Here is a 56,357-nt window from a genome sequence, read left to right as displayed (position 1 = left end):
CCACGGGGGCCAAGGGGCTCAACACCGCCGCGAGCGACATTCACTATCTCTTCGAGGGCCTCAAAGCGCACTACCTTGAAAGCGACAGCGCCGCGCTTGATGCTTACAGCGAAAAGGCCCTCGCCCGCGTCTGGAAGGCCGAGCGCTTCAGCTGGTGGATGACAAAGCTTTTGCACCGCTTCCCCGACCAGACCGAATTTGACCTCAAGATGCAAAAAGCCGAGATCGACTTTCTGCGCAGCAACCGAGAGGCGCAAAGTGTGCTGGCGCAAAACTACATTGGCCTGCCTTACTAGGAGCGCAAAATGAGCAACCGTTACGACACAGGCATGAACGTGCGCCGCCGCATCCTTGGCGATGCGCATGTCGACCGCGCCGAAGCCGCCAAAACCGCCTTTGACGCCCCCTTTCAGGAGCTGATCACCGAAACAGCCTGGGGCAATGTCTGGGCGTCGAGCGGCATCCCCGACCGCGAGCGCTCCATGCTCACGCTGGCGCTGCTCGCCGCTCTGGGCAACTTTGATGAAATCCCGATGCACATCCGCGCCACGGCCCGCACAGGGGCGAGCAAGCAAGATGTGCTTGAGGTTTTCCAGCATGTCGCGCTCTATGCGGGTGTGCCCCGCGCCAACCACGCGCTCAAACTGGCCAAAGAAACCTATGCCGAGATGGAGGCAGAGACATGAAACCAGCCGAGTTCTACCAGCGTGACCGCAGCTGGCATCCGCCCGCGCTCACCCCGCCTTACAAAACCTCGGTTGCACGCTCGCCCCGCTACGCGCCCATCTCGCTTGAAAACACACCAAGCGAAATCACCGGCCCGCGCTTTGGCCACAGTGATATTGACCCACTTGACAACGACCTGTTGCGAAACTACGCGCAGGCAGGCGAAAGCCCCATTGGCGAGCGCATCATCGTCCATGGCCGGGTGCTCGATGAAAACGCCCGCCCTGTGCCCAACACGCTTGTCGAAGTCTGGCAAGCCAACGCAGGCGGGCGCTACCGTCACAAAAAAGACACCTACCTCGCCCCGATTGATCCCAATTTCGGCGGCTGCGGGCGCACGCTCACCGATGCGGAGGGCTATTATTACTTCCGCACGGTCAAGCCCGGCGCCTACCCGTGGCGCAACGGCATAAACGACTGGCGCCCCGCGCATATCCACGCCTCCGTCTTCGGCTCGGGCTTCGCGCAGCGCCTCATCACCCAGCTTTACTTTGAAGGCGATCCGCTCATCGCCCGCTGCCCCATCGTGCAGACAGTGCCTGATCCGGCGGCCATCGACATGCTCACAGCCAAGCTTGACATGAATGCGACCATCCCGCTGGATACCATCGCCTACCGCTTTGACATCGTGCTGCGCGGCCGCCGCTCGACGCTGTTTGAAAACAAGCTGGAGGGGAATTGATCATGAGCATTTTCAGCAAAAGTGGGAACCGGTTTTGCGGTTCGAAAATGCGAAAGGGACTCTGAGCATGAGCAATGACCCCAAATACCTCAAAGAAACCCCCTCCCAAACCGCTGGCCCCTATGTTCACATCGGCCTCGCGCCGGGGGCGGCTGGCTTTGATATCTACCGCGAAGAGCTGGGATGGGACATCGCAGGCCCCAACGCCGCAGGCGCGCGCATCCACGTTGAGGGCGTGGTGATTGATGGCACAGGCGCGCCGGTGAAAGACGTTCTGCTGGAAGCATGGCAAGCCAACGCCCAAGGCGTCTACGCCCACCCCGAAAGCGCAGGCGAGGTCGAGGAAGGCTTTCGCGGCTGGGGCCGTGTCATAACCGACTTTGCCACAGGCGAATGGGGCTTTGACACCGTGAAACCCGGCCCAACCCCCGGCCGCCACGGCCAGATGCAAGCGCCTCACATCAACCTCTGGATCGTCGCACGCGGCATCAATCTGGGCCTCAACACGCGGCTTTATTTTGACGATGAAGACAATACGGCAGACCCCGTTCTCAACACCATCGAATGGGAACACCGCCGCGCCACGCTCATCGCCAAACGCACAGGCAGCACCTACCGTTTCGACATCCGCCTGCAAGGCGCGGGCGAAACCGTTTTCTTTGATATTTAAGGCAACCTCATGAGCAAACCCTGCATCCTCTGCTGCGCAATCACCGGCTCCGTGCCTACCAAGGCCAACAACCCCGCCGTGCCGATCAGCATTTCTGAGCAGCTCGAAAGCAGCCTTGAGGCTATCGAGGCAGGTGCTAGCATCATCCACGCCCATGTGCGCAACGCAGACGAAACCCCAAGCTCAGACCCTGCCAAATTCGCCGAGCTGCAAACCCAGCTCAAAAAGCACGCCCCCGAAGCGATCCTCCAGTTCTCCACGGGCGGGCGCTCAGGAGCGGGCTTTGAGCGCGGCGGTATGCTGCCCCTCTGCCCCGATATGGCCTCGCTTTCGGTTGGCTCCAACAATTTCCCAACCCGCGTTTATGAAAACAGCCCCGATCTGGTCGCATGGCTCGCCGCCGAAATGCTCAAATACGAGATCACCCCCGAGGTGGAAGCCTTCGATCTCTCCCACATCCTGCAAGCGCTTAAAATGCACGCCGAAGGCGCGCTTTTCGGCAAGCTTTATGTGCAGTTCGTCATGGGCGTGAAAAACGCCATGCCAGCCGACAAAGAGGTGTTTGATTTCTACGTCCACACCATGCAAACCCGCGCGCCAGAGGCCGAGTGGTGCGCCGCAGGCATCGGGCCAAACCAGCTTAAGGTCAACGAATGGGCCATCGCCGCAGGCGGGCACACCCGCGCAGGGCTAGAAGACAACGTGCGCCTTGATAAGGACACCCTCGCGCCCTCAAACGCCGCGCTCATCAAGCGTGCGGCAGAGCTCTGCGCAGATTATGAGCGCCCCGTGGCCACCCCCGCGCAAGCGCGCCAGATGCTCGGCCTACGCCCCGCCTAGGCCAAAGCGCTGTATGATGTGAAACTGCCCCGCCGGGTCCTCGCCGCAAAGGCAGATCGTGTCCAGCTTGTAGGCCTTGCTCAAATCCGGCAGCGCCGCGCGCAAGCTTGCCTCTACATCCTCCCGCGCCGCTTTGGGCACAGGCCCCGTCAGGGTGAGGTGAAAGCGAAAGTCATCCAGCACATAGGCATAACCCCAGCGGTGCAGGTTCTCGCGCTGCTGCGCGCTCTTGGCCTGCGCCAGCTTCGTGGCCAGCACATCTTCCGCCAATGGCGCGCGAAACTGCTCAAGCTCCAGCATGCAGGCCCCCGCCAGCGCGCCCAGCGCCTCAGCTCCCGTCTTCGGCACAAGCGCAAAAAAGCTGCCGAGCCGCGCCAATTCCAACTCTGTCTCAACAGGCTGAAGCCCCGCCGCCAAAGCCTTCACTGCCCCCGCAAGCGCGCCCTCGCTCTGGCCCTCAGCCAAGGCAAAAGGCGCTTTCAAAGTGGCGTGAAATCCATATTTCGCAGGCCGCGCCACAAGCTCCGTGCCGCTTGCAAGCCATTGCGAACCAAAACCGCCCAGCACGCCTTCAGGGCAGTGATACACAGCAAAGCGGCGATACATCAGCGCCCCCTCAGCTTGGCAAACAGCGTCGAGGCGGCAAAGGCCAGAGCCGCCGCACAGACAATGCTTGGCCCCGCGGGCGTATCCAGCCAGAGCGCGCCCTGAAGCCCCGCCACAGCCGCCAGCGCGCCAAAGCCAAGCGACAGCGCAATCATCGCCTCAGGCGTTTTCACATGTGGCCGCGCACTCGCCGCCGGGATGATCAGCAGCGCCGTGATGAGAAGCGCGCCCACCGCCTTGATGCCCACCGCCACCACAAGCGCCAGCGCCAGAATCAGCCCCAGCTCCTCGGCGCGCGTGTTATAGCCGCTGGTCTCCGCCAGATCAGGGCTGAGCACCCATGTCACAAGCGCCTGCCAGCGCCAGACAAGCCATGCGGCGACAACAGCCGCAACCGACCAAATCAGCGCCAGATCACCGCGCGACACCGTGAGAATATCGCCAAAAAGATAGCTCTCCACATTCACCCGCGGCCCCGCGCTCATCGCCACAGCCACAAGGCCAAAGGCCAGCGCCGAATGGGCAATCACGCCAAGCGCACTGTCGCTTGTCTGCGCGCGCCGTGTCAGCGTCAGAAACAGCGCCGCCACCAGAAGCGCCGCAAAAAACACGCCCACAAAGATCGAGATTTCAAAGCCCAGTGACAGCGCAACGCCCAAAATGGCCGCATGGGCCATCGCATCGCCAAAATAGGCCATTCGCCGCCAGACAACAAAAGGCCCCAGCGCCCCAGCCGCAAGCGAAACACCCAGGCCCGCCAGCCCCGCGCGCACCAGAAAGTCGTTCAACATCAGTGGCTTTCCTCATGCTCATGGGCGCAAGACTCGTCGTGCACATGGTCGTGCTCGTGGCGGTAAAGCGCCAGCGCCCCCTGTGTCCCGGTGCCAAACAGGCGGCGATATTCCGGCGCATTGCGCACAATTTCGGGCGTGCCCTCACAGCAGATATGCCCGTTGAGGCAGATCACACGGTCCGACGCGCTCATCACCACATGCAGCTCGTGAGACACCATCAAAACAGCACAGCCTATCTCGGCGCGCAGCTCTTCGATCAGGCGGTAAAAGTCGGCCTGCCCTTGCTGGTCCAGCCCCTGCGTCGGCTCGTCCAGCATCAAAACATCCGGCTGCACCATCAGCGCGCGCGCCAGAAGCACCCGCTGCATCTGCCCGCCCGAAAGCCCCTCAAGGCTGCGTTTTGCCAGCGCCGCAACGCCCACACGCGCCAGCGCCGCCTGCGCGTCAGCCTCGCTCACCCGCTTTGGCACATCCAAAAAGCGGCGCACCGTCATCGGCAGGCTCGCCTCCAGTGCCAGCTTCTGTGGCACATAGCCAATCTTGAGGCCCTTCGCATGAACAACCACGCCACTGTCCGGCTGAAGCACACCGGCCAACATCCGCAGCAAGGTCGATTTGCCAGAGCCGTTCGGCCCCACAATGGTAACAATCTCGCCGCGCTCCACGCTCAGGTTGACCCCGTGTAAAACGGTCTCGCTCCCAAAGCGCTTCGCCAGCCCGCGCGCCTCTATCAAACTCATGTTCTGCCCTCGGGTATGCACTTGGGGCACAGCCCCTCGGCCTCTATCACCACGGATTCGATCTGAAATCCAGCCGCCCCCGCGCTCGCCCCCAGGGGCGCAGCGCTCTCGGCTTCGGCCACAAGCCCGCAGTCACGGCAAATCATAAACGCTGCCTCATGCGCGCGGCCGGGGTGTGCGCAGGCCACATAGGCGTTGAGCTTTTCAATCCGGTGCGCCAGCCCCTGCTCCACCCAAAACCCGAGCGCGCGGTAGGCCACAGGCGGCTTTGAGCCAAGCCCCTCCGCCGCCAGCCGCGCCAGCACATCATAAGCCCCAAGCGCCTCATGCGCTTCCAGCAGAATCTCAAGCACACGGCGGCGCACGGGCGTCAGCTGTAGCTTGCGCGCCGCACAAAGCGCTTCAGCAGCGCGCAGCGAGCTGGCCTTGCAATGCGCGTGATCATGCGCATCAAAGCCTGTCGCCGCAGATTCTGATCTTGTCTCTTGACTCATACTGTTATGTTATAACATATCACAGCAACCGTCCACCTATCTTTCGGAGCTTTCATGTTCAAATACCTTGCCACATCCGCCCTCCTCTTCGCCAGCCCCCTCGCCGCTGAAACACTCCGCGTGGTGGCTGATACCCCGCCCATCCACAGCCTCACCGCGCAGGTCATGGGAGATCTGGGCACACCGGCGCTGCTCACCGAGCCGAGTGCGTCGCCCCACGGCCACGCCCTGCGCCCGTCCGAGGCGGCACGCCTGCAAGCCGCCCATCTGCTGGTCTGGGTCGGCCCGGCCATGTCGCCCTGGCTCGCCGAGGCCCGTGAGGATATGGCCAAAGACGCCGTCAGCCTGCCGCTGATGGAGGCCGAAGGCAGCACGGTTTTGCCAAAACGCGGCGCCCATATGCACGACCATGACCACGGGCATGAGGAGAAGCCCGAGGCCAAAGCCGAGGATCATGATCACGACCACAGCCACGATGATGACCACGGCCATGACAAAGCCGAAACGGCCGATGCCCCCCGCCGCGATCCCCACCTCTGGCTCGACCCGCAAAACGCAACCCTCTGGCTGACGCTCATCGCCGAAGAGCTCGCGCAGCTTGATCCGGACAATGCCGAAAGCTACCGCAGCAATGCGGCCGCCGCCGCCGAAGCCATCACAGCGCAGGCCGCTGAAGCCGCAGCCCGCCTCGCCCCGCTGGCCGGCCGCGAGTTCCTCACAGCCCATGACGCCTACCAATACTTCGAGGCCCGCTTCGGCCTCACCTCCCACGCCGCGATCACCGATGCCGAAGATGCCGAAGCTGGCCCCGCCCACCTGCGCGAAGTGCTCGCCAGTTCAGATGGCCTCGGCTGCTTTATCACCGAGCCAAGCACCCCCTCCGCGAGCATCCGCCTCGTGACCGAAACGCTCTCCATCCCCGCCGTCGAGATCGACCCGCTCGGCGCGGCCCTTCCGCTCGGCGCGGCCCAGTATGCCGCCCTCATGGACAGCCTGACATCCGGCTTTGAAACCTGCCTCAAACAGCCTTGAGGCACAAAAAAAACTGAACGCGCGCAGCATTTCAGCCCTTCGCGCGGTCCTGGCTTCTTCTGGTCAAAAATACCTCGGGGGGAGGTTTCAAAAGCTGCCAAGCTTTTGAAACTGGGGGGCAGCGCCCCCCTTGGTCGGATTTTCGCGCAGCGAAAATTCGATCCTTCTAGCGCGCCGCCGCCATCTGGCAGAGCATCTCGAACATGATCGAGACCCCTAAAAAGGCCGTCGCGCCGCTGGCGTCAAAGGGTGGCGAGACTTCCACCATATCCGCCCCGACAATCTTCACCCCCGTCAGCCCGCGCACCACCTGCAACGCCTGATAGGAGTTCGGCCCACCCACTTCGGGCGTGCCTGTTCCGGGCGCAAATGTCGGGTCCACAAAGTCGATGTCATAGCTCACATAGGTGTCGCCCTTGCCCGCAATCTCGCGCGCCTCGGCCATCACATCTTCAGGCCCGCGCGCATGAAACTCCTCAATCGGCACAATCCGGATGCCCTCGGCGCGGGCAAAGTCGCGATCCTCGCTGTCATATTGCGTGCCGCGAATTCCGATCATGATCACCCGCTTGGGGTCCAGCAGCCCCTCCTCACACGCACGGCGAAACGGCGTGCCATGGGTATACATCGTGCCGTCAAAGTAGGAGTGGTACAGGTCCGTGTGGCTGTCAAAATGGATCATCCCCACAGGCGCTTTCTCAGCCACCGCCCGCAAGATCGGCAGGCTGGAAAGATGGTCGCCCCCCGCCGTCAGCGGAATGATTCCCGCCGCCATCACATCGCGATAAAACGCGGTAATCCGCTGCATGCTGTCCTGAATGTCCGCAGGGTTCGGGCCCACATCGCCAAGGTCGGCGCAGTTCATCGCCGCAAAAGGGCGGATGCCGCTCACCGCATGTTCCGCACGGATCATGGTCGAGGCATCGCGCAGCTGGCGCGGCCCGTGGCGCGGGCCGGGGCGGTTGGTTGTGCCGCTGTCCCAAGGCACACCGATGATGCCCACGTCTACATCTGCCCAGCGCGCATCGCCCCTCGGCAGATGCGGCAGGCGCATAAAGGTCGGAATGCCCGCAAACCGTGGCAAATCCATCCCCGAAACAGGCTGAAAAAACGCGTCCCTCATGCGAAGTCCTCCAATCTTTTGCGCGCGCTCACAAGCCCGCCGCCTTGCTCTTCAATCCGTTTGATCGCGGCCTCGATCGGCTCGTAAACCACCGCCATATCATGCGCATTCGCGTGCAAAATACGCGCCGCGTCAACCACCCAGGCCACATGGCCCTTCCAGAACAACAAGTCCCCGCGCTTGAGCGGCGCATCTTCCGAAAGCGCCACCCCAAGCCGCGCTTCTTGCATGTCGCTGTCGCCCGGGCAGGCAATGCCGCAGGCCACACAGCCCGCCTGCACCAGCCCCGAACAGTCAATCCCGAAGGCCGCGTTGCCGCCCCAAAGGTAAGGCGCGCCAATCAGCCGCTCCGCCACGCCCACAGGGTCGCTCTCCGCCTCAAGCCCGCGCAGATGCACGAGCGGGATAAACCCCTCCGGCACTTTGGCAAACGCGCCCTCTTCGCGCAGCACGCGCAGACGGCTGCCAAGGCTCAGGCTTGCCCGCTCGGGGCTCTTGATATCAGCCTGCGTATAGATATGCGTCGCCCGCGCGCTGACCACATGGGTCGCCTCGCGCACCGCGCCCAAGGCCTCCTTGCGAACATAGCCGCAATAGCCGTCCAGCGCGCTTTCCACATAGGCCCAGCCGTCCAGCTCTTCATACACGCTCACAGCCTGCCCCGCGAGCAGCTGGCGGTCCCGCTTGCCGTCCGGCGCGCGCAAAAGATCGGCCACAGGCACCATCACCTGACGCGCCGCCCCTTGCACAAATTTCTCGGCCTCAACCTGCCCCTCAAGGCGCTGGGCGGCCACGCGGCCATTGGCAGGCGTTGTGCGGCGATCCATCACAGCTTCAACATCGCGGGCAAAGCGTCAAGAAGCGCGCGCGCCGCCATGCCCACACCGCCCTTGGGCCGTGCGGGCTTGGCCACAGGGGTCCAGCCGTAGACATCAAAATGCGCATAATTGGTCTCCCCCGCAAAGCGCCGCAAAAACAGCGCCGCCGTGATAGAGCCCGCAAACCCCCCGCTCGGAGCATTGTCCAGATCGGCAATTCCGGGCTCGATCATGGCCTCGTAAGGCTCCCAGAAAGGCATGCGCCAGACAGGGTCTTTCGCCGCCTCGGCCCCCGCCTCAAGCGCGCGCACAAAGCCTTCGTCATCCGAGAAATAAGGCGCAAGGTCCGGCCCCACGGCCACCCGTGCCGCGCCGGTGAGCGTCGCCATGGAGATCATCAGGTCCGGCGCCTCTTCCGCCCCGAACGTGAGCGCATCCGCAAGCACAAGCCGCCCCTCCGCATCGGTGTTGTTGATCTCCACAGTCAGCCCCTTGCGGCTCGTGAGGATATCGCCGGGGCGGAACGCAGTGCTGCTCACCGCGTTTTCCACCGCCGGGATCAGCACACGCAGTTGCAGCTTGAGCCCCAGCGCCATGATCATCTCGGCAAGGCCCAGCACAGTTGCCGCGCCGCCCATATCCTTTTTCATCAGCGCCATGGAGGCGCCAGGCTTCAGGTTCAACCCGCCAGTGTCAAAGCACACCCCCTTGCCCACAAGGGTGAGCTTGGGGCCGGCCTCGCCCCAGCGCATGTCAATCAGCCGCGGGGCCTCATCGCTGGCGCGCCCAACCGCGTGGATCAGCGGAAAGTTCTCATCCAGAAGGGCCGCGCCACGAATCACATGAAACGCCGCCCCATGCGCCTGCGCGAGCACACTCGCCGCTGCTTCCAGCTCGGCGGGGCCCATATCATTGGCCGGCGTGTTGATAAGGTCACGCGTCAGCGCCTCGCCCTTGGCAATGGCCTCAAGCTTGGCCACATCTACCCCCTCGGGGGCCACAAGCCGCGCCGGCGGGGCCTTGACCTTCGCATAGCGCGCAAAGGCGTATTGCCCCAAAAGCCAGCCCAGCGCCTCGGCCTCAAGCTCTGCCCCGGCCAGCTCACTCACCAGCTTGTAGGTCCCTTCAGGCAGTTTTGCCGCCGCAGCCGCAAGGCCAAACCGGCTGCGCCTGCGGGCGGCTGCGGTGCCATAGCCCGCCAGCGCGCAGAGCGGCGTGCCGTCCGTGGCCGGCACGGCCAGCGCCTCGCCCAAAGCGGCGGCAAACCCGCTGCTCTTCACCCATGTTTTGACAGGCGCGCTCTGGCCCGCCAGCCAGCCGTCCAGCGCCCCGGCTTCGATCAGGTAAAGCGGCGTTGCATCGGCGGCATCCTTGGCAAATATCAGGCTCACGGGGCAGGTATCCTCTGGCTGGTGTTTGCGCCAGCCTAGAGCAACTCACGCCCAAGCGCGAACGCCTTTTGCAGCGCTCAGATCGAAAGGTCCTGAGCGCGCCAGATTTGCGTGAGAGAGCCTTCACCGCTGCGCATCAACCGCTGCACAACAGCCGCCAGCGCCGTGCTGTCCGCAGCGTCGACACAGGCCACAACATCGCGCGAAACCTGCGCGAGGAGCACCATGCCAATCTGGTCGGCAATTGCCCCCATAGAGCGCACCGCCTTATACATCTCCTCGATCTGGTGGCTGCGATACAGCCTGTCCACCTGCGCCAGCTTTACCGCCAGCTCTTCCATTGCGCGGCAAACGACATCCTCCGCCGCCACATCCCCAAGCGCCTCGTAAAGCGCGTCAAGCTTGTCAACATCCAGCTCAACGGCCTCACTCATCGCAAGCATCGTCACCTGTTTCATGGTCTCACCCTTTGGTTCTTGCCCCACGGCACGGATGACTATGGCAGGCAATCCCTCGCAAATGGTTTATCGCCAAGCGCCTTTTCTCTCGAATTCTTTGACAATGCCGACTATTCAGAAAGACAGCTCAGACCAAACAGCAAGGGACAGCGCTGCCATGCACACCACGAAACCCCTGCCGCACTATCTCGTCCAGCGCTTTCATGGCTGGAAGGCAACAACCTTTACAGAAAATGAAAGCTGGTATCGCCGCCTCGCCGATGACGGCCAACACCCGCGCGCCATGCTCATTTCCTGTTGTGACAGCCGTGTGCACGCCACCTCGATCTTCGGGGCCGAGCAGGGCGAGTTCTTCTTGCACCGCAACATCGCCAATCTCGTGCCGCCCTATACTCCGGATGGCGCACAACACGGCACATCCGCAGCCATCGAATATGCGGTCACGGTGCTCAAAGTCGCCCATATCATCGTCATGGGCCATTCCCACTGCGGCGGTGTGGCCGGCTGCCTGGATATGTGCACAGGCCGCGCCCCCGAACTTGAAAAGCGCGAATCCTTCGTGGGCCGCTGGATGGACATCCTGCGCCCGGGCTATGAGCGCGTCAAACATCTCCCCGAAGCGGAGCAAACCACGGCGCTTGAAAAAGAGGCGGTGCTGATCTCGCTCAAAAACCTCAAGACATTCCCCTTCGTGGCAGCCGATGTTGACAACGGCAAAATGTCCATCCACGGTCTCTGGCACGATATCGGCGAAGGCTCGATCGAGGAATTCATCTTCAAAGACGACGGTTTCCGCAAAATCTGAGCCCCCCAGCGGCAAAACGCGCCAACAAAGGGCTTTCCTGAGCGGCATTTTCGCTTATTTAGGGTGAAATTTGCGCGCACAACGAGGAACACCATGGGCGAAATTCTGACTTTGGCAGCCAACAACCTGCTTTCCCCCATCGTGTTGTGCTTTGCCCTCGGGGTGAGTGCGGCGCTGGCCCGCTCCGATCTTTCGGTGCCCGAAGCCGCCGCCAAGGCGCTCTCGATCTACCTGCTCTTCGCCATCGGCTTCAAAGGCGGCGTCAGCGTTGCGGCCCACGGGGTTGATCTCACCCTTGGCCTCAGCCTTGTCGCCGGGGTGATCCTCTCGGCCTTGCTGCCGCTGATCGCCTTTGCGCTTCTGCGCGCCCTCTCCGGGCTTGATCGGCTCAACGCCGCCGCCGTCGCGGGCCACTACGGCTCGATCTCGATCGTCACATTTGTGGCCGCCACCTCGGTTCTGGAAAGCAGCGGCATTGCCGCCGAAGGCTATATGGTCGCCGTTGCCGCCGCGATGGAGGCCCCCGCCATCCTCTCCGCCCTCTGGCTCATCTCACGCGGCGAAAGCGGGCGCATGGATGCAAGCCTCTGGCGCGAAATCCTGCTCAACGGCTCCATCGTGCTGCTCGTTGGCGCCTTCTTCATCGGCATGATCACCGGCGAAGAGGGCTTGGCTGAAATCAGCAGCTTCGTGGTTGCGCCTTTCAAAGGCGTGCTCTGCCTCTTCCTGCTGGATATGGGCCTCGTCGCAGGGCGTGGCCTCGCCAAGGGCGGCAAGCTTCTGGGCGCAGGCTCCATCGCCTTCGGCGTGCTCATGCCCCCCATCGGCGCAGCCTTCGGCCTCCTCGCCGGCCTCGTCCTTGGCCTCAGCCTTGGCGGCACGGTGCTGCTCATGACCCTCTCGGCCTCGGCCAGCTACATCGCCGTGCCCGCAGCCATGCGCGTCGCCCTGCCCGAGGCCAACCCGAGCATCTACCTCACGCTCTCGCTCGGCGTCACCTTCCCGTTCAACCTCGTGCTCGGCATCCCGCTCTATCTCGCGGTCGCCAGTTTCGTTTTCGGAGCCTGATCCATGCAAACCCACAAAGCCAAACGCGTCGAAATCACCATCGAAAAGATCATGCAGTCCCGGCTCTCTGACGCCCTGATGAAAGCCGATGTGCACGGCTTCACCATCTTGCCGGTCTATGGTGGCTCGGGCCGCTCCGGCCTCTGGGACCGCACAGGTCAGGTGGGCCGCGCCGAGGGTATGGTGCAATTCATCTGCATCGTGCGCGAAGAGCGCCTTGATGCCCTGCTCACCGCCGCCTTCAAAGTGGTCGAAAAACACATCGGCGTGGTCAACATCACCGATTGCGAAGTCCTGCGCGCCGAACGCTTCTAACCCAGCGCACCCCACCCCTTTCCAAGACCCGCCCTGTCTTTCTTATTGCCAAAAATATCCCACCGATTCCGCGCAGCAAGTGCGCTCTATCGGTCATCACCTTTGCTTCGCAAAGAGCTCGGGGGGTCTGGGGGCTGGCCCCCAGTTCAACCTGCGTCTGGGGGACCAGTCCCCCGCAACTATCGGATTTTCGCAGAGCGAAAATCCGATCCCTCTCACTGCAAAATCTTGCCTTCAGGCCAAGCAAGCTCATAGCCCAGCGTCACCGCCTGTTTCGCACCGGGTTTCAAATCAAAGCTCCAGTTCAAAACCCCCTGTCTGTCGTCAAAATCTGCCGCGTTTGGGCGCGGGCTGGCGCTCCAGGTGATGTCGAGCTCCTCCTGCTCCGAATAAGGCACACGGTCAAACAGCATCACAGGCCAGAGCTCGCCCGTCAGGTTCTCCACCTCGATCTTCACCTCCTCGCTCAGCTCGGTCGAGCGGCTGATCACCCCGCGTTCGCCCTCGTTGCGCGTCACAGTGCGCGCGAGGCGCAGCCCTTCGATCGCTCCGAACGGAAGATCCGCCTCTGCCCCCACAGGAATCGGCGCGCGCAACCGGCTCTGGCCCATATAGCGCCCGTCCAGATAGAGCCGCATGAACGGCGTCGGCAGCAAAATCTCCCCCGTGTCATTGATGATACTGGCCATCATAAAGCCCGTGTCGTCATAAAGTGGCGCCGCCCAGGCCAGCACCTCTGCCGGCGTCTCCCCTGTCCCCAACGCGATCTGTAAACTGTCGGCACGGTTGGCCAGCCGCACAGGCTCAGGATAGCTGTAGCTCACAGCCAGACCGCCATGATGGGGCTCAGCCTCGGCCACCACACGGCCAGTATCGGCCATCCTGCCCTGCCGCGCCAGGCTGCTCATCTCAAGCGGCGCGCTCTGAAGGGGTTGGGGCATCTGCGGATCAACCACAAAGCGCGGCCAGCCCAAAACGTCATGCGGCGCAATCTGCGCGCTCGGGCGCACCGTGGAAAGCGTCAGCGCCACAGCCTCCCAATCCTCGCCCGTGCCTTGCCAGATCGTGGCGCCCCGGGTGATACCAAGCCGCCCGGCCATCTTGTCCAGGCGCATGTCATAGGTGGGCGTCCAGCCCGCATCCTGATGCAGATAAGACAGGGTGATCACCCCTTCGCTCGCCACCTGCGAAGATGCGGTAATGCTCAGCTGCACCACGCCCTTGTCCTCGGTTTGCAAAGCGGCCAGCGCCCGGCGTGCCGCCTCCAATTGCGCGCGCAAGCCCTCCAACGCACGGTCCGCCGCCGCCGCAGCCAGCTCGGCCGCATGGCCCGCCTGCCGCGCGGCCAACACCTCGTCCCCGATCATCTGCGCCAGCTCACGCAGCGCCGCGGCCTCCATGCCAACAGTCTGCTCTGCACCCCCAAGGCCGCGCAAAAACGCAACCTGCGCGGCAGAGGCCTCCACCGCAAGGCGCTGGCGGTCCACATCCGCGTCCCCTCGGCGCAATTGCTCTTCCAGCCGCTCGACCTCGGCTTTGGCGGCAGCAATCTGCGCGCTCACCTGATCGTCCTGCGGCGGCACAAGCTCCACCCGCCCCGTGACGGCGCCCAACATTGCCCCCGTCATCTCAACACTCACGCGCGACAAATCTATGGAGGCCGGCAAATTTTTAAGAACAAACTCATGCCGCCCCGCAGGCATTTCAAACGGAACTTCCCGCACGATATGCGCCCCCTGCGGATAGAGCGTCACCGCCGAAACCTCGCTCGTAAGCGGGATGATATCGGCCACCAGAACCGAAGGAAAAAGCGAAAGAACAACAACCGTGGCGCGCATGACAACCTCCTAAAATGACAAAAACCATCAAATGCCATGCACCCCCAGGGCGCAAGCCCGCTCCCAAAGCACAGCGCAGGCACTGGGCAATCCTCCGCCGATTCCCGCCCGTCTTCTTCTGGTCAAAAATACCTCGGGGGTCTGGGGGCAGCGCCCCCAGTTAAACCTGCGTCTGGGGGCAGCGCCCCCAATGGGTCGGACGCGCAGCGTTCGAAACCAGCTCACGAACAAAAAGGGCCGGCCCCTCGGCCAGCCCTCCAAATCTCGCGGCAAAAGCGCCTTCAGCCCTTTTTCAGAACCTCACGGCCCAGAAGCTCGGCAATCTGCACCGCATTGAGCGCCGCGCCCTTGCGCAGGTTGTCGCTCACGCACCACAGGTTCAGCCCATTCTCCACCGTGCTGTCCTGACGGATGCGGCTGATAAAGGTGGCGAAATCGCCCACACATTCAATCGGGCTCACATAGCCGCCGTCCTCGCGCTTGTCGATCACCATGATCCCGGGCGCCTCGCGCAAAATATCGCGCGCCTCGTCCTCGTCCAGAAAGTCCTCAAACTCGATGTTGATCGCTTCCGAGTGGCCCACAAAAACAGGCACGCGCACGCAAGTCGCCGTCACCTTGATCTTGGTGTCGACAATTTTCTTGGTCTCGGCGACCATCTTCCATTCTTCCTTGGTGCTGCCGTCTTCCATGAACACGTCAATATGCGGAATCACATTGAAAGCGATCTGCTTGGTAAACTTCTTCGCAGGCTTGTCATCCGTCGGGTTGTAGATGCTCTTGGTCTGGTCCCACAGCTCGTCAATCCCCTCCTTGCCCGCGCCGGAGACAGACTGGTAGGTGCTCACCACCACCCGCTTGATGCGCGCACGGTCATGCAAGGGCTTGAGCGCCACAACCATCTGCGCGGTCGAGCAGTTCGGGTTCGCGATGATGTTCTTCTTGGCATAATCATGGACCGCCTCAGGGTTCACCTCCGGCACAATCAGCGGAATCTCAGGGTCATAGCGATACAGCGATGAGTTATCGATCACCACACAGCCCGCCTTGGCCGCACGCGGCGCATATGTCTTCGTCGCCTCCGAGCCCACAGCAAACAAGGCCATGTCCCACCCCGTGAAATCAAATGTATCAAGGTCTTCCGTCGTGAGCGTCTTGTCGCCAAAGCTGACTTCCGTGCCAAGCGATTTTCGGCTCGCCAGCACAGCCACCTTCTCCACAGGAAAATGGCGCTCCGCAAGGATGTTCAACATTTCACGGCCCACATTCCCAGTGGCACCGACAACAACAACGTTATAGCCCATCAGAAGACTCCTTATGTCCGGGACGCTGCCCCATAGCGCAGTGCGCGCGCAGAATAAAGAGCTAGTCGGTTCTGTCGCGCGCAAAGACATAAATAATCAGCCCCAAAGCCACCAGCCCACCATAAAACACAAACAATGCCTGATAAGGCTCCGCCGGGCTCACAGCCGTGTCAGCAACCCGCGCATAAAGCCGCCCTGTCAACATCTGCATGATCCCCACACCGCCAATGGCAAAAAGGTTCATCAGCGTCACCCCCCGGCCAACAAGATGGGGCGGAAAAAACGCCCGCCCATGCGCCATCATCATGGGAAAGGACGCCCCGAAAAAGCCGATCGCCGCAAACAACCCCACCGCCAGCCAAAGGCTCTGCACACTCACAAACCCAAGCCAGAAACAAGCCGCCATACTCACCATATTGCCAGCAAAAATCACCCATTTGCGCGTGCCCAACAGGCGGTCCAGCGGCCCGTAAGCAAAGGTCCCCGCAATCATGGCCGCCCCCATGAGCAAGGTCACATTGCCCACAAGCCCGTCTCCCGCGCCAAAGACATCGCGAAAAAACGGGCCAATCCAGAGCCCCCGCGCCCCGGCCGCCGGCGCATATTGCACCGCCATCAGCGGGAAAATCAGCCAAAGCGCCGGCATCTTGAGCAAATCCATCAGCGACCCTTTCGCATCCGAAATCACCCGCTCCGGGTCGCGCACCACAAAAAACAGCCCCACCGCAGTCGCCATGCTCACAAAAGCCGTGCCCCAAACAACGGCACGCCATCCAAAAGCCTCCACCGCCAGGGTGGTCGGCAAGGCCGAAGCCAGATTGCCCACCGAGCCGATGCCCAGAACAAGTGCCGCCAAGGTCGCAAACACGGCCGCCGAGTAACTGCGGGCAAAAATGTAATAAGACGCCATCAAGACAGGCGAGCACCCCACCCCGATCAACAACATCGCCAGCGAAATATGCGCCGGCACCGTGGCCATGGCAAACACAGCCGCCCCCCCGCCGCCGCCCACCAACAACAATACAGAGGCCGTTCGGCGCGGCCCGATTCTGTCCAAAGCCCATCCCACTGGCACCTGCATCGCCGCAAAAGCCAGAAACCAAAGCCCCGAAGCCATGGCAAGATCCTGCGGGCTCGCCCCCACATCACGCTCAAGCACCTCGGTCAAAACCGCGAGAAACGCCCGATAAAACTGGCTCAACACATAAGCAAAACACAGCAAAATCAGATCAATACGCATGCCTCACGCCTTTCTGGCTCTTTCTTATTGCTCTAAATATCCCAGGGGGTCTGGGGGACTGGTCCCCCAGTCAAAACTGGGGTCTGGGGGATGGGTCCCCCAGAAAAAAACCTGGGGAATGATTCAAGAGCCCCAAGGCTTTTGAATCTAGGGGGCAGCGCCCCCACCCGGATCGGATTTTCGCGCAGCGAAAATCCGACATCAAATACAGCGCCCGCCATCCACTTCCATGCAGACCCCCGTGATCATACTGGCTTCATCCGAGCACAGAAATGCCGCCGCATTTCCCAGGTCCTCCGGCGTCGAAAACCGCCCCAAGGGAATGGTGCTCAGAAACTTCGCGCGCATCTCGGGCGTGTCCTCACCCATGAAGCTGGCCAATAGCGGCGTCTCTCCCGCCACAGGGTTGAGCGCATTCACCCGCACCCCGTGCGGTGCCAGCTCAACGGCCATGGCTTTGGTGGCGGTGTTCATCCATCCTTTGGACGCATTATACCAGCTCAACCGCGGGCGCGGGCTCACCCCGGCCGTCGAAGCAAGGTTCAAAATCGCGCCCTGATGACGTGCCTTCATCAAAGGGGCCAGCGCCCGCGCAAACAGGTAAACAGATTTGCAGTTCACCGCGAAAACACGGTCAAACTCCGCCTCGTCCACATCTTCCATGGCCTGGGGCAAATGGGTGATCCCCGCGTTGTTCACCAGAATATCCACCTCCCCAAACACCTGTAACGCCACCTGCACGGTCTGCGCCACAGCCGTGGCAGAGCTCACATCCGCCACATGGCCAAAAGCCCCGGCCCCAAGCTCTTCGGCCATGCCCATGGCCCCGTCATGGTTGAGATCAACAATCATCACCTGCGCGCCCTCGGCGGCAAACTTGCGCGCGATCCCGGCACCAAAGCCGCTCGCGCCGCCCGTTATGATTGCTGTCTTGCCCTCAAGCCGCATCTCAGCACCCTCCTCTTTGACACCTCCACAAGCGCGAGGCCCGCACAACAGCACGTCCCGCGAAGGGGCGCATTCCGTCAACCTCAGGCGCTCTCGGGAATCATGGCCCGACTGCCGCTGAATGAAAAGCCCAAAGCGAGGATGGTGCCAAACCGCCCGCAACAGGCGGATCGGATTTTGCACCGCAAAATGCGATCCCCCTCAGCCGTGGCGCGCCGCAACGGTCTTGAGCGTGCTAAAGCCATACAGCGCTTCAAAGCCCTTTTCGCGCCCGTGGCCCGATTTGCCCACACCGCCAAAAGGCAGCTCAACCCCACCGCCCGCGCCGTAATTGTTGATAAACACCTGCCCCGCGCGGATGGCCTTGGCCAGCCGCATCTGCCGCGCGCCGTTCTCGCTCCAGATCGAGGCGACAAGCCCATACTCCGTGCCATTGGCTATTGCCACAGCCTCTTCTTCGTCCTCAAACGGGATGATCACCTGCACCGGGCCGAAAATCTCGTCGCGCGCCAGCGCGTGGCTGGCCGGCACTCCCGCAAAAAGCGTGGGCGCAACATAGTTCCCGCTCTTTGGCGCATCGGTGAGCACACCCTGGCCCACGCACTCAAGGTCAGCCCCCTCAGCCAGAAAGCCGCTCACAATCCCCTTCTGCTTGGCCGAAATCAGCGGCCCCACGTCCAGATCGGCCAGAGCCTGCCCCACGCGCAACTGCCCATAGCGCTCCGCCATCCGCGCCACCACCTCGCCGTAAACCCGCCGCTGCACCAAAATACGCGAGGAGGCAGAGCAGGTCTGCCCCGCGTTCTGGATGCCCGCATTGACAAGAAACGGCAGCGCCGCATCAAGGTCCGCATCCTCAAACACAAGCTGCGGGCTCTTGCCGCCCAGCTCCAGCGTCACAGGCTTCACATGCTGCGCGGCCAACGTCTGGATGCGCACCCCCGTCGCCACCGACCCGGTAAACGAAATGTGGTCCACTCCCTCGTGCCCCGCCAGCGCCGCCCCCGCCTCAGCGCCCAGCCCGGGGACCACGTTCAAAACCCCGTCCGGTAGCCCGGCCTCTTTGGCAAGGTCGGCAAAGGCCAGCGCGGTCAGGCAGGCGTCTTCGGCGGGCTTGAGCACACAGCAGTTCCCCGCCGCCAAAGCCGCCCCGACAGAGCGGCCAATAATCTGCATAGGGTAGTTCCAAGGCACAATATGCGCCGTCACCCCATGCGGCTCGCGCAGCGTATAGACGGTGTAGCCGTCCAGATAGGGGATGGTCTCGCCCATCAGCTTGTCCGCCGCACCGCCATAAAATGCGCAGTAGCGCGCCAGCGCCAGCGCATCGGCCCGCGCCTGTGTGAGCGGCTTGCCCACGTCCAGCGCCTCTAGCCGCGCCAGCGCCTCCACGCGCCCCTCCACAAGCCGGCCAAGCCGCATGAGAATACGCCCGCGCTCCGCCGCAGGGGTGCGTGCCCAGCCGCCCTCAAAGGCCCGCCTTGCCGCGCTTACAGCCGCATCCACATCCGCCGCCTGCCCGCGCGCAATCTCGCCAATCTGTGCGCCATCCGAAGGGTTCATCAGCGGCAGGGTCTGCCCGGCTTCAGGCGCAACCCACGCGCCCCCAATCAGGCATTTGCTCGGGTCAAACCCCAAATCCTCAAGGCTCATATCTCGCTCCTCTCACGCGCTCTATTTGCTCGGCAGCTGCGGCACAGCGGCAATCAACTGCTTGGTATAATCGTGCCGGGGCCGCTCAAAGACATCCTCTGTCGCCCCCTCTTCCACAATCTCGCCCGCCTGCATCACAAGGCAGCGGTCGGTCACATTGCGCACCACGCTCAGATCGTGGCTGATAAACAAATAAGTCAGCCCAAAGCGCGTGCCGAGGTCGGCCAGCAAATCTAAAATCTGCGCGCGAATGCTCACATCCAGCGCAGACACCGCCTCATCCAGAATGATCAGCTCCGGCTTGATAATCAGCGCCCGCGCAATCGCAATCCGCTGCCGCTGCCCGCCGGAAAACTCGTGAATGTATTTCTCCGCATCCTCGCCCGAAAGCCCGACCTTCTCCAACGCCTCCGCAATGGCCGCCGCGCGCCCCTCGGGGGCATCGTCCAGAAGGTGAAACGGCTCCGCCACCAGCCGCCCCACTTTCCAGCGCGGGTTAAAGCTGCCGTAAGGGTCCTGAAACACCACATGCATCTTGCGCCGCACCGCGCGGTTGGGCCGCTTGCCGCTGAACACAGGTGCACCGTCGAGCAAAATCTCTCCGCCCTGCACCTCTTCCAGCCCCAGAACGGCGCGTGTCAGCGTGCTCTTGCCACAGCCGCTTTCGCCCACAAGCCCGAGGCTCTCGCCACGGCGGATGTCAAAGCTCACACCCTTCACCGCGCGAAACTTGCGCGCCCCGCCAAACAGCCCGGCGCGCGGCAAGGCATAGTCGCGCACCACGTTTTTCACCTGCAAAAGCGGCGCCTCAAAGACATGCCCCGCGCGCTCCGGCTGATGGTCAGACGCCGCCAGAAGCGCTTTTGAGTAGGGGTGCGTGAGCTGGCCAAATATCGCAGGGCAGGCCCCGCTCTCCACCACTTCTCCCTGCCGCATAATCACGATCCGGTCGGCCATATCGGCCACAACGGCAAGGTCATGGCTGATCAGCATCAGCCCCATACCATCTTCGCGCGCCAGCCGCTTGAGCAGCGTCAAAATCTCCGCCTGCGTCGTCACATCAAGCGCCGTTGTCGGCTCATCCGCAATCAATAGCTTCGGCTGCAAGGCAATCGCCATGGCGATGACAACCCGCTGCCGCTGCCCGCCGCTCAACTCGTGCGGATAGCGGCTCAGCGGAAAGCGCTCTTGCGGCAGCTCGCAGCGCCTCAGCGCCTGCGCCGCGCGCGCCAGCGCCTCCTTGCGGCTCACATCTTCATGGATACGGATGGTCTCCGCCACCTGCGCACCAATGGTCTGAATGGGGTTCAAAGCCGTCATCGGCTCCTGAAACACCATGCCAACCTCGTTGCCGCGCAAGCCACACAGCGCCGCCTCGTCAAGCGCGAGCATGTCGTGCCCGCTCAAGGCGATACGCCCCGCCGCCCGCGCCCCCTCGGGCAAAAGCTGCAAGATCGCCAGCGCCGTCATCGACTTGCCAGACCCGCTCTCGCCAATCACACCAAGGATTTCCCCGGCTTCAAGCGCAAGCGAAACCCCCTTCAAAACAGGCGTGCCGTGAATGCTCACATCGAGGTTCTCAACCCGCAGAAGGCTCATCGCTTCGCCCTCCTGAGCCTTGGGTCCAGCGCGTCGCGCAAGCCGTCGCCCAAAAGGTTCAGCCCCAACACCGTGAGCAAAATCGCAAGGCCGGGAAACACCGCCAGATGCGGCTTGAAGCTGAACATGGTCTGGCTCTCCGCCAGCATTCGCCCCCAGCTCGGCGTCGGCGGCTGCGCGCCAAGGCCCACATAGCTCAGGCCCGCTTCGGCCAGAATGCCAAGCGAAAACTGGATCGTCCCCTGCACAATCAGCAAGTTGGTCACATTGGGTAGAATATGTTCCAGCGATATCCGCGCCGCCCCCTTCCCCGAAACCCGCGCCGCCAGCACATAATCGCGTGTCCAAAGGCTCAACGCCGCGCCGCGCACCAGCCGCGCAAAAACCGGGATGTTGAAAATCCCGATGGCAATGATCGCATTCACAGCGCTCGCGCCAAACACCGCGGTGATCATGATCGCAATGAGCAGGCTCGGAAAGGCAAAAACAAGGTCGTTGCCCCGCATGATCACCTCGTCCAAGAGCGTGCCGGTGCGCGCCGCCGCCGCAAGGCCAAGCGGCACACCCAAGAGCATCCCGATCCCCACCGCGACAATCGCCACAGCAATCGAGGTGCGCGCGCCCACCATGATCATGGAAAAAATATCGCGCCCGAAATGGTCGGTCCCCAACCAATGCGCCGCGCTTGGTTCCTTGAGCTTGTTGGGAATGTCGAGCCCCAAAACGTCATAAGGCGTCCAAACGAAGCTCACGAGCGCAGCCAGCACAAACACCGCGCTCAGCACGGCCCCTATGACAAGCGAGCGGCTCACGCGCGCACCCGCAAGCGCGGGTCAACAAGCGCATAGGCCACATCCACGAGAAAGTTTACCACGATCACAGCAAAGACCAAGAGCATCACCACGCTCTCCACCACAATCAGATCGCGCGCCGCGATAGACTGAAAGACAAGCCGCCCAAGGCCAGGCAGGTAAAACACATTCTCAATGATGATCGCCCCCGCCATGAGAAAGGAAAACTGCAAGCCAATGATCGTGAGCACAGGAATAAGCGCATTCCTGAGCGCATGCCGCCACAAGGCCTGCCGCCGGCTCAGCCCCTTGGCCCTTGCGGTGCGGATATAATCCTCCCCCAGCGTGTCCAGTAATGAGCTGCGCATCACCCGCGCCAGAATACTCGCCTGCGGCAGCGCCAGCGCAATCGCCGGCAGCGTCAGGCTCTTCAGCGCCGGCCCAAAGCCCGCCTCCCAGCCTGCAAAACCGCCAGCCGAAAACCAGCGCAGGTTGATCGCAAAAAGCAAAACCATCAACATCGCAAACCAGAAATTCGGGATCGCCACGCCCAGCTGCGTGAAGCCCATCACCAGCACATCCACAAGGCTGCCCCGCTGGCTCGCCGCCCAGATACCGGCCGGAAAGGCAATCAGCGTGGAAAGCGTCAGCGCATAGATCGCCAGCGGCAGAGAAATCCACATCCGCTCGCCGATCATCTCGCTCACAGGCGTGCGGTAGGTGTAAGAGGTGCCAAAATCCCCCCGCAGCATCCCGCCAACCCAGTTCAGATAGCGCTCCAAAAGCGTGCCATTCAGCCCCAGCTGCTCGCGCAGGGCATTGAGCGTGTCCTCCTGCGCATTCAAGCCCAGCATATAGGCCGCCGGGTCCCCCGGCACGACCTCGACAAAGACAAAGATCACACAAGAGGCCACAGCCAGCGAGACCAGCAACGAGACAAGGCGTCTGGCCACAAATCTCAGCATGCGCACCGCCCGCTCATCCGCGCCTCACCCTGTCTTTCTTATTGCTCTAAATATCCAAATCCAGCGCCCGCAAACCGCGCAGACGCTGGCTTTGTGGCTCATTCGGCCCAGTAAACGCCCGTCATGTCGTTGGCCTGCGTCGGCGCATTCTCCCAAAGCCCGCGCACACCCGCCTTGGCAATGGTCGGAATGGCCAGCTGGAAGAGGTAGCCGTTCACATAATCACCCGCAATTTTGCGCTGCATCTTGTCCAGCAGCGCGCTGCGCTTGGCCACGTCGGCCTCGGCCTCAAGCGCAGTGTTCATCGCCTGAAACTCCGCATCATCATACTGGAAGTAGTAATCCGGCCGCGCATAAATCCCGATGTCCATAGGCTCGGTATGGCTCACAATGGTCAGGCCATAATCTTTGCCTTTGAACACCTCTTCAAGCCACTGCGCCCACTCCAGATTGGTGATCTCGGTCTGAATACCCACCTCTCTGAGCTGCGCAGCAATAATCTCCCCGCCACGGCGCGCATAGGAGGGCGGCGGCAGCTTGAGCGTGGTGGTAAAACCATCCCCAAAACCCGCCTCCGCCAGCAAGGCCTTGGCCTTCTCGGGGTCATAGGCGCTCTCGGCGGTCAGATCGACATAATCAGGATGATGCGGCGCAAAATGCGTGCCAATCGGCGTGCCAAGGCCAAACATCGCCCCGTCAACAATCGCCTGACGGTCAATCGCATGGGCCAGTGCGGCGCGCACCTTCACATTGTCAAACGGCGGCATCTTGTTGTTGGTGGAGAGGATCGTTTCGCCCTCGGTGTTGCCCACAATCACCTGAAAGCGCGCATCCGCCTCAAACTGCGGCACATTCTCAGGCGCAGGGTAGCCCGCAAACACGTCCACATCCTCCGCCATCACAGCAGCAAAGGCCGCCGTCGGATCGGAGATAAACTTGAAGGTCACCTTATCAAGCTTGGCTGGCGTGCCCCAATAGTCCGGGTTGCGCTCCAGCGTGATGTTGTCGCCCTGCACCCAGTTGGCGAATTTGAACGCCCCCGTGCCCACAGGCGCCTGCTTGATGTTTTCAATACTCTCCGGCGCCACAATCACAGCATCGCCCCAAGCGAGGTTAAAGAGCAGCGAACCATTGGGCGCGCTCAAGGTAATCTTCACGGTGCTGGCGTCCACAGCCTCCACCTCGGCAATGCTGCCAAACAGCGCCTTCTGCGCGTTGGCGCTGTCCTCGGCGCGCGCACGGTCGAGCGAGAATTTCACATCCTCCGCGTCCATGCTCGTGCCGTCATGAAAGCTCACGCCCTCAGCCAGCTTAAAGGTATAGGTCAGCCCGTCGTCCGAAATCTCCCAGCTCTGCGCAAGCCCGGGGATGATCGACCCATCCGAGGCAAAGCGTGTCAGCCCCTCAAAGACGTTGGAATACAAAACACTGTCAATCGCCCCCGCAGCGGCGCTCGTCGGGTCCAGATGCGGCGGCTCAAGCTGCATCGCCAGCGTGATATCGCTCTTGGCCGCAGCCGCGCCAGCCACCATCATCGCCAGCGCACTGGCGGTTGCAAATTTCATGAATGTCATAGGCTCTCTCCCTGTCCTCGGGCTGCTCCCCAACCCGCTTGCCGCAAGTTTGCCCCCTAAGGGCGCGAGTCTTCAAGTGCTATCTCGTGCCCGCCCTCAAGACCCAAGCTGCAACTTGCGCGCATAAAACGCGTTCAAGCCCCCTTTCGTCTCGGCATAAGCCAAGACATCCACCGCCTGACCATCGCCCATCTTGGCCCTATGGCGCAGATTCTTCACAACATCTTTCCGGCTGCGCTCAAAAAGCGCCAAGTCAAACACAGCCCCAAAGCGCTCCAGCTTGCCCTCAAGTTCCAGCGTAAAAATCGTGCGCACACATTTCCAACACGATGAGCAATTGATGAAGTCTGCCCGCCCGCGCCCCTTGGTCTGGCTGTCCGCAGCGCCGGTCCGGCGGATACAGACATGCAAATGCTTCCAGGCCTCGGCATTGTCCGCAACGAGCAAAGTCTTGTCAAAACGGCGCATCCCCGCACACCCGCTGACAAACTCGAAGGCCGCCGTGCTCAGAAGAGGCATCAACATCGGGTCCACATAGGCCACGTCTACGGTCTGCGCCACAGTCACCAAACGGTAATCATAACTCCCGGAAAAAACATAGCGCCGCAGCCCCGAGGCAAGGCAACTCGCCGAAGCCGCCGAGCGCAGAGAATGGGATTGCCGGTAAGACTCGGCCCGCCCCAAAGTCTCCACGGCGCTGATCACGGCTTCGATATTTGAAGAGACCTTGGACAAGGGCAAGCCCTTCAGCGCGCTATAATCCTCGGCGCGCGCCACCATCCCGTCCAGAAAGCCGCCCGTTGCCGTCTGCGTGTTCTGAAACAGCGCAATATGCGAAATGCGGTGGGAGGCAGGCGCATGGGCCTCTGAGTAAAGCTGCAAAGTGGCAAAGCTGTCTACACCCGCAGAATACCCCGTACCCACGTCTGACGCCGCCGCACCGGCCGCGGCAGGGGTCTGCCCAGCGGCGGTGATTTCGATCGGCTGCAAGCGCTCGTCCCGCGCCGCAAGCAGCGGCATCACATCATGTTTGATCTGGAACAGCAGCTGGTCCGTCACAACCCCTTCAAAGTGCAAGGCACGTCCCGAAAGCATGGCAGGATAGAGCAGGGCAATCAGCGCGTGATCAGACGTTTGGACAGGCTTCAGATCACGCTCCGTCGAATGAACAAGGTATTCAAGCCGCTCGATGTCGCCGATGCCGGAAAGCTTGTGCATGAGCAAGAACCCGTCCTTTTGCGACTGCACATGCAAGGGAGACACTCTTATGCTCTGATGCTGCCAATGTCTTTCCCCCAAACAAATACAAACTGCCACTGCCACTGAAGCCTTCTGAGGCCGGCCCATATGAAGCCTAGATTATACTTGAGAGCGCTGCAAACCTGTCCATGCCTTTCTTATTGCCAAAAATATCCAAATCCCGCCGCCGCCCCACGCACAACACCTACCGCAGCGCCGCCGCCGTAGGGTGCGCAGTCTCTGCGCACCTCAACAACCCTGCGTGCGCAGTCTCTGCGCGCCTTCCTTAACCTGCGTGCGCATCTACCGCCCCACCGAACGCCCCGTTAACCGGATTTCCCGAATAGAAATTAACGTTTTGGCGGTGCACGGGGGGTGCACGCCTTGTGCACGCTTTTCACCCCCCCCCATTTTAGCCGCCCAATTCGCCGTTAACCCTTCCGCGCGCCGGGTTAACTTTCGCGTCCGTCCAGAAGCTCCAGAAGGCTGAGCGCCATCACCTGCGCACTGCCCACCATGTCGTCAATTCCGACATATTCATCCGGCTTATGCGCCAGATCGAGTATCCCCGGCCCATAGGCGATACAGTTCTTCAGCCGCCCGATACGGTCAATATGTTTTTGGTCATAAGTCCCTGGAGAGACAACATAATCTGCCTCCCGCCCCATCACATCGGCAATCGCGCGCGCCACAGATTGCACCACAGGCGCGCTCTTTTCGGTCATGCTCGGCAGCACCCGTTGCAACTCGCGCACATCGTAAGTAAAGTTCTCCCGCTCCGCCTGCACATGGCGCAAAAGCCCGTGAATTTCCTCCTGCACCTCGTCAATATCCTCCTCGATCAGGAAGCGGCGATCAATCACCATACGGCAGCTGTCAGGCACGCAAGGGCTTGGCAAACCAGTATAATCCGCCGCCTGCTCCGCTTCGCCGCCGTGGATCGAGTTGATGTTCATCGTGCTCTGTTTCGCCCCGTCAGGCACCACAGGCATCTCGGTGCGCTTCTGCGCCAAAGCGGGGAAAAGCGAGCGCTCCATCTCGCTCACAACCGCCCCCATATGGCGCACCGCACAGTCGCCCAGAAAGGGCATGGAGCCATGGGCAATCTCGCCATAAGTCTCGATCTCGGCCCACCAAACACCCCTGTGCCCAAGGCAAATACGGTCGTGCCCCAACGGCTCGGGGATGATCACATGCTGCACTTTTTCAGGGTTGAAATAGCCTTTCTCGGCCAGATAAGCCACGCCGCCAAAGCCGCCGGATTCCTCGTCTGCCGTGCCGGATATCTCGATTGCACCCGCAAAATCAGGGCAAATATCGATAAACGCCTCCGCCGCGATAATGCTCGCAGCCAAGCCGCCCTTCATGTCACAGGCGCCGCGCCCGTAAACCTTTCCGTCAATGACTTCGCCGCCAAACGGCTCCCGCGTCCAGCCGCGCCCCACCTCGACAATGTCGATATGGGAGTTGAAGTGCACACACTCCCCCGCGCGCGCGCCCTCTTTGCGCGCAACAATGTTGTAACGCGGGTATTTGTCCGAATCACCCACAGCCCCCAGCGCACGGATGAGCTCCGTCTGGAAACCTTTCTTTAACAACCTGCGGTCAAGATACGCGCATATCTCGCGATAATTCTCCCCCGGCGGATTCAGCGTCGGAATTTTGATAAGGTCACAACACAAGGCAACAAGATCATCCCGCCGTGCGGCAATCTCTTCGCTCAAACGGTCAGCCAAGCTCATAGCGCATCTCCTTTGAGACGCACTATGCTCAGCAAGCTCCGCCTGTTCAAGGCTGGGTTAAAGCGCGCCCTCGGCCGCCGCCCGAATCGCGCGGATGTTGTCGCCGTAGGCCTCGGGGTTTTGCACCGAGCCCCCCCGGAACACCGCCGAGCCGGCCACAAGCACATCTGCCCCCGCTTCGGCCATCAAGGGTGCCGTGCTCGGGTCCATCCCGCCGTCGATCTCGATATGAATCTCGCGGTCGCCAATCATCGCGCGCAAGGCACGCACCTTGGCGGTCATGTCGATATACTTCTGCCCGCCAAAGCCGGGGTTGACCGTCATAACGCAAATTAAGTCAGTCAAATCAAGCAGATGCGCCACAGACTCCGCAGGCGTCCCGGGGTTCAGCGCCACACCGGCCTTCATCCCCGCGCCCTTGATGGCCTGCAACGTGCGGTGAATATGCGGCCCCGCCTCGATATGCGCCGTGAGCACATCCGCCCCCGCATCGGCATAGGCGTCGATGTATTGGTCCACCGGCGAAATCATCAGATGCACGTCCATCACCGTCTTCACATGCGGACGAAACGCCTTCACAGCCATGGGGCCAAAGGTGAGGTTGGGCACAAAGTGCCCGTCCATCACATCCACATGCACCCAATCCGCGCCCTGCGCTTCAATGGCCTGAATTTCCTGCCCGAAGTTGGCAAAATCCGCGCTCAGAATGGACGGTGCAATCTTGATTTTGTGCTCAAACATCGAGCGCCCCACTGTCATAGCGCTTCGCCATGTCGTCCATCGACACAGGCTTGAGCTTGCCCGCATTGCCCGCCGTGCCAAAGCGCTCAAAGCGGTCAAGGCAGACCTTCTCCATCTCTTCCATCGCAGGGATCATAAACTTGCGCGGGTCAAACTCGCGGGGCATCTCTTGCGCAATCCTGCGCCATGTGCCGGTGATGGCCATGCGGTTGTCGGTGTCGATATTCACTTTGCGCACACCCGATTTGATACCGCGCTCAATCTCTTCCACAGGCACGCCATAGGTCTGGGGCATCTCGCCGCCAAATTCGTTGATAAGGTCCTGAAGATATTGCGGAACCGACGAAGACCCATGCATCACCAAATGCACATTCGGGATCTTCGCATGGATCTCCTCGATCCGCTTGATCGCCAGCGTTTCCCCCGTCGGTTTCTTGGAAAACTTGTAAGCGCCATGGCTCGTGCCACAAGCAATCGCCAGCGCATCCACCTGCGTGAGCTTCACAAATTCGGCCGCCTCGTCCGGGTCGGTCAAAAGTTGCTCTTCGCTCAGCTTGCCGCTCGCGCCCGAGCCGTCTTCCTCGGCGGCCTCACCGGTCTCAAGGCTGCCCAAAACGCCCAGCTCGCCCTCCACAGAAGCCCCCACCCAATGCGCCATCCGCGCCACTTTGGCTGTGATATCCACGTTATACTCCCAGTCCGCCGGCGTCTTCATATCCGCCTCCAAGGAGCCATCCATCATCACCGATGTAAAACCATGCTTGATCGCGGAAAGACAGGTCTGCTCGTTGTTGCCATGGTCCTGGTGCATACAGAGCGGAATATCAGGATACATCTCCGCCAAGGCGCGGATCATATGCGCCAGCATCACATCACCCGCATAGGCGCGCGCCCCGCGGCTCGCCTGCATGATCACCGGCGCATTGGCCTTCTGAGCGGCCTTCATAATGGCCAGCCCCTGCTCCATGTTGTTGATGTTGAAAGCCGGCACACCGTAGTCGTTTTCGGCGGCATGATCGAGCAATTGGCGGAGCGTGATAAGAGCCATCAGGAACCTCGTGAGGATAAAAAGCAGAATTTCACCCGCCTTACCACGCCTCCCCCAGAAAGGGCCAGCCCGTTAGCGAAAACACAGCCCCACAAAGCCACCGCTCTTTCTTATTGCCCTAAATATCCCAGGGGGTCTGGGGGACTGGTCCCCCAGCCTGGCCGGGGGTCTGGGGGCAGCGCCCCCAGCGGGTCGGATTTGCGAAGCAAATTCGAAATCAGCTCTCGTAATGCTCCCGCACCCGCTTAACTTCCTCGCGAGAGCCAAAAATCAGCGGCGTGCGCGCGTGCAATTCAGGCGCGCTCTTATTCAGAATCCGCGTCATCCCGTCGTGCGCCTGCCCGCCGGCCTGCTCGATCAAAAACGCAATCGGCGCACATTCATAGAGCATCCGCAAGCGCCCGTTTTCATAGCCCTTGCGCGCATCCGCAGGGTAGAGGAACACGCCGCCGCGCGTCAGAATCCGGTGGGTCTCCGCCACAAGGCTTGCCACCCAGCGCATGTTCATATTCTTGCCCTTGGCCCCCGTCTCGCCCGCTTCGCATTCTTCCACATAGGCCTTTGCGCCGCGCACCCAGTGGCGGCGGTTGCTGGCGTTGATCGCATATTCCTTCGTCGTCTCAGGGATCTGCTTGCCCGTCTCCACGAGCACAAACTCCCCCGTGGCAGGGTCCATCGCATAGATCAGCACGCCGTCCCCAAAGGTCACTGCCATGCCCGTCTGCGGACCGAAGACAATATAGCCCCCCGCCACCTGCTCGCTGGCAGGGCGCAAGAAGCTTTCCTCAGCGCCGTCCTTCGCCTCAAAAATCGAAAAAATCGTCCCGATCGAGACATTCACATCAATGTTGGAAGAGCCATCCAGCGGGTCAATCGCCAGCGCATATTTGCCCGCGCCAAGCTCCAGCACGCCCTCCTGCTCTTCAGAAGCATAGTAGCGCACCGCCGTGTCGCGCAGCGCGGCTTCAAACATCTCGTCCGCCATCACATCCAGCGCCTTCTGCCCGTCGCCATCGCTGTTCTCGCCCACTTCCGCAGAGAGCGAGTCGCCCAGCGGCCCACGCGCAATAATGCCGGCCACTTCGCGGCCCACACGGGTCAGCGCCTCCATCACGGGCAAAAGATCGGCGGGGATATGGTCGGGCGAAAGGGGCATGGGCTGATTCCTTTGGGCTATCTTGGCTCTTCTATCACAGGTTTTGATGAGGAATTGAATCCCCCAAGAATTCGGCGCAAGCTCAGGCGCGCAGCAGAGGGAGCACGCAACCCATGGGCCTCAGGTTCTTTTCCGACAAAAACCGCCCGCTTCACTTGGGCAGCTACCCTCTGGAAAAGCTCGCCCGCCTTGAGGCTTTGCCAAGCCTTGCTGGCCTCACGCCCCGCGCCCCGCTCAGCTACGCGCGTCCGGAGCACCCCGAAAGCATCGTCAACGCCATGGGCGAGTTCGCCGCCATGCTTGACGCCATCCGCGACGGCTTTGTGAACAAATCCCGCGCAGGCATCCCCGATTGCCCGATCGCGCGCGCCGAGCATCTCAAATCTTTCGCCTATTTCAACGATATGTCGATGGTCGGCGCAGGGCCTTTGCCCGCCTGTGCATGGCTGCCAGAGCCGCGCCACAACCCCGATATCGCTCGCCTTGCCGAGGCGCTCAAGACCCGCCAGACAAAGACGCTCGCGTCTGGCATTGATCTCATCATGGCCGATCTGCGCGACAGCATGAGCGCGCCTCTGGGCGAGATTTCGGGCCACAAGAGCTGCCTTGTGTTCTTGGTCGAATACAACCGCGACCCGCGCGCAGATGAGTCCGGCAGCGACTGGATCATGGATGCCCAGGCCCAGCGCGCCGCTCTTTTGGGGGCCGAAACGGCCACGGTTCTGGCCAACTATATCCGCCTTCTGGGCTTCTCCGCCCGCGCGCACACCGAAACCAGCACAGAGTTTGACCTTGGCCAACTCGCCGTTGCTGCGGGCCTCTGCTCTGTTGAAGAGGGCAAGGCCCACGCCCCCTGGCTTGGCACGCGCTTCGGCCTTGCCGCCGTAAGCACAGACATGCCCATCGCCCATGACAAGCCGCTCGCGCCCTGGTCCGATCAGGCGAAGTTCGCCCCCGGCTGGTGGCTTGGCCTCGGCCATGCCAAATCTGCGCTCAACCGCGACGCTTACGCGCGGCGCGACTATGCCATGGGCGCGCATCCTTTCGAGCGGCTCAAACGCGTGGAAAACCCGACGACCTATATCGACGCGGCCCGCGTTGCCCGTGTGCCCAAGCGCACCGATATGTTCGCGCGCGCCCAGTTCGGTGACATGGGCAAAGCCCTGCAAGAGGCGGCCAAGGGCGGCTACTATGTGCGCAAGGCTGCCCCCAGCAGCGCCCAGCGCCGCGCGCTCGGGGCGTTTGTGCTCTTGCAAGATGGCGAAAGCGCCGCTGGCCCCAAGCCCTCTGACGCCGCGCGCAACGCCGCCAATATCAAGGCGGCGAGCTATTTTCTCAGCGTCGATGCCGTGGGGCTTTCCCGCTGCCCCGACTGGACATGGTATAGCCATGACGCCACCGGCGAAAAGATCATCCCGCAGCATGACCAAGCCATTTCGATGATCATTGATCAGGGCTATTCCACCACCGAAGGCTCTTCAGGCGATGACTGGATCGCCGTGGCCCAATCCATGCGCGCCTATTTGCGCTTCTCGCTTCTTGGCGGGGTGATTGCGCAGCATATCCGCAACCTTGGTTACAAGGCCAAGGCCCACACGGTGATGGATGGGGAGGTGCTTCAGCCCCCCCTTCTTCTGCTGTCCGGGCTGGGCGAGGTGAGCCGCATCGGCGAGGTGATCCTCAATCCCTATCTTGGCCCGCGCCTCAAATCGGGCGTGGTGACAACAGATATGCCAATCGCCCATGACAAGCCGATTGATTTTGGCCTGCAAGCCTTTTGCGAAGCCTGCAACAAATGCGCGCGCGAATGCCCCGCAGGCGCCATAACCGCCGGACCAAAGCGCATGTTCAACGGCTATGAAATCTGGAAATCCGACAGCCAGAAATGCACCACCTACCGCGTCACAACAAAAGGCGGCGCCATGTGTGGCCGCTGCATGAAAACCTGCCCGTGGAACCTTGAAGGGCTGTTTGCTGAAGCCCCCTTCCGCTGGGCCGCGTCAAACATCCCCAAGCTCGCCAAGCCCCTGGCCAAGCTTGACGACATGCTCGGCAACGGCGGGCTGAATGATGTGAAAAAATGGTGGTGGGATATCGAGCTTCAGGACGATGGCAGCTACCGCCCCACCCCCCATGAGGTCAACCGCCGCGATCTGCAACGCGACCTTGACCTGAAACATGAAGACCAGACGCTGGCCGTCTACCCCGCGCCCCTTGCGCCACACCCCTACCCCTACCCATTCCCGATGGACCGCGAAGCAGGCATCCGCGCCTATCAGGCGCTCGTCACGGCAGGGGAGTATAGAAAGCGTATCGCAGCGGGCGATATGTCGGTCGTGCACCGCTACACAAACGACACCGCCTCCCCCGTCATGCGCCTCACGCTCACCAAGGCCGAGGCTATGACAGCGACGGTCACCAAATACGAGTTCAGCACCGACGATGGCACGCCCCTGCCCGAATGGCGCGCAGGCGCGCATCTTGATATTCTCGTCTCCCCCGAGTTTTTGCGCCAATACTCCATGTCGGGCGACCCTGCCGACCGCAGCAAATATCAGATCGGCGTGCTGCGCGAGGATGAGGGCCGTGGCGGCTCTGCCCTTATGCACCGTATCTTTACCGAGGGGCGCAAGGTTTTCGTCTCCTATCCGATCAACCACTTCGAGCTGAATGAGACCGCCAGCAAAACTTATCTCATGGGCGGCGGTATCGGCGTCACCCCGATGATCGCCTTCGCCCACCGCCTTCACGCACTGGGGCGTGACTTTGCACTGCACTATTCCTGCGCCTCGCGCGCCTCGGCGGGCTATCTGGCCGATCTCGCCGCTATGCCCTGGGCTGATAAAGTGCATTATCACTTCTCTGATGAAGGCTCCCGCGCCGACCTCTCCAGCATTCTTGCGGGCTACCAAGAAGGCCAACATGTCTACACCTGCGGCCCCACCCGCTACATGGACGGGGTCATCGAGGCCGCAATAGCCGCTGGCTTCCCCGAAGAGGCGCGGCATCTAGAGTATTTCTCCCTCCCCGAGCAGCCCGACTATGTGAACCACGCTTTCACGCTCAAGCTGCGTGATGGCCGCTTGCTGCCCGTCGCCGCCGATGAAATCGCCACCGATGTCTTGCAAGCCAATGGCATCGCGATTGATGTCAAATGCTCCGATGGCCTTTGCGGCGTGTGCAAATGCGGGCTGATCGCCGGCGAGGTGGAGCACCGCGACTTTGTGCTTTCCGCCAAACAGCGCGAAAGCGAGGTCATCCTCTGCCGGTCCCGCGCGGCCAAAGCCGGAGGGGTTCTTGAGATCGCCCTCTAGCGCCGCAACGTCAAAGCCCGCCAGAAGCGAAACAGGCTTGGAGTCTGATCCCTGCCAAGGTTAGGCTCTCTCAAAAGCGTGACAAAACGCACCAAAAGGGAGGAGCCCACATGCAGGGCATGATGATGCAGCAAGCGCTGCTGATCAGCGATATTCTGAACTATGCCGCCGAGGCGCATGGCGATGCCGAAATCATCTCTGTGCGCACAGAAGGCGACATTCACCGCCAGACCTACCGCGAAACCGCCGCGCGCACAGCCCAGCTCGCCCATGCGTTGCAAGCACAGGGCGTGCAGCTCGGCGACCGTGTCGCAACGCTGGCGTGGAATGGCTACCGCCATTTCGAGCTTTACTATGCCGTCTCGGGCATCGGCTCTGTCGTGCACACAATCAACCCACGCCTCTCGCCTGAGCAGCTCATCTACATCGTCAACCACGCCGCCGATAAGATGATCTTCACCGATGTGACCTTCGTGCCGCTGCTTGAGGCAGTGAAAGACCAACTGCCCCAAGGCCTCACCTATGTGGTGATGACAGACCGCGCGCATATGCCCGCAAACACGCTTAATGCGCTCTGCTATGAAGAGTTGCTGTCGGGCCAGCCAGAGAGCATCACCTGGCCAGAGTTTGATGAAAATACCGCCGCCGGCCTTTGCTACACCTCCGGCACAACAGGCAACCCCAAAGGCGCGCTCTACTCCAACCGCTCCACAGTGCTCCATGCGCTTTATGTCTCGCTTGTGCTCGGTGCTGGCTACCCGCCCGCCTCCAAAATCCTACCGGTCGTGCCACAGTTTCACGTCAACGCCTGGGGCCTGCCCTATGCCGCGCCGCTCATGGGGCATTCGCTCGTCATGCCGGGCGCGGCCCTTGATGGGCCCAGCCTGTTCAAACTCATGGACAGCGAACAGGTCTTCTCCGCCTGGGGCGTGCCCACGGTCTGGCTGGGTTTGATGGGCGAAATCAAGGCGCAGGGCCGCAAGCCCGAGGGCTTTTCCGAAATCGTCGTGGGCGGCTCGGCTGCGCCGCGCTCCATGATCGAAGGTTTCGAGACGCTCGGGGTCGATGTCGTTCACGCTTGGGGCATGACCGAGATGAGCCCGATCGGAACCCACGGCAAAATGCCTGAATCCGTGAAGACCAAGAGCTTCAAGGAGCAGATCGACAAGAAATCGCTTCAGGGCCGTCGCGTCTTTGGCGTTGATCTCAAGATCAACGATGAAGATGGCAACCGCCTGCCCCATGATGGCGTCGCCGCTGGCGAGCTTTTCGTGCGCGGCAATGGCATCATCTCGGGCTATTTCAACAACGAAGAGGCCAGCGCCACAGCCTTTGATTCCGAGGGCTGGTTCGGCACGGGCGACATCGCCAGCATTGATCCGCAGGGCTTTCTCAGCATTCAGGACCGCGCCAAGGATTTGGTCAAATCGGGCGGCGAGTGGATCAGCTCGATTGATCTGGAAAACACCGCCATGTCGCACGAAGCCATCGCCAATTGCGCCGTCATCGCCATCCCCCACCCAAAGTGGGATGAGCGCCCCGTGCTGGTCGCCGTGCCCGCCGGTGAGGCGCGCCCGAGCCTTGAGGCGCTGCACGCCCATATGAGCGAGCATTTCGCCAAATGGCAGCTGCCCGATGATGTCCTCTGGGTCGAGGCCCTGCCGCTCACGGCCACAGGCAAGGTCAGCAAACTCACCTTACGAAAACAATTTGAAGATTACACACTGCCGGAGCTGCGCACATGATGACCCCTTCTTCTCTCTTTGATCTCACAGGCAAGGTGGCGCTCGTCACAGGCGGGGCCACAGGCATTGGCCGCATGGCCGCCGAGGGGCTTGTGGCCGCAGGCGCGCGGGTGCTCATCGCCTCGCGCAAGGCCGCCGCCTGCGAGGCCGTGGCCGCCGAGCTCAACGCCAAGGGCTACTCAGGCACAGCCGAGGGCTTCGGCGGCGATGTCGCCACAGAGGAAGGCATCATGGCGCTCGTGGCCGAGGTTGAGGCCCGCACCGACACGCTCCATATCCTGATGAACAACGCAGGCCGCTCCTGGGGCGCGCCGCTGGGCGCGCATCCTTACGATGCCTGGGACAAGCTCCTCAAACTCAACGTGCAGGGCATGTTCCACCTCACGCAAGAACTGCTGCCGCTCCTGCGCAAGACGGCAAGCTTTGAAGACCCCGCCCGCGTGGTCAATGTCGGCTCTGTCATGGGCGAGGTTCCCAAAGGCACAACGACCTATTCCTACGCCGTCTCCAAAGGCGCTGTGCACCACATGACCCGCGTGTTGAGCAATGATCTCGCACCAGAGTTCATCACCGTGAACGCCATCGCCCCCGGCCCCTTCCCCTCCAAGATGACAGACTTCGCCCTTGGCACAGAAGAAGGCCGCGCGCAGTCGGCCAAAGGCGTGCCGCTGGGCCGCGTTGGCCGCCCCGAAGACATCGCAGGCGCCTTGCAGTTCCTCTGCTCGCGCGCCGGCGCCTATGTCAGCGGGGCGATCCTGCCGCTCTCGGGCGGGATGCAGTCTGCCGCGCCCATTTCGCTCTTCAACGAGGATCTCTAGTGGCCGAAGCGCTCACAGTTGAAGCCATGCAAGCACGCGTCGGCCAGGAGGTCGGCCTGAGCCGCTGGTATGAGATGAGCCATGAGCGCATCCAGGCTTTCGCCGACATCACAGAAGACTGGCAACCCATTCACCTTGACCCCGCCGCAGGCGCGGCCAGCCCCTTTGGCACCACCATAGCGCACGGGTTTCTCACGCTCTCGCTCTTGTCGGCCATGGTCTATGAAATGCCGGCACTTGCCGGCGAGGCCGTGGGCGTCAACTACGGCTTTGACAAAATCCGCTTTCTCTCCCCCGTGCCCACAGGCGCGCGCGTGCGGGGCCGCTTTACACTGGCCGAGCTGAGCGCGCGGCCCGATGGCGGCTATAGGCTCACCTATGATGTCACGGTCGAGATCGAGGGGCAGGACAAGCCCGCGCTTGCCGCCCGCTGGCTCGGCCTGCGCTATCTGGAAGGCGCATAATGGCCCAGCTCATCCTCATACGCCACGCCCAGGCCAGCTTTGGCGCGGCTGATTATGACAAGCTCTCCGAGCTTGGCCACGCGCAGTCCCGCGCGCTCGGTCAGGCTCTGAAAGCGCTTGGCATTGCCCCCGATGCGGTCTGCCTCGGCGCACAGCGCCGTCATGCCGAGACTTGGGAAGGCATCAACGAAGCGCTCGGCCACACGGCCCCGCCCCGCATCCTTTCAGGCTTCAACGAGTTTGATTTTGGCGGGTTGCTGGAAGCCCGCTTCAAGGGCCGCGCCCGCCCTCACAACCTGCACACCGACAGGCGCGCGCACTTCAAGGCCCTGCGCGAAACCGTGCTGGAGTGGCAGCGCGGCGAGATCACCGATCCGCCGGAAAGCTACGCCGCCTTCACAGCCCGCGTGCGCGCCGCCCGCGCCGAGGCGATGGGCGAGGGCCATGAAACCGTGCTTGTCGTTTCCTCGGGCGGTGCCATCGGGCAGACCGTGGGCGAGGTCATGGGCGCGCCTGCGGATGCGATGATCCGCCTGCAACTCCAGATCAAAAATTGCGCTGTGAGCCGGCTCATCATCACCCCGCGCGCCGAGCATCTGAGCACCTTCAACGAAACTCCCCACATAGATGCCGCCAATGAAGCGCGGCTTCTCACCTATAGCTGAGGGCCCTATGACCAACACACTCGACACCAACGCCGTTGCCAAATGGCTCACCCCCCATGTCGATGGAGTCTCAGGCCCGCTTGAGGCGGTAAAGTTTTCTCAAGGCCAGTCCAACCCGACCTACCTTCTCAAAACCCCCGCGCGCGACTATGTCCTGCGCCGCAAACCGCCCGGGGTTTTGCTCAAATCCGCCCATGCGGTGGAGCGCGAGTTTCGTGTGCAAAAGGCGCTGGCAGGCTCTGCCGTCCCCGTCGCGCAGATGCACGCGCTCTGCGAGGATGACAGCGTGATTGGCTCCGCCTTCTACGTCATGGAAGCGGTGCAAGGCCGCGTCTTTGCCGAGCCGACCTTGCCAGACCTTGCCCCCGCAGAGCGCCACGCGGTGATGAGCGAGATGAACCGCGTGCTCGCCGCGATCCACGATGTCGATATCGCCGCTGCGGGGCTCTCGGATTATGGCCCCGAAGGCAATTACTATGCCCGTCAGATCGGCCGCTGGTCCAAGCAATACGAGGCCAGCCAGACCGCCGACATCCCCGATATGACAGCGCTCATAGACTGGCTGCAAAGCAACATTCCCGCCGAAGACGGCCAGCGCACGCTGGTGCATGGCGACTACCGGATCGACAACCTGCTCTTCGCCCCTTCCGAGCCGCGCATCGCCGCCGTGCTTGATTGGGAACTCAGCACCATCGGCCACCCCTACGCCGATCTGGCCGCCGTGATCATGCAATGGTCGATGCCGCAGGGGGCCGAAGGGCGCGGCCTTGCGGGGGTGGACCGCGCCGCGCATGGCCTCATGTCGGATGAGGAATTCATCGCCGCCTATTGCGCCCGCCGTGGCCTTGCCGGCATCGACGGTTTCGGCTTCTACCTGGCCTTCTGCTTCTTTCGCATGGGCGCGATCCTGCAAGGCGTGCTCAAACGCGCGCTCGATGGCAACGCCTCCTCCCCCGAGCAGGCCAAGCGCCTTGGGGCCTATGTGCCCGAGTTCGCCCGCGCGGGCCTTTCCGCCGCAAGGACAGTCTGATGCGCAAACCCCTGATCGAACCCCCCTACCCGTTCCAGGAAACCCTCGGATTCACCCTCACAAGCTGGACAGACGGCGCTTGCACTCTTGAGCAGCCCCTCAAAGACCATTTGGGCAACCGCTACCGCATCCTCCATGGTGGTGTGCACGCCACGCTCCTGGACACAGCCATGGGCTTTGCCGTCTCCTACACAGGCGATCCGGAGCTGCGCCAGCTCGTCATGACCCTCTCGCTCAATGTGAGCTATCTAGGCGTGGCATCAGGCACGCATGTCATAGCCACAGGCCGTAAAACAGGCGGCGGCCGCTCCACAGCCTTCGCCTCTGGCGAAATACACGACAGCACAGGCGCACTTATCGCCACCGCAACAGGCGTCTTCCGCTACCGCGGCACAGAAAACAGGAAAGAAACCCCATGACCGAAATGATGCAACAGATCACCCTCGCCGCCCGCCCCGTCGGCGCTCCCAAAGACAGCGATTTCGCGCTGGTGGAGCGGCCCCTGCCCGCGCCCGCCGAAGGCGAGGTGCTGGTCAAGCTGCACGCCTTCTCGCTTGACCCCTACATGCGCGGCCGCATGGACGACGCCAAAAGCTACGCCGCCCCCGTGCCCATCGGCGGGGTCATGGAAGCCGGCGGCGTGGGCGAAGTCATCGCCTCGCGCTCCGCGCATTTCGCCGTGGGCGATATGGCCTTTGGCATGTTCGGCTGGGCCAGCCACGGCTGTTTGCCCGCGCGCGAGCTGCGCAAGCTTGACAGCCCTCTGCCGCCCACCACAGCACTTGGGGTGCTGGGTATGCCCGGCTTCACGGGCTGGTATGGCCTCACCGAGCTGGGCCGCCCCAAAGCGGGCGAAACGCTGGTGGTTGCCGCCGCCACAGGCCCTGTCGGCTCCATGGTTGGCCAGCTGGCCAAAGCGCGCGGCCTGCGCACCGTGGCCATCGCGGGCGGAGCAGATAAATGCGCGCTGGCGCTTGACACATTCGGCTTTGACGCCGCGATCGACCACCGCGCCCACGAGGATGCCCGCTCCTTGCGCGCCGCGCTGGCCGAAGCCGCGCCTAAGGGTGTGGACATCTATTTCGAGAACGTGGGGGGCAAGGTCTTTGAGGCGGTTTTGCCGCTGATGAACACCTTCGGCCGCATCCCCGTCTGCGGGATGATCTCGGGCTACAACGCGGGCGCACTCGGCGGTGTCGAGGCCCAGGGCCCTGATAAGCTCCCCTTGCTCTGGCGCTCCATTCTGGTCAAGCAGATGTCCGTCAACGGCTTTATCATTTCCAACCATTTTGAGCATTACCCGGCCTTCCTCTCCGAGGTTGCCCCGCTGGTTGCCACTGGCAAACTGGCCTACCTTGAAGACATTGCAACAGGGCTGGAAAACGCGCCAAAGGCCTTCATGGGCCTGCTGAATGGGCGCAACATCGGCAAACAGATTGTCCAACTCTGAAGCACACCCCGCCTCGCCTGCGGCCCGAAAAGGCCTCTCAGGCGGGGCGCGCGCCGTGTCGGTGTTTTGACGCGAAACAGCATCTAGGGGTCAACTGCCTACAGCCCACAATATCTGCCAAAACACCGCTGTCGAATTCGCCAAATGAAAACTTTATCGAATAAGGAGAATATGTTAGCCTGATTTCAAATCAAAAATGGCCAGTCGGGCAAATCGGCGGCTTTGAGGCAGAAAAAGGCGAAAGCTGTGAGGCAGTGTATTTCTAAGGTCCGCAAGGGCCTCTTCCTTGGATTCCTATGGCTTTGGATTGCGCTCCCGCACAGCGCAACAGCGGCGCCCTATGCGGCCATGGTGATGGATGCGCGCACCGGCGAGGTCTTGCACTCTGCCAACGCCGACACCCGCCTGCACCCTGCCTCCCTCACCAAGATGATGACGCTCTACATCGCCTTTGAAGCGGTTGAGCAAGGCGAAATCAGCCTGGATACGATGATCCGCGTTTCCAAAAACGCAGCCTCAGAGCCTCCCTCAAAACTGGGGCTGCGCACAGGCCAGCGCATCAAGTTGCGCCATTGTATCCGCGCCGCCGCGATCAAATCGGCCAATGATTGCGCCACAGCAATCGGCGAAGCCATTTCCGGCTCCGAGGCCAAGTTTGCCCGCCGCATGAACCGCACAGCCAAGGCGCTCGGGATGACCCGCACAACCTTCAAAAACGCCCATGGCCTGACCGAGAAAGGCCATTTGTCCACGGCCCGCGACATGACCCTGCTGGGGCGCCATGTGCTCTATGACTACCCCGAATATTACAACCTCTTTTCGCGCCGCTCCGCCGATGCCGGCATACGGCAGGTGGCCAATACAAACCGCCGTCTTCTGGCGGCCTACAAGGGGGCCGACGGGATCAAGACAGGCTACACCCGCGCCGCGGGCTTTAACCTTGTCGCCTCTGCCGAGCGGGGCAGCGAGCGGGTGATTGCCACGGTCTTTGGAGGCCGCTCCACAGCCACCCGCAACGCGCGCGTGGCCGAGCTGCTCGATCTGGGTTTTCGCAGCGCGCCCAGCCGCGTGCGCATAGACAAGCCCAAACCACCTGTCTATGGCCGCGAGACCGGCCCGCTTGTGGCCGAAAACGGCACAATGCCCGCGGGCAAAACCATCCGCCTCGTCACTGCCGTCAAGAAAAGTCTGCGCCCGCAACGCCGCCCTGTAAGGGTGTCCGAGCCTGTGTTGCTGGCCATGAAAGACGACATCACCCAAGCGCTGCAAGAAGCCCAGGGCCTGAGCCCGGACACCCCGGCCGCATCAAGCGAACCTGTTGATCTGGTTCTGGCCAGCGTCAAAACCTCGGTTCAAAACAAACAAATCCAAACACCCATCCGCGAGGTTGTCACCCGTGTGTCCACCTCCGGAGGCAAGCACTGGGGCATCAATGTGGGCCGTTTCAATTCGCGCTACCACGCCGAGCGCGCCCTCCTGAAGACAGCCCTGAATGAGATGGAAACGCTGGATGGCTCCCTGCGCAAAGTCGTGCAGCGCCCGCGCGGCTTTGAAGCCAATTTCAACGGTCTCACCCGCGAGCGCGCCGAGCTGGCCTGCCAGCGCCTGCAAGCCCGCAATGTCACCTGTTTCATGATCGGGCCGGGCTAACTGCGGCCCCTTTCGCAAAACGCCACCAAGCCCCGCTCTCTGCGGGGCTTTTGTTTTGCCGTTTCAATCCGGCTTGGGCTTGTCGTCATAGGCATCTGACAAGATACGGCGCGCATCACCTTCCGGGTCGTCATATTGGTTGGTCTTCAGAGTGTAGATGAAGAATCCAAGCCCCACACCGCCCAAAATGAGCGAGATCGGGATGAGATAAGACAGAATATTCAAGGCCTACCCTCGCAGCCGCATAGCATTGAGCGAAACTGTAATGGACGAAGATGACATCGCCAAGGCCGCGATCAGCGGTGTGGCAAACCCCGCCACAGCCAGCGGCACGGCGATGATGTTGTAAACCGTTGCGATCCGGAAATTCTCCTTGATCCGCTTCACGGCCGATTGCGCGGTTTGCGTGGCTTCGGCAATGGGCGCAAGGTTGCCGCCCAAAAGCACAATATCGCTCGCCACCCGCGCCGCATCCAGGGCGCTCGCAGGCGAGATCGAGACATGCGCCGCCGTCAGCGCCGCCGTGTCGTTCAGCCCGTCGCCCACCATGAGCACCTTATGGCCCGCCTCTGCCAGCGCGGTGATCTGTTCGGCCTTGTCGCTCGGCAGGGCTTCTGCCACCCATGTGGCAATGCCCAGCCGCGCCGCCATCGCCTCAACGGCAGGCCGCGTGTCGCCCGACATCAGGACCACATCCTTGCCTGCCGCCTTGAGCGCGCGCACGGCCTCCTCGGCCCCCGCGCGCAGGCTGTCGCTGAATTCAAACGCCACCGGCGCAGCCGCGCCGTGCTTGAGCCATGTGCTCGTCACATCGCCCGCCGTCGCGCCCACCCATGCCGCACGGCCAAGGCGCACAGGCTCACCCGCAAGCCTGCCCTCCGCCCCAAAGCCGGGCACTTCCTGCACCGCGTCAAGCGTCAGGGGCTGAACGCCCGCCGCCTTGCCCGCCGCACAGATCGCCCGCGCAAGCGGGTGCGAAGAGCCTTCCGCCAAGGCCATCGCCAGCGCCATATCCTCCGCTGGCACATCCGCGCCATTGGTCAGCTCGGGGGTGCCTTCCGTGAGCGTGCCGGTCTTGTCAAAAACAACCGTGTCAACGCTGGCCAGCCGCTCCAGCGCGGTCTCATGCTTGATCAACATCCCCTTGCGAAAGAGCTTTCCGCTCGCCGCCGTGGTCACCGCAGGCACGGCAAGGCCAAGCGCACAGGGGCAGGTGATGATCAGCACCGCCGCTGCAATATTGAGCGCCACGCGCATGTCACCCGCATAGAGCAGCCAGCCGAAAAAGGCCAAAGCCGACAGGATATGCACCCCCGGCGCATAGAGCTTGGCCGCCGCATCCGCGAGCGAGGTATATTTCGAACGCCCCGATTCCGCGATGGCAACAAGGTCGGCCATGCGGTGCAGCGAAGTTTCCTCGCCCACAGCGCTCGCGCGTATTTTCAAAGGCCCCGTCAGGTTCACTTCCCCCGCCGAAACAGCCTGCCCAACGCCAGCAAAAACAGGCAGGCTTTCCCCCGTGAGAAGAGAGCGGTCCAGCTCGCTCTGCCCCTCGATGATCTCGCCATCCACAGGCATCCGCCCGCCGGGGCGCACCAGAATGATGTCGCCAATCACCAGCTCCGCCGCCGGGATTTCGCGCTCCTGCCCGTCCAGCAGCAACGTGACGCGCGGCACCTCCAGCGCAGCCAGCTCCTCGGCGGCCGAACGCGCCACAGCGCGGGTGCGGTGGTCAAGATAGCGCCCCGCAAGCAGGAAGAAGGTCAATGTCAAAGCCGCGTCAAAATAGGCATGTTCGCCCGAAAGGCTGGTCTCCCAAAGCGAGGTCACAACAGCCAACACAATCGCCAAAACGATCGGCACATCCATATTGAGCCGGCCTGCCCTGAGCGCGCCCCAAGCGCTGCGAAAGAACGGCTGCCCTGAAAAGGCAATCGTGGGCAGGGTAATGGCCGCAGAAATCCAGTGAAACATGTCGCGCGTGGCGTCTTCCGCCCCCGACCAGACCGAGACACTCAGCAGCATCACGTTCATGCTCGCAAAGCCCGCCACCGCAAGGCGCATCAACAATTCGCGCCCGGCGCGGTCGGTCTGCGTGGCGCTCAGCGTGCCGGCGTCGAGCTCGTGCGCCTCATAGCCAATACCATCGAGCACCTCTACAAGCTGGCGTGCCGTAACCTCGGGCTCCGCTTCGATGGTTGCGCGCTTGAGCGTCAGGTTGACCCGCGCGCTCTTTACACCCGGCTCCGCCGCCAGCCGCCGCTCCACCGCCGCAATACAGGCGGCACAATGGATAGAGGGCAAAGATAGCGCCAGCCGCGCATCCTTCTGCGCGGCGCGGTCGGCAAGATCTTCTGCTGCGGGCGCAGCGGAACAGGCAGGGCAGGCTGAAATGCTGGTGCTCACGGTCGTGTCCTTACTTTTTCACATGCAGAACCAAACGCTTGGCATAGAGCGTGCCGTCTTCTGCCGTGGCTGTCATCCGGATGTTCCAGTTGCCCGGCGCAAGCTCCACAGGCGCAACAAAAGCGCTGCCGTCATGGGTAAACTCAAGCAACTGGTCATCCTTGATCTGCGTGGCGCGGCCCAGAACGGCCTCCATCTCGGTGGGGTAAACAGGCGCGCCATCTGCCCCGTTCATCACAAGCCGCAGCACACCCTCTTGATGGCTCGCGCGCACCTCCCAGCCCAGCGCCTCCTGCGCGGCCTTGCGCACATCAAACTGCTGGCTGGCCACATAAGAGTTCTTCACTTCCAGCCCCGGAAAAGTCTGGACCGCATTATAGGCCAGCAACAGATTGACCGAGATGATCACCCCAAAAGCGGCACAAAAGCCGATAAGAACATGTTTCCCCGTGATTTCGCGTCCCACCATCAGTTGGCCCTCCCGTTAAAGATTGTGTCTTTGTGCGCGCGCGCGCCTGTGGCTATGTCCTCAACCCAAAGGCGGATATCAACGCGCTCGCTCTCGGCGGGCTTCGATCCGGGGGGAGCGACAACATAGGTTCTGACAAGCTGGGTTGTGTCCGCAGGCACGGTCACCGTCTCATAAGGGCTTCCCTCAACCTGAAGGCGCAGCGTCGGGTCGCCCTTCACGGTCAGCCGGAAGGGGCGCTCCTCGCCGTGCTTGTTGAGCAGGCGCACCTCATAAACGTTGCGAATAGAGCCATCAGAGAGGGTTACATATGTGGGCTGGCGCACCGGCGCGACCGTCATCTCGATGTCTGAGCGAATGAACAACGCAACCACCAGCAGAATGCCCACAAGCGACCACAGCGATGTGTAAAGAATGGTGCGCGGGCGCAAAACATGCTTCCAGATCGGCTTTGGGTCCATGCCTGCGCGCTCGTTGGTCTCGTCTGTCAGGGCGATATAGTCGATCAAGCCGCGCGGCTTGCCGATCCGGTCCATGACCTCGTCACAGGCGTCAATACAAAGCGCACAGGTGATACATTCCATCTGCTGGCCATGGCGGATGTCGATCCCCATGGGGCAGACGTTCACACAGGCCATACAGTCGATACAATCGCCCTGGTTCGGGTCCAGCTCGCCCTTGCGCATCTTGCCACGCGGCTCTCCGCGCCAGTCGCGATAGGCCACAGTGAGCGTATCCTCATCAATCATGGCCGCCTGAATGCGCGGCCAGGGGCAGGCGTAAATGCAAATCTGCTCCCGCGCGAAACCGCCAAAAAAGAAGGTGGTGGCCGTCAGGATAAGGATGGTCGTATAGGCCACAGGATGCGCCGTGCCTTGCAAAAGGTTGCCCAGAAGCGTGGGGGCATCGGTAAAATAAAACACCCAGGCCCCACCCGTCGCCACAGCAATCAACAGCCAGGTGATCCACTTTGTCAGCCGCAGGCGCAGCTTGGTGAAATCCCAGTTTTTCTGCCGGTGCAGGCGTAGGCGCGCATTGCGGTCCCCCTCGATCCAGCGCTCGACCAGAATGAACAGATCCGTCCAGACAGTCTGCGGGCAGGCATAGCCACACCACACCCGCCCCAGGGCCGAGGTAAAGAGAAACAGCCCCAAACCCGCCATGACCAGGAGACCCGCCACAAAGTAAAATTCATGCGGCCAGATCTCGATCCAAAGAAAGTAAAACCGACGGCTCGCCAGATCAATCAACACGGCCTGATCGGGCAGGCTTGGCCCCCTGTCCCAGCGGATCCACGGGGTGATGTAATAAATCCCCAAAGCGACAATCATGATAAGCCACTTCAGGTTGCGAAACTTGCCATAGACCTTTTTGGGGAAAACAGGTTCGCGGGCTTTGTAGAGGCTCGGGGGGGTGCTCAACTGAGAATCTGACACGGACTCACTCCGATAGAGGGTTTTATTCCCTGTCTTTCTCGCAGCCAACCCCGGCTTTCTCTTTGACCTGCATCAAATTTATATCTTTGAAATATCTTTTCTGGCGTTTTCGCCGCCAAAATGCTAAAAAGACAGCCAGTCAGCTTCCGGACTGCGCGAACAGGACGGATCTCCAGCGAAAACGCCTTGGAGCTACCTTGTAGCACAGGGCGTTTTTTTTGGCCGCCCGGCCGGTATCCCATACAAAAAAGCCGAAGGGTTTCCCCTTCGGCTTTGCTTAAAAAAGAGACACCGGGCTTCCAGGAAACGCGCGAACAGGACGGAAGCGCCGGTGTCTCACCCGAGGGCGCAAGCGCCCCCGGATCCCTCGTTACTCACCACCACCAAGCTGGTGAACATAAGTTGCCACAGCGCGGATCTGCGCTTCTGACAGCCGTTCGTTCCAGTCCGGCATCACACCATAACGCGAGTTATGGACTGTTTCGCTGATGGAGGCGTAATCGCCGCCATAAAGCCAGATCGCATCGGCCAGGTTGGGCGCACCTTGTGAGCGGTCGCCCGAGCCGTCTTCCATGTGGCAGGAAGCGCAATTGTCTTCATACACAACCGCACCGGCCGCAACCAAAGACGCATCCTGCGGCGGGTTCACATTTGGCGTCAACGACATGACATAATTGACAACCTGGCTGATCTCTTCCTCTTCCAGAAGCTCGTCGCGGCCAAAGGCAGGCATCTCCGAGTAGCGGGTGTCATCGTCGGTTTCGCTGCGGATACCGTGCAGCAATGTCAGATGGATCTCTTCCATGCTGCCGCCCCAAAGCCAGTCGTCATCTTGCAGGTTCGGATAGCCTTTGGCGCCCGCTCCGTTGGTCTGGTGGCACTGGGCGCACCATGTCTTGAAGACAGCAGAGCCGGCCGATTTTGCGTAGCCTTCCAGCTCAGGGTCCGTGGCAATCGCCGCCAGCTCGACAGAGGCGAGCTTTTCGTTGATCGCCGCATTCTGCGCTTCAACCGTGGCAATATCTGCCGCCACTTCGGCCCGCGTGGAAAAGCCAAGATAGCCAGCCGTGGCGCTCTTGATGCCTGGCCATGCGGGATAGGCAACAGAATACCAGAGCCCCCAGACGATACAGGCGTAGAAAATCCACAGCCACCAACGCGGCAAGGGGTTGTTGAACTCCTGAATGCCGTCCCAGCTGTGGCCGGTTGTTGACGGATCTTCTTTCTTGATAGGTTGCTTTGCCATGTCTTAGGCCTCCTTTTCGCCGCCAGTGGTATTGGCTGGCGCAGGCTTGTCTTCGTGACGGAAAGGGATGTTCGCAACATCGCGATATGTCTTGCTCGCCCCGGGGCGGAACATGACCCAGAGGATCATGACCACAAAGAAGGTGAACAAGGCCAGGAGCATCCAGCTGTCCGCAAATTGCCGCAAGAGTGAATAGGTTTCCATGATCCCCTCCCCCTTAGCGGCTTGCGTCGGCAGTGAAGGTTGAGAAATCAACCAGCGTGCCGAGCATTTGCAGATAGGCAATCAACGCATCCGCTTCCGAAACACCGGGTTGTCCGTCAAAGTTGCGCACATTGACGTTCTCCCCGTAGCGCTCCAGCAAACCGTCGTAATCACTGTCAGGGTCGGCCTGCGCCAGGAAATCGGTCTGCGCGCTGGCGATCATCTCTTCGCTGTAAGGCACCCCCACAAAGGCATGTGTCTTCAGCAGATCACCCATATACTCACCCTCGATCATCTTGTTCTCAAGGAAGCCGTATTTCGGCATCACAGATTCAGGCACAACAGATTGCGGGTCGCGCATGTGGTCAACATGCCAGTCATCCGAGTAGCGCCCGCCCACACGGGCAAGGTCTGGCCCGGTGCGCTTTGAGCCCCACTGGAACGGATGATCATATTGTGACTCCGCCGCCAGCGAGTAATGGCCGTAGCGCTCCACTTCGTCGCGCATCGGGCGGATCATCTGGCTGTGGCAGACATAGCAGCCCTCGCGGATATAGATGTCGCGCCCGGCCAGCTCCAGAGGGGTGTAGGGGCGCATACCCTCTACATCCTCAATGGTGTTTTCAAGCCAGAAGAGCGGTGCAATCTGCACAATGCCCCCAACCGTCACAACAAGGAAGGCGAAGATCGCAAGAAGCGTTACGTTGCGCTCAAGGATCGCGTGTTTGTCAAGAATAGCCATTCTCTATCCCTCCTTATTCTGCAGGGACGACTTGGTTCGTGGCTTCAACAGCCGGCGAACGCTTCACAGTCATCCAAAGGTTGTAGCACATGATGATGGCACCAGTGAGGAACAGGGTTCCGCCCAGGCCGCGCACCACATACATCGGGAATTTGGCGCTCACGGTGTCGGCAAACGAATTCACAAGGAAACCGTTGGCATCGACTTCACGCCACATCAGGCCTTCCATGATACCCGTTACCCACATGGATGCCGCGTAAAGAATGATGCCGATGGTCGCGAGCCAGAAGTGCCAGCTCACCAGACGCAGGCTGTAAAGGCCCTCACGGTTCCACAGCTTGGGCACAAGGAAGTAGAGCGCACCAAAGGTGATCATGCCGTTCCAGCCGAGCGCACCGGAGTGCACATGGCCGATTGTCCAGTCGGTGTAATGTGACAGCGAGTTCACCGCGCGGATCGACATCATCGGACCTTCAAATGTGGACATGCCGTAAAAGCCCACCGAAATCACCATCATACGGATAATCGGATCGGTGCGCAGCTTGTCCCAGGCGCCTGAAAGCGTCATCAGGCCGTTGATCATGCCGCCCCAGGAAGGCATCCAGAGAACAATCGAGAACACCATGCCCAGCGTGCTGGCCCAATCCGGCAGCGCCGTATAATGCAGGTGGTGAGGACCGGCCCAGATATAGATGAAGATCAGCGCCCAGAAGTGGATGATCGACAACTTGTAGCTGAACACGGGGCGCTCGGCCTGCTTTGGAATGAAGTAATACATCATGCCCAGAAAGCCCGCTGTGAGGAAGAAGCCTACGGCATTGTGGCCATACCACCATTGGGTCATCGCGTCCTGAACACCGGAAAACACCTGAACAGACTTGGAACCGAACATTGAAACAGGGATGCTCAGGTTGTTGACCACATGCAGCATCGCCACGGTGATGATAAAGCTCAGATAAAACCAGTTGGCCACATAGATATGCGGCTCCTTGCGCTTGACGAGCGTGCCGACAAACACCGCAAGATAGGCCACCCAAACAATGGTGAGCCACCAGTCAACATACCACTCAGGCTCTGCATATTCCTTGGATTGTGTTGCCCCGAGCAAATACCCCGTAGCGGCCAGAACAATCACCAGCTGGAAGCCCCAGAACACGAACCACGCAAGGTTGCCGCCCCAAAGGCGCGCCGCACTTGTGCGCTGCACCACATAAAAGGAGGTCGCAATCAAAGCGTTGCCCCCGAAGGCAAAAATCACCGCGCTGGTGTGCAAGGGCCGCAAGCGCCCAAAATTTGCGTAGCCCTGCGCCCACTCAAAGTTGAGCGCCGGAAAGGCGAGCTGGAAGGCAATGGTCACCCCCACAAGGAAGCCGACAACACCCCAAAGGGAGGTGGCAATGACCCCTGCGCGCACGACGCCATCCATATATTCTCCGGAAAGATCAGCCGTTGTGGCCGGCTCCCCTGTTTTGCGCAGCGTCCAGATGAAAAGTCCACCTGCGACAAGCGCAACCGTCAGCGCGTTGACCATATATGCCAGATCACGCGCATAGTTGGTCGCAATCAGCGCAAACAGCGCAATAAGTGCAAGCACAACCAGCTTGATGTAGTTACCCATGTTTCGTCCCTTCGTCTTACCCGCGCACGATTCTCTTTTGTCGCGCACAAGGGGAGTTTCCTCAGGGTCTTTTGGGCGCTGCGCCCCGCCGCTGCCTTGATCTGCATCAAGAAGGCTCGGCAAAATTCTTGATCTGCTTCAAGGCCCCGCCCGCGCCACGCCGCTAGGCTGCTCTCAAACGCATCAACCGTGGAGGACTGAAATGTCTTACAAAACGATCTTCACCGCGCTCACCCAGGACAACCTCGCACAGCCCATGCTGGAGCACACAGCCACGCTCTGCGAAACCCATGATGCCCATCTGGAGGCGCTCTGCCTCGGCGTGGACCGCAGCCAAACCGGCTATTACTACGCTGGTGCCAACGCCTTGGTGCTTCAGGAAGTGATCGAGAAAGCCAATGAAGACGCCCTTGCGCTTGAAAAACTGGCCGAAGCCGAACTGGGCAAAACCGTGCTGCGCTGGAGCTGTGACCATGGCATGGCCCAACTGCCCGATATCGGCCGCCACGCCGCCGCCCGCGCGCGCTTTGCCGATATCGCCGTGCTGCCAACCCCCTATGGAGACGACCGCGGCCCCGAGCAGGAAGCCCTGGTGGAAGCCTGCCTCTTTGAGGCGCGCGTGCCCGTGCTTGTCGTGCCCGAAAAACGCGCCCCGCTTGGCGCGCCCAAAACCGTGGTCATCGGCTGGAACGAAAGCGACGAGGCCCTTGGCGCGGTGCGCGCCGCCCTGCCGCTGCTGAAACAGGCCGACAATGTGCATGTGGTGGTGATCGACCCGCCCAAACACGGGCCCAACCGCTCCGATCCGGGCGGTCTGCTCTCGGTCTGGCTGGCGCGCCACGGTGTGCATGGCGAAATCGACGTGCTCTCAAAGACCATGCCCCGGGTCTCTGATGTGCTGCTGCGCCATGGTGCCGATATTGATGCAGACCTCGTGGTGATGGGCGCCTACGGCCACTCGCGCTTCCGCGAGGCCATCCTGGGCGGCGCAACCCGCTACATGCTGGAACAAAGCAAACTGCCTGTCTTTATGGCGCATTAAGCTGTCGGATTTTCGCTGCGCGAAAATCCGACCCGGGCGGGGGGCAAGCCCCCCGCACCCCCCAAGCAGTTTGCACAGCAAAGGCAATACCCGATAGAGCGCACCTGTTGCGCGGTTGAGTTGGGATATTTAGGGCAATAAGAAAGGGCTAGGGCAAGAAAGGCTCAGGGCGCGTGCTGTTTTCACCCTTTCTGTCAGCTCAGCATACCGCCATCGCTGTCGTCGCCCGCTTCCTCGGCGAGGCGGTCAAAATCGGGCACGGTGACATGGCGCTTGCCTGTGAGGTCGATCACCCCGTCGCGCTTGAGGGCGTTGATCTGGCGGCTGACTGTTTCCAGGGTCAGCCCCAGGTAATCCGCCATCGCCTCGCGTGTGAGGGGCAGGTCAAACTCCATCGGACCCGCCGCTTTTCCCAAGTTTAAGGTGACATCGCGGCGGGCAATGATGCTCAGGAGGCTGGCGATTTTTTCGCGCGCTGTCTTGCGGCCCAGAACCAGCATCCACTCGCGTGCCGCGTCCAGCTCGTCGAGGGTCATCTCCAGCAAGCGTTGTGCGATATGCGGCGTGCGCAGCATCATGTCCTCAAACGGCTTTTTGCGAAAGCAGCACATGACCACGCCTGTGGTCGCAACCACATCATAGGCCGCTGTCTCGCGCCCGGGGCGGCCGACAAAATCGGACGGCAGCAGCAGGCCAACCATCTGGGTGCGGCCATCTTCCATGGCCTGCGTGAGCGAGGCCACGCCTTTCACCACCGAGCCGACAAACTCCATCCGGTCTCCCGACCAGACAATTGTCTGACCGGCTTCATAGCTGCGGTAATATTTGATCTCCTCAAGCCGCGCGAGCTCGTCGGTTTCGCAGCGGGCACAGACCGCTCTGTGCCGAATCGGGCAATCGTCGCAATTGCGAGGCAAGTCGGGTGCTGTCATATTTTGCATAATGTCACTTCGCGCGCTTGATCTGTATCAATGACGATACCGTTTACTGCGCATAATCCTAGGCCCATGAAAAGCAAAACTCAACTCGCAGACCTAGGGCTTTTTGACGCGAAGGTTCCGCGTTACACAAGCTATCCGACGGCCCCGCACTTTACCCCCTCTCTGACAGGTGAGCTTTTTGCCCGCTGGATCACGGCGATCCCCGAGGGCAGCGAGATCTCGCTTTATATTCATGTGCCCTTTTGCCGTCGGCTCTGCTGGTTTTGTGCCTGCCGCACCCAGGGCACCCAGAAAGAAGCGCCCCTGCAAGCCTATCTTGAGGTGCTCAAGGCCGAGCTGGCGCTCCTGAAAGCGCGCCTGCCCAAGGGCATAAGCCTCGCAAGGCTGCATTGGGGCGGCGGCACGCCAACGCTTCTGAGCGCGGATATGATGCGCGATCTGGCGGAAGAGATCGCCAAAGTTGCGCCCTTCTCTGACAGGTACGAGTTCTCCGTCGAGATCGACCCGAACGAGATTGACAGCGAGCGCCTTGATGCGCTTGCCGCTGCGGGCATGAACCGCGCCTCCATCGGCGTGCAGGATTTTGACGATGAAATCCAGAAAACCATCGGCCGCATCCAGAGTTTTGAAACCACCCGCAAGGCGATCGACATGATCCGCACGCATGGTGTGGAAAGCCTCAACGCCGATATTCTCTTCGGCCTGCCACATCAGTCGACTCAAAGAATCACAGAAAGCGTGCAAAAGCTGCTCGCGCTCTCGCCCGACCGCGTTGCGCTCTATGGTTATGCCCATGTGCCCTGGATGGCCAAGCGCCAGCAGATGATTCCCTCAAAAGCACTGCCAACCCCGGAAGAGCGGCTGGAGCTGTTTGAGGCCGCGCGCAAGCTCTTCCTCTGGGATGGCTACGCCGAAATCGGGATCGACCATTTCGCCCGCCCCGAAGACGGGCTGACGCGCGCGCTCAAGGCCGGCAAGCTCAAGCGCAACTTTCAGGGCTATACCGATGACACGAGCGAAGTTCTCATCGGGCTCGGCGCCTCTTCCATTTCGCGCTTCCCGCAGGGCTATGCGCAAAACGCCCCCGCCACCTCGGCCCATACGAAGAAAATACAGGAGGGGCGCTTTTCCACCGCCCGTGGCCATGTGTTCTCCGCCGAAGACAAGCTGCGCGGCAGGCTCATCGAAATGGTGATGTGCGACTTTCGCATTGATGCCGCCGCGATCCTTGCAGAGCATAAAATCACAGCAGCAGAGCTTCGCAAAATGCTCGCCGCAGCCAATGCACGCTTCGGTGGCGGCCTCACAGTCAATTCCGACGGGCTTTTCATCCCCGAAGACATGCGCCCGCTCACCCGCCTCATTGCCCGCGCCTTTGATGCCTACGACCTCAGCAAAGCAGGCCACAGCTCGGCGATCTGACAGGTGCTTTCTTTCCAAAACCCCGCCAAACCGTCCTTCTGACAGGCGAGTGGGGGTCTGGCCGAGCGCAGCGAGGCCCCACCGCGATGCACGTCAGTGCAGCGCAACAGCTTACTCTGTCGCGCCGTGGGCCTTCAGCTCCAGCGCCGCGGTGAGCAGCGTCTTGGCATAGTCGGTCTGCGGGCGCTCAAACAGCTCTTCCGCCAGCCCCGCTTCCACAATATCGCCCTGTTTCATCACAATCATCTTATGGCTCATCGCGCGCACCACGTTGAGATCATGGCTGATAAACAAATAGGCCAGCCCGTATTTGCGCTGAAGCGCGCGCAACAGGTCCACGATCTGCACCTGCACGGTCATGTCCAGCGCGCTTGTCGGCTCATCGAGCACCACGAGCTTGGGCCGCAGAATCATCGCCCGCGCAATCGCAATTCGCTGGCGCTGTCCGCCCGAAAACTCGTGCGGGTAGCGGTCCATCGTGGCCGGGTCGAGGCCAACCTCTTCCATCACCTCGGCCACCAGCGCGCGCGCGCTCTTGCCTTCCGGCATCCCGTGCACACCCAGCCCCTCGGCAATAATCTCGGCACAGCTCATCCGCGGGCTGAGCGAGCCGTAAGGGTCCTGAAACACGATCTGCATCTCGCGGCGCAGGCTGCGCAGCGTCTTGGTGCTCCAGCCGCGCACATCCTGCGCCTGATAGGTGATCGCGCCCTCAGAGCCGATGAGCCGCATGATCGCCAGCGCCAGCGTGGTCTTGCCAGACCCGCTCTCGCCCACAATCCCAAGTGTTTCGCCCGCGCGCACCGATATGCTCGCGCCGTTCACCGCCTTCACATGGCCGGTGACGCGCTTCATCAGCCCCGTCTTGATCGGGAACCAGACCCGCAGATCCTCGGTGCTGACAATCTCTTTTGCGCCTGCGGGCACAGGCTCGGGCTGGCCCACGGCCCGCGCGGCCAGAAGCTTCTGGGTGTAGGCGTGCTTTGGCGCATCAAAAACAGCCTTGGCCGGCCCGCTTTCCACAATCTCGCCGCTCTTCATCACGCAGACCTTGTCGGCAAAGCGCTGCACCACGCCCAAATCATGGGTGATGAACAACAGCCCCATGTTCTCGCTTTCCTTCAGCTCGTTGAGAAGCTCAAGGATCTGCGCCTGAATGGTCACATCCAGCGCCGTGGTCGGCTCATCGGCAATCAGAATGTCGGGCTTGTTCGCCAGAGCCATGGCAATCATCACACGCTGGCGCTGGCCGCCAGACAGCTCGTGGGGGTAGGCCGTCAGCCGCTCTTCGGCATTGCGGATACCCACCTTCTGCAACAGCTCCAGAATCCGCCCACGCGCCGCGCCCCGGCCCACACCCTGATGCAGTGCAAGGCTCTCGCCCAGCTGCTTTTCAATCGTGTGCAAAGGGTTGAGCGAGGTCATCGGCTCCTGAAAAATAAAGCTGATGTCATTGCCGCGCACCTTGCGCAGCAGCGTCTCGCGCGCGCCAATCATCTCCTGCCCGTCATATGTGACAGAGCCGCTCACCTCGGCGCTCCCGCCCAGCAAAGACACGGTGCAAAGCGCGCTCACAGATTTGCCAGAGCCGCTCTCGCCCACAAGCGCGACAGTCTCGCCACGGTCCACGCTGAAGGATACATCCTTCACAGCATGGTTCGCCTTGCCATCCTGACGGAAGGTCACATTCAGGCCTTTGACAGTCAGCAAGCTCATTGAAACGTCTTTCTCGGGTCAAAGGCATCGCGCACGCCTTCAAAGATAAAGACAAGCAGCGAGAGCATGATGGCAAAGGTGAAAAACGCCGTGAAGGCCAGCCAGGGCGCTTCAAGGTTCTGCTTGGCCTGGAGCGTCAGCTCTCCAAGGCTCGGCGCACTCGAGGGCAGCCCAAAGCCGAGAAAATCCAGCACAGCCAGCGCCGAGATTGTGCCCGTCACGATAAAGGGCAGCATCGTCAGCGTCGCGACCATCGCATTGGGCAGCATATGGCGGAACATGATCGTGGTGTTGCCCACGCCCAGCGCCTTGGCCGCGCGCACATATTCAAGGTTGCGCGCGCGCAAGAACTCGGCCCGCACAACCCCCACAAGCGCCATCCAGCCAAAGAGCACCATCAACGCCACCAAAAGCCAGAAACTGCGCCCAAGAATGGCAAACATGATGATGATGACATAGAGCTGCGGTGTGGAAGACCAGATCTCGATGATCCGCTGGAACACAAGGTCAAGCCAGCCGCCAAAATAGCCCTGCACCGCCCCCGCCGCGATCCCGATGAGAGAGGAGGCCGCCGTCACAATCAGTGTGAACAGGATAGACAGGCGAAACCCGTGAATGACCCGCGCCAAGACATCACGCTTGCTGGCATCCGTGCCAAGCAGGTTCTCCCCGTTGGGCGGCAAGGGGGCCGCACCGGGCCGCTCCACAGCGGTGTCAAACGAATAAGGGATAAGCGGCCAAAGCGCCCAGCCCGGCTCAAAGCCTTCGCCCGCAAATGTGCCGGCCTCAATCGCTTCTACAATCCCTTCAGGGTCGTCAAAACAGTCTTCCAAGCCGCCAGAAGCAATCAGACACTGCACCTCCGGGTCGCGGTAGACAGCCTCTGTCTGAAAATCCCCACCAAACTCTGTTTCAGGATAAAAATTCCAGATCGGCGCATAATACTGCCCGCGATAGTTCACAAGGATCGGCTTGTCATAGGCCAGAAACTCGGCAAACAGGCTCATCACAAACAGCACGCTGAAAATCCACAGGCTTAAGTAAGCCCGCCGGTTGGATTTGAAGTTGCGCCAGCGCCGCGCATTGATGGGAGAGAGTGCCATCAGCCTTCCCTCCGCTCAAAATCGATCCGCGGGTCCACCAGCACATACATCAGGTCCGAGAGAATCCCGACAACAAGGCTGATCAGCCCGAAAATAAAGAGCGTGCCAAAGACAATCGGATAATCCCGCGCCACAGCCGCCTCAAAGCCCAGCCGCCCGAGGCCGTCGAGTGAAAAGATCGTCTCGATGATCAGCGACGCGCCAAAAAACACCCCGATGAAAACCGCCGGAAAGCCCGCAATCACAATCAGCATAGCGTTGCGAAAAACATGGCCATACAGCACCGCGCCCTCGCTCAGTCCTTTGGCCTTGGCCGTCGTCACATATTGCTTCTTCATCTCATCCAGAAAGCTGTTCTTGGTCAGAAGCGTCAGCGTGGCAAAGCCCGAAATCGTCGAGGCCAGCACCGGCAGGGTGATGTGCCAGAGATAATCCTTCACCTTGCCCCAGGCACTCAGCGTCTCAAAATTGTCGCT

At 61.5% G+C, this 56,357-nt stretch carries 54 protein-coding genes (1 of these 54 running past the window's edge); 20 read left to right on the top strand and 34 right to left on the bottom strand.

Annotated features, from left to right (window positions below; translation table 11 throughout):
* The 5 genes from pobA to Q0478_RS10880 form a co-directional block, all read left to right on the top strand.
* Nucleotides 1-296, top strand: partial view of a 4-hydroxybenzoate 3-monooxygenase gene (pobA, locus tag Q0478_RS10900; protein ID WP_298679162.1) — the 3' portion only. 874 nt of this gene lie to the left of the window's left edge; the window shows 296 of its 1,170 coding nt (coding positions 875-1,170); its start codon lies beyond the left edge, outside the window; its stop codon occupies nt 294-296.
* 9 nt (nt 297-305) lie between these two features.
* Nucleotides 306-686 carry a 4-carboxymuconolactone decarboxylase gene (gene pcaC, locus Q0478_RS10895; protein ID WP_298679160.1) on the top strand — a complete coding sequence of 127 codons (381 nt, stop codon included), beginning with the start codon at nt 306-308 and terminating at the stop codon, nt 684-686.
* On the top strand, nt 683-1,408 hold the full coding sequence (pcaH, locus tag Q0478_RS10890) for a protocatechuate 3,4-dioxygenase subunit beta (RefSeq protein WP_298679159.1): 726 nt from the start codon (nt 683-685) through the stop codon (nt 1,406-1,408). Before pcaC ends, pcaH begins: the two co-directional genes overlap by 4 nt.
* A gap of 67 nt (nt 1,409-1,475) precedes the next feature.
* Entirely contained in the window at nt 1,476-2,078 is a 603-nt protein-coding gene (gene pcaG / locus Q0478_RS10885; RefSeq protein WP_298679157.1) for a protocatechuate 3,4-dioxygenase subunit alpha, read from the top strand.
* A gap of 9 nt (nt 2,079-2,087) precedes the next feature.
* Entirely contained in the window at nt 2,088-2,918 is an 831-nt protein-coding gene (locus Q0478_RS10880) for a 3-keto-5-aminohexanoate cleavage protein (RefSeq protein ID WP_298679155.1), read from the top strand.
* Here the strand turns inward: Q0478_RS10880 and Q0478_RS10875 are convergent.
* Genes Q0478_RS10875 through Q0478_RS10860 form a run of 4 tightly spaced genes read right to left on the bottom strand, consistent with a single transcriptional unit; the run spans nt 2,904 to nt 5,552 of the window.
* Nucleotides 2,904-3,524, bottom strand: coding sequence for a DUF1045 domain-containing protein (locus Q0478_RS10875; protein WP_298679153.1), 621 nt, complete (start codon nt 3,522-3,524; stop codon nt 2,904-2,906). The genes Q0478_RS10880 and Q0478_RS10875 overlap by 15 nt on opposite strands.
* Nucleotides 3,524-4,315, bottom strand: coding sequence for a metal ABC transporter permease (locus tag Q0478_RS10870; RefSeq protein ID WP_298679151.1), 792 nt, complete (start codon nt 4,313-4,315; stop codon nt 3,524-3,526). The genes Q0478_RS10875 and Q0478_RS10870 overlap by 1 nt, the downstream gene beginning before the upstream one ends.
* A complete protein-coding gene (locus Q0478_RS10865) occupies nt 4,315-5,058 on the bottom strand; it encodes a metal ABC transporter ATP-binding protein (RefSeq protein WP_298679149.1) in 744 nt (247 codons plus the stop codon). Before Q0478_RS10865 ends, Q0478_RS10870 begins: the two co-directional genes overlap by 1 nt.
* Complete coding sequence (locus tag Q0478_RS10860; RefSeq protein WP_298679147.1) at nt 5,055-5,552, bottom strand: Fur family transcriptional regulator; 498 nt, start codon at nt 5,550-5,552, stop codon at nt 5,055-5,057. Before Q0478_RS10860 ends, Q0478_RS10865 begins: the two co-directional genes overlap by 4 nt.
* A 54-nt stretch (nt 5,553-5,606) precedes the next feature.
* On the opposite strand from Q0478_RS10860, the gene Q0478_RS10855 reads away from it, so the two are divergent.
* Nucleotides 5,607-6,584: a zinc ABC transporter substrate-binding protein gene (locus Q0478_RS10855; protein ID WP_298679145.1), complete on the top strand. Its 978-nt coding sequence runs from the start codon at nt 5,607-5,609 to the stop codon at nt 6,582-6,584.
* 166 nt (nt 6,585-6,750) lie between these two features.
* Here the strand turns inward: Q0478_RS10855 and speB are convergent, their stop codons facing one another.
* The 4 genes from speB to Q0478_RS10835 form a co-directional block, all read right to left on the bottom strand.
* The gene (gene speB, locus Q0478_RS10850) at nt 6,751-7,707 is read right to left on the bottom strand and encodes an agmatinase (protein ID WP_298679143.1); all 957 of its coding nucleotides are present in this window, start codon (nt 7,705-7,707) and stop codon (nt 6,751-6,753) included.
* Nucleotides 7,704-8,534, bottom strand: a complete 831-nt coding sequence (locus Q0478_RS10845) for an NlpC/P60 family protein (protein WP_298679141.1) — start codon at nt 8,532-8,534, stop codon at nt 7,704-7,706. The genes speB and Q0478_RS10845 overlap by 4 nt, the downstream gene beginning before the upstream one ends.
* Nucleotides 8,534-9,916: a M17 family metallopeptidase gene (locus Q0478_RS10840; RefSeq protein WP_298679139.1), complete on the bottom strand. Its 1,383-nt coding sequence runs from the start codon at nt 9,914-9,916 to the stop codon at nt 8,534-8,536. Before Q0478_RS10840 ends, Q0478_RS10845 begins: the two co-directional genes overlap by 1 nt.
* A gap of 77 nt (nt 9,917-9,993) precedes the next feature.
* Nucleotides 9,994-10,374: a hypothetical protein gene (locus Q0478_RS10835; protein ID WP_298679137.1), complete on the bottom strand. Its 381-nt coding sequence runs from the start codon at nt 10,372-10,374 to the stop codon at nt 9,994-9,996.
* Between the two features lie 157 nt (nt 10,375-10,531).
* Here Q0478_RS10835 and Q0478_RS10830 point away from each other — a divergent pair, with 157 nt between their 5' ends.
* The 3 genes from Q0478_RS10830 (at nt 10,532) to Q0478_RS10820 (ending at nt 12,562) form a co-directional block, all read left to right on the top strand.
* Complete coding sequence (locus Q0478_RS10830) at nt 10,532-11,179, top strand: carbonic anhydrase (RefSeq protein WP_298679135.1); 648 nt, start codon at nt 10,532-10,534, stop codon at nt 11,177-11,179.
* Nucleotides 11,180-11,272: 93 nt separating this feature from the next.
* Nucleotides 11,273-12,247, top strand: a complete 975-nt coding sequence (locus tag Q0478_RS10825) for a sodium-dependent bicarbonate transport family permease (protein WP_298679133.1) — start codon at nt 11,273-11,275, stop codon at nt 12,245-12,247.
* 3 nt (nt 12,248-12,250) lie between these two features.
* The gene (locus Q0478_RS10820) at nt 12,251-12,562 is read left to right on the top strand and encodes a transcriptional regulator (protein ID WP_298679131.1); all 312 of its coding nucleotides are present in this window, start codon (nt 12,251-12,253) and stop codon (nt 12,560-12,562) included.
* Between the two features lie 215 nt (nt 12,563-12,777).
* On the opposite strand, the gene Q0478_RS10815 is transcribed toward Q0478_RS10820, so the two are convergent.
* The 14 genes from Q0478_RS10815 to Q0478_RS10750 all read right to left on the bottom strand — a co-directional run bounded on the left by Q0478_RS10815 (nt 12,778) and on the right by Q0478_RS10750 (nt 30,400).
* Nucleotides 12,778-14,400, bottom strand: a complete 1,623-nt coding sequence (locus tag Q0478_RS10815; RefSeq protein ID WP_298679129.1) for a DUF4139 domain-containing protein — start codon at nt 14,398-14,400, stop codon at nt 12,778-12,780.
* 281 nt (nt 14,401-14,681) lie between these two features.
* The gene (locus Q0478_RS10810) at nt 14,682-15,704 is read right to left on the bottom strand and encodes an aspartate-semialdehyde dehydrogenase (RefSeq protein WP_298679127.1); all 1,023 of its coding nucleotides are present in this window, start codon (nt 15,702-15,704) and stop codon (nt 14,682-14,684) included.
* Between the two features lie 61 nt (nt 15,705-15,765).
* Nucleotides 15,766-16,944: an MFS transporter gene (locus tag Q0478_RS10805; protein ID WP_298679125.1), complete on the bottom strand. Its 1,179-nt coding sequence runs from the start codon at nt 16,942-16,944 to the stop codon at nt 15,766-15,768.
* A gap of 201 nt (nt 16,945-17,145) precedes the next feature.
* Complete coding sequence (locus tag Q0478_RS10800; RefSeq protein ID WP_298679123.1) at nt 17,146-17,892, bottom strand: SDR family oxidoreductase; 747 nt, start codon at nt 17,890-17,892, stop codon at nt 17,146-17,148.
* A 201-nt stretch (nt 17,893-18,093) separates the two neighbouring features.
* Nucleotides 18,094-19,545, bottom strand: a complete 1,452-nt coding sequence (locus Q0478_RS10795) for an aldehyde dehydrogenase family protein (protein WP_298679121.1) — start codon at nt 19,543-19,545, stop codon at nt 18,094-18,096.
* Between the two features lie 21 nt (nt 19,546-19,566).
* Complete coding sequence (locus Q0478_RS10790; RefSeq protein ID WP_298679119.1) at nt 19,567-21,144, bottom strand: ABC transporter ATP-binding protein; 1,578 nt, start codon at nt 21,142-21,144, stop codon at nt 19,567-19,569.
* Nucleotides 21,141-21,956: an ABC transporter permease gene (locus Q0478_RS10785; RefSeq protein ID WP_298679117.1), complete on the bottom strand. Its 816-nt coding sequence runs from the start codon at nt 21,954-21,956 to the stop codon at nt 21,141-21,143. Before Q0478_RS10785 ends, Q0478_RS10790 begins: the two co-directional genes overlap by 4 nt.
* The gene (locus tag Q0478_RS10780; protein WP_298679115.1) at nt 21,953-22,900 is read right to left on the bottom strand and encodes an ABC transporter permease; all 948 of its coding nucleotides are present in this window, start codon (nt 22,898-22,900) and stop codon (nt 21,953-21,955) included. Before Q0478_RS10780 ends, Q0478_RS10785 begins: the two co-directional genes overlap by 4 nt.
* A 98-nt stretch (nt 22,901-22,998) precedes the next feature.
* Complete coding sequence (locus Q0478_RS10775) at nt 22,999-24,474, bottom strand: ABC transporter substrate-binding protein (protein ID WP_298679114.1); 1,476 nt, start codon at nt 24,472-24,474, stop codon at nt 22,999-23,001.
* Between the two features lie 96 nt (nt 24,475-24,570).
* Nucleotides 24,571-25,692 carry a hypothetical protein gene (locus Q0478_RS10770; RefSeq protein ID WP_298679112.1) on the bottom strand — a complete coding sequence of 374 codons (1,122 nt, stop codon included), beginning with the start codon at nt 25,690-25,692 and terminating at the stop codon, nt 24,571-24,573.
* 473 nt (nt 25,693-26,165) lie between these two features.
* Entirely contained in the window at nt 26,166-27,455 is a 1,290-nt protein-coding gene (locus Q0478_RS10765; protein ID WP_298679110.1) for an acetylornithine deacetylase/succinyl-diaminopimelate desuccinylase family protein, read from the bottom strand.
* 57 nt (nt 27,456-27,512) lie between these two features.
* Nucleotides 27,513-28,196 carry a ribulose-phosphate 3-epimerase gene (gene rpe, locus Q0478_RS10760; protein WP_298679108.1) on the bottom strand — a complete coding sequence of 228 codons (684 nt, stop codon included), beginning with the start codon at nt 28,194-28,196 and terminating at the stop codon, nt 27,513-27,515.
* The gene (gene fba, locus Q0478_RS10755; RefSeq protein WP_298679106.1) at nt 28,189-29,244 is read right to left on the bottom strand and encodes a class II fructose-bisphosphate aldolase; all 1,056 of its coding nucleotides are present in this window, start codon (nt 29,242-29,244) and stop codon (nt 28,189-28,191) included. The genes rpe and fba overlap by 8 nt, the downstream gene beginning before the upstream one ends.
* 217 nt (nt 29,245-29,461) lie before the next feature.
* Nucleotides 29,462-30,400, bottom strand: coding sequence for a class 1 fructose-bisphosphatase (locus Q0478_RS10750; protein WP_298679103.1), 939 nt, complete (start codon nt 30,398-30,400; stop codon nt 29,462-29,464).
* A gap of 113 nt (nt 30,401-30,513) precedes the next feature.
* Here Q0478_RS10750 and Q0478_RS10745 point away from each other — a divergent pair, with 113 nt between their 5' ends.
* The 9 genes from Q0478_RS10745 (at nt 30,514) to Q0478_RS10705 (ending at nt 41,536) form a co-directional block, all read left to right on the top strand.
* Entirely contained in the window at nt 30,514-33,714 is a 3,201-nt protein-coding gene (locus Q0478_RS10745) for a reductive dehalogenase (RefSeq protein ID WP_298679102.1), read from the top strand.
* Nucleotides 33,715-33,824: 110 nt separating this feature from the next.
* The gene (locus Q0478_RS10740; RefSeq protein ID WP_298679100.1) at nt 33,825-35,459 is read left to right on the top strand and encodes a long-chain-fatty-acid--CoA ligase; all 1,635 of its coding nucleotides are present in this window, start codon (nt 33,825-33,827) and stop codon (nt 35,457-35,459) included.
* The gene (locus Q0478_RS10735; RefSeq protein ID WP_298679201.1) at nt 35,459-36,277 is read left to right on the top strand and encodes an SDR family oxidoreductase; all 819 of its coding nucleotides are present in this window, start codon (nt 35,459-35,461) and stop codon (nt 36,275-36,277) included. The genes Q0478_RS10740 and Q0478_RS10735 overlap by 1 nt, the downstream gene beginning before the upstream one ends.
* Entirely contained in the window at nt 36,277-36,741 is a 465-nt protein-coding gene (locus Q0478_RS10730) for a MaoC family dehydratase (RefSeq protein WP_298679098.1), read from the top strand. The genes Q0478_RS10735 and Q0478_RS10730 overlap by 1 nt, the downstream gene beginning before the upstream one ends.
* Nucleotides 36,741-37,406, top strand: a complete 666-nt coding sequence (locus Q0478_RS10725; protein ID WP_298679096.1) for a histidine phosphatase family protein — start codon at nt 36,741-36,743, stop codon at nt 37,404-37,406. Before Q0478_RS10730 ends, Q0478_RS10725 begins: the two co-directional genes overlap by 1 nt.
* Before the next feature lie 7 nt (nt 37,407-37,413).
* Nucleotides 37,414-38,436, top strand: a complete 1,023-nt coding sequence (locus Q0478_RS10720; RefSeq protein ID WP_298679094.1) for a phosphotransferase family protein — start codon at nt 37,414-37,416, stop codon at nt 38,434-38,436.
* Nucleotides 38,436-38,855, top strand: coding sequence for a PaaI family thioesterase (locus Q0478_RS10715; RefSeq protein WP_298679092.1), 420 nt, complete (start codon nt 38,436-38,438; stop codon nt 38,853-38,855). The genes Q0478_RS10720 and Q0478_RS10715 overlap by 1 nt, the downstream gene beginning before the upstream one ends.
* Nucleotides 38,852-39,886, top strand: a complete 1,035-nt coding sequence (locus tag Q0478_RS10710) for an NADP-dependent oxidoreductase (RefSeq protein ID WP_298679090.1) — start codon at nt 38,852-38,854, stop codon at nt 39,884-39,886. The genes Q0478_RS10715 and Q0478_RS10710 overlap by 4 nt, the downstream gene beginning before the upstream one ends.
* Before the next feature lie 348 nt (nt 39,887-40,234).
* Nucleotides 40,235-41,536: a D-alanyl-D-alanine carboxypeptidase family protein gene (locus Q0478_RS10705; protein ID WP_298679199.1), complete on the top strand. Its 1,302-nt coding sequence runs from the start codon at nt 40,235-40,237 to the stop codon at nt 41,534-41,536.
* Nucleotides 41,537-41,599: 63 nt separating this feature from the next.
* Here Q0478_RS10705 and ccoS read toward each other — a convergent pair whose 3' ends face one another.
* From ccoS to ccoN, 8 genes are all read right to left on the bottom strand, one after another.
* The gene (gene ccoS, locus Q0478_RS10700; protein ID WP_298679089.1) at nt 41,600-41,761 is read right to left on the bottom strand and encodes a cbb3-type cytochrome oxidase assembly protein CcoS; all 162 of its coding nucleotides are present in this window, start codon (nt 41,759-41,761) and stop codon (nt 41,600-41,602) included.
* A 3-nt stretch (nt 41,762-41,764) separates the two neighbouring features.
* A complete protein-coding gene (locus Q0478_RS10695; protein WP_298679087.1) occupies nt 41,765-43,942 on the bottom strand; it encodes a heavy metal translocating P-type ATPase in 2,178 nt (725 codons plus the stop codon).
* 10 nt (nt 43,943-43,952) lie between these two features.
* Entirely contained in the window at nt 43,953-44,411 is a 459-nt protein-coding gene (locus Q0478_RS10690) for a FixH family protein (RefSeq protein ID WP_298679086.1), read from the bottom strand.
* A complete protein-coding gene (gene ccoG, locus Q0478_RS10685; protein ID WP_298679085.1) occupies nt 44,411-45,847 on the bottom strand; it encodes a cytochrome c oxidase accessory protein CcoG in 1,437 nt (478 codons plus the stop codon). Before ccoG ends, Q0478_RS10690 begins: the two co-directional genes overlap by 1 nt.
* Nucleotides 45,848-46,217: 370 nt before the next feature.
* Nucleotides 46,218-47,093 (bottom strand): cytochrome-c oxidase, cbb3-type subunit III, encoded by an 876-nt coding sequence (gene ccoP / locus Q0478_RS10680; RefSeq protein ID WP_298679083.1) that lies wholly within the window; start codon nt 47,091-47,093, stop codon nt 46,218-46,220.
* A gap of 3 nt (nt 47,094-47,096) precedes the next feature.
* The gene (locus Q0478_RS10675) at nt 47,097-47,297 is read right to left on the bottom strand and encodes a cbb3-type cytochrome c oxidase subunit 3 (protein WP_298679081.1); all 201 of its coding nucleotides are present in this window, start codon (nt 47,295-47,297) and stop codon (nt 47,097-47,099) included.
* 13 nt (nt 47,298-47,310) lie between these two features.
* Nucleotides 47,311-48,039: a cytochrome-c oxidase, cbb3-type subunit II gene (gene ccoO / locus Q0478_RS10670; protein WP_298679080.1), complete on the bottom strand. Its 729-nt coding sequence runs from the start codon at nt 48,037-48,039 to the stop codon at nt 47,311-47,313.
* Nucleotides 48,040-48,052: 13 nt separating this feature from the next.
* Nucleotides 48,053-49,657 (bottom strand): cytochrome-c oxidase, cbb3-type subunit I, encoded by a 1,605-nt coding sequence (ccoN, locus tag Q0478_RS10665; protein ID WP_298679079.1) that lies wholly within the window; start codon nt 49,655-49,657, stop codon nt 48,053-48,055.
* Between the two features lie 202 nt (nt 49,658-49,859).
* On the opposite strand from ccoN, the gene Q0478_RS10660 reads away from it, so the two are divergent.
* Entirely contained in the window at nt 49,860-50,699 is an 840-nt protein-coding gene (locus Q0478_RS10660) for a universal stress protein (protein WP_298679078.1), read from the top strand.
* 194 nt (nt 50,700-50,893) lie between these two features.
* Here Q0478_RS10660 and fnrL read toward each other — a convergent pair whose 3' ends face one another.
* On the bottom strand, nt 50,894-51,631 hold the full coding sequence (gene fnrL / locus Q0478_RS10655; RefSeq protein WP_298679197.1) for a transcriptional regulator FnrL: 738 nt from the start codon (nt 51,629-51,631) through the stop codon (nt 50,894-50,896).
* Between the two features lie 75 nt (nt 51,632-51,706).
* On the opposite strand from fnrL, the gene hemN reads away from it, so the two are divergent.
* A complete protein-coding gene (gene hemN / locus Q0478_RS10650; protein WP_298679076.1) occupies nt 51,707-53,062 on the top strand; it encodes an oxygen-independent coproporphyrinogen III oxidase in 1,356 nt (451 codons plus the stop codon).
* 111 nt (nt 53,063-53,173) lie between these two features.
* Here the strand turns inward: hemN and Q0478_RS10645 are convergent, their stop codons facing one another.
* The 3 genes from Q0478_RS10645 to Q0478_RS10635 all read right to left on the bottom strand — a co-directional run.
* Nucleotides 53,174-54,778, bottom strand: coding sequence for an ABC transporter ATP-binding protein (locus tag Q0478_RS10645; protein ID WP_298679075.1), 1,605 nt, complete (start codon nt 54,776-54,778; stop codon nt 53,174-53,176).
* Entirely contained in the window at nt 54,775-55,881 is a 1,107-nt protein-coding gene (locus tag Q0478_RS10640) for an ABC transporter permease (RefSeq protein WP_298679074.1), read from the bottom strand. Before Q0478_RS10640 ends, Q0478_RS10645 begins: the two co-directional genes overlap by 4 nt.
* The coding region (locus tag Q0478_RS10635; RefSeq protein ID WP_298679072.1) for an ABC transporter permease subunit at nt 55,881-56,357 on the bottom strand (477 nt) is incomplete at its 5' end. The genes Q0478_RS10635 and Q0478_RS10640, both read right to left, overlap by 1 nt.

The organism is uncultured Lentibacter sp. (assembly GCF_937123735.1).
In the GTDB taxonomy this organism is placed as follows: Bacteria; Pseudomonadota; Alphaproteobacteria; order Rhodobacterales; family Rhodobacteraceae; genus Lentibacter.
This window is presented reverse-complemented; position numbering and strand designations above follow the sequence as displayed.

What these genes read in the sequence shown, in the direction of transcription:
- pcaC (WP_298679160.1), top strand. Translation starts at nt 306, where the DNA reads ATGAGCAACCGTTACGACACAGGCATGAACGTGCGCCGCCGCATCCTT.
- pcaH (WP_298679159.1), top strand. Translation starts at nt 683, where the DNA reads ATGAAACCAGCCGAGTTCTACCAGCGTGACCGCAGCTGGCATCCGCCC.
- pcaG (WP_298679157.1), top strand. Translation starts at nt 1,476, where the DNA reads ATGAGCAATGACCCCAAATACCTCAAAGAAACCCCCTCCCAAACCGCT.
- Q0478_RS10880 (WP_298679155.1), top strand. Translation starts at nt 2,088, where the DNA reads ATGAGCAAACCCTGCATCCTCTGCTGCGCAATCACCGGCTCCGTGCCT.
- Q0478_RS10875 (WP_298679153.1), bottom strand. Translation starts at nt 3,524, where the DNA reads ATGTATCGCCGCTTTGCTGTGTATCACTGCCCTGAAGGCGTGCTGGGC.
- Q0478_RS10870 (WP_298679151.1), bottom strand. Translation starts at nt 4,315, where the DNA reads ATGTTGAACGACTTTCTGGTGCGCGCGGGGCTGGCGGGCCTGGGTGTT.
- Q0478_RS10865 (WP_298679149.1), bottom strand. Translation starts at nt 5,058, where the DNA reads ATGAGTTTGATAGAGGCGCGCGGGCTGGCGAAGCGCTTTGGGAGCGAG.
- Q0478_RS10860 (WP_298679147.1), bottom strand. Translation starts at nt 5,552, where the DNA reads ATGAGTCAAGAGACAAGATCAGAATCTGCGGCGACAGGCTTTGATGCG.
- Q0478_RS10855 (WP_298679145.1), top strand. Translation starts at nt 5,607, where the DNA reads ATGTTCAAATACCTTGCCACATCCGCCCTCCTCTTCGCCAGCCCCCTC.
- speB (WP_298679143.1), bottom strand. Translation starts at nt 7,707, where the DNA reads ATGAGGGACGCGTTTTTTCAGCCTGTTTCGGGGATGGATTTGCCACGG.
- Q0478_RS10845 (WP_298679141.1), bottom strand. Translation starts at nt 8,534, where the DNA reads ATGGATCGCCGCACAACGCCTGCCAATGGCCGCGTGGCCGCCCAGCGC.
- Q0478_RS10835 (WP_298679137.1), bottom strand. Translation starts at nt 10,374, where the DNA reads ATGAAACAGGTGACGATGCTTGCGATGAGTGAGGCCGTTGAGCTGGAT.
- Q0478_RS10830 (WP_298679135.1), top strand. Translation starts at nt 10,532, where the DNA reads ATGCACACCACGAAACCCCTGCCGCACTATCTCGTCCAGCGCTTTCAT.
- Q0478_RS10825 (WP_298679133.1), top strand. Translation starts at nt 11,273, where the DNA reads ATGGGCGAAATTCTGACTTTGGCAGCCAACAACCTGCTTTCCCCCATC.
- Q0478_RS10820 (WP_298679131.1), top strand. Translation starts at nt 12,251, where the DNA reads ATGCAAACCCACAAAGCCAAACGCGTCGAAATCACCATCGAAAAGATC.
- Q0478_RS10815 (WP_298679129.1), bottom strand. Translation starts at nt 14,400, where the DNA reads ATGCGCGCCACGGTTGTTGTTCTTTCGCTTTTTCCTTCGGTTCTGGTG.
- Q0478_RS10810 (WP_298679127.1), bottom strand. Translation starts at nt 15,704, where the DNA reads ATGGGCTATAACGTTGTTGTTGTCGGTGCCACTGGGAATGTGGGCCGT.
- Q0478_RS10805 (WP_298679125.1), bottom strand. Translation starts at nt 16,944, where the DNA reads ATGCGTATTGATCTGATTTTGCTGTGTTTTGCTTATGTGTTGAGCCAG.
- Q0478_RS10800 (WP_298679123.1), bottom strand. Translation starts at nt 17,892, where the DNA reads ATGCGGCTTGAGGGCAAGACAGCAATCATAACGGGCGGCGCGAGCGGC.
- Q0478_RS10795 (WP_298679121.1), bottom strand. Translation starts at nt 19,545, where the DNA reads ATGAGCCTTGAGGATTTGGGGTTTGACCCGAGCAAATGCCTGATTGGG.
- Q0478_RS10790 (WP_298679119.1), bottom strand. Translation starts at nt 21,144, where the DNA reads ATGAGCCTTCTGCGGGTTGAGAACCTCGATGTGAGCATTCACGGCACG.
- Q0478_RS10780 (WP_298679115.1), bottom strand. Translation starts at nt 22,900, where the DNA reads ATGCTGAGATTTGTGGCCAGACGCCTTGTCTCGTTGCTGGTCTCGCTG.
- Q0478_RS10775 (WP_298679114.1), bottom strand. Translation starts at nt 24,474, where the DNA reads ATGACATTCATGAAATTTGCAACCGCCAGTGCGCTGGCGATGATGGTG.
- Q0478_RS10770 (WP_298679112.1), bottom strand. Translation starts at nt 25,692, where the DNA reads ATGCACAAGCTTTCCGGCATCGGCGACATCGAGCGGCTTGAATACCTT.
- Q0478_RS10765 (WP_298679110.1), bottom strand. Translation starts at nt 27,455, where the DNA reads ATGAGCTTGGCTGACCGTTTGAGCGAAGAGATTGCCGCACGGCGGGAT.
- rpe (WP_298679108.1), bottom strand. Translation starts at nt 28,196, where the DNA reads ATGTTTGAGCACAAAATCAAGATTGCACCGTCCATTCTGAGCGCGGAT.
- fba (WP_298679106.1), bottom strand. Translation starts at nt 29,244, where the DNA reads ATGGCTCTTATCACGCTCCGCCAATTGCTCGATCATGCCGCCGAAAAC.
- Q0478_RS10750 (WP_298679103.1), bottom strand. Translation starts at nt 30,400, where the DNA reads ATGCCCCTTTCGCCCGACCATATCCCCGCCGATCTTTTGCCCGTGATG.
- Q0478_RS10745 (WP_298679102.1), top strand. Translation starts at nt 30,514, where the DNA reads ATGGGCCTCAGGTTCTTTTCCGACAAAAACCGCCCGCTTCACTTGGGC.
- Q0478_RS10740 (WP_298679100.1), top strand. Translation starts at nt 33,825, where the DNA reads ATGCAGGGCATGATGATGCAGCAAGCGCTGCTGATCAGCGATATTCTG.
- Q0478_RS10735 (WP_298679201.1), top strand. Translation starts at nt 35,459, where the DNA reads ATGACCCCTTCTTCTCTCTTTGATCTCACAGGCAAGGTGGCGCTCGTC.
- Q0478_RS10725 (WP_298679096.1), top strand. Translation starts at nt 36,741, where the DNA reads ATGGCCCAGCTCATCCTCATACGCCACGCCCAGGCCAGCTTTGGCGCG.
- Q0478_RS10720 (WP_298679094.1), top strand. Translation starts at nt 37,414, where the DNA reads ATGACCAACACACTCGACACCAACGCCGTTGCCAAATGGCTCACCCCC.
- Q0478_RS10715 (WP_298679092.1), top strand. Translation starts at nt 38,436, where the DNA reads ATGCGCAAACCCCTGATCGAACCCCCCTACCCGTTCCAGGAAACCCTC.
- Q0478_RS10710 (WP_298679090.1), top strand. Translation starts at nt 38,852, where the DNA reads ATGACCGAAATGATGCAACAGATCACCCTCGCCGCCCGCCCCGTCGGC.
- Q0478_RS10705 (WP_298679199.1), top strand. Translation starts at nt 40,235, where the DNA reads ATGGTGATGGATGCGCGCACCGGCGAGGTCTTGCACTCTGCCAACGCC.
- Q0478_RS10690 (WP_298679086.1), bottom strand. Translation starts at nt 44,411, where the DNA reads ATGGTGGGACGCGAAATCACGGGGAAACATGTTCTTATCGGCTTTTGT.
- ccoP (WP_298679083.1), bottom strand. Translation starts at nt 47,093, where the DNA reads ATGGCAAAGCAACCTATCAAGAAAGAAGATCCGTCAACAACCGGCCAC.
- Q0478_RS10675 (WP_298679081.1), bottom strand. Translation starts at nt 47,297, where the DNA reads ATGGAAACCTATTCACTCTTGCGGCAATTTGCGGACAGCTGGATGCTC.
- ccoO (WP_298679080.1), bottom strand. Translation starts at nt 48,039, where the DNA reads ATGGCTATTCTTGACAAACACGCGATCCTTGAGCGCAACGTAACGCTT.
- ccoN (WP_298679079.1), bottom strand. Translation starts at nt 49,657, where the DNA reads ATGGGTAACTACATCAAGCTGGTTGTGCTTGCACTTATTGCGCTGTTT.
- Q0478_RS10660 (WP_298679078.1), top strand. Translation starts at nt 49,860, where the DNA reads ATGTCTTACAAAACGATCTTCACCGCGCTCACCCAGGACAACCTCGCA.
- fnrL (WP_298679197.1), bottom strand. Translation starts at nt 51,631, where the DNA reads ATGACAGCACCCGACTTGCCTCGCAATTGCGACGATTGCCCGATTCGG.
- hemN (WP_298679076.1), top strand. Translation starts at nt 51,707, where the DNA reads ATGAAAAGCAAAACTCAACTCGCAGACCTAGGGCTTTTTGACGCGAAG.
- Q0478_RS10645 (WP_298679075.1), bottom strand. Translation starts at nt 54,778, where the DNA reads ATGAGCTTGCTGACTGTCAAAGGCCTGAATGTGACCTTCCGTCAGGAT.
- Q0478_RS10640 (WP_298679074.1), bottom strand. Translation starts at nt 55,881, where the DNA reads ATGGCACTCTCTCCCATCAATGCGCGGCGCTGGCGCAACTTCAAATCC.